Consider the following 54109-nt stretch of genomic DNA (forward strand, 5'->3'; position numbering starts at 1 on the left):
AGCACTATCGCCTCGCGCGCGCGTTCGAGCTCGTCGTGTTCGATGCGCGTCTCGGCGGCAACGGCTTCCTGTTGCCAGCCGGACCATTGCGCGAACCGATGTCGCGCCGCCGGGACGCGACGCTCATCAACAGTCCGTACGACCGCACGCTGCCGCCGTGGCCGGACACCTTCGCGCTCGAACTCGAATCGGGCGATGCATGGCTGCTCGACGACCCGCACCAGCGCCGCCCGCTCGATCAGTTCGTCGGCGAAAAAGTGATCGCGGCGGCGGGCATCGGCTCGCCCGAGCGCTTCTTCGCGACGCTGCGCGCGGCGGGCATCGCGCCCGCGACGCGCGCATTTCCCGATCACTATTCGTATCGCGAGAATCCGTTCGCGGGCGTCGAAGCCGATGCGATCCTGATCACCGAAAAGGATGCAGTAAAATTCGGAGCCTGGCGCGATGCACGCATCTGGGTCGTTCCGGTGCAAGCCGTGCTGAGACCGCGCCTCATCGCTCTTGTTGTGGAGAAACTCCGTGGACGCACGTCTGCTTGAAATCCTCGTTTGCCCGATCTGCAAAGGCCCGCTCAGTTACGATCGCGCGGCGCAGGAACTCGTCTGCAGCGCCGACAAGCTCGCCTACCCGATCCGCGACGGCATTCCCGTGATGCTCGTCGACGAAGCGCGCCAGACTGTCGAGGGCACGCCCGTCGAGCCGATCAAACCGGCCGGCGACGCCTGAGCGCGGCTGACATGTCCGTACCGTTCATCGCGGTCGTTCCCGCGCGCCTCGCTTCCACGCGCCTGCCGAACAAGCCGCTCGCCGATATCGGCGGCAAGCCTATGGTCGTGCGCGTCGCCGAGCGCGCGCGCGAATCCGGCGCGAGCCAGGTGCTCGTCGCGACCGATTCCGACCGCGTGGTCGAAGCCGCGCGCGATCACGGCATCGAAGTGATGCTGACGCGCTCGGATCATCCCACCGGCACCGACCGCCTCGCCGAAGTCGCTACGCGCCTGAACTGGGCCGACGACGCGATCGTCGTCAATGTGCAAGGCGACGAACCGCTCATCGATCCGCAACTCGTGCGGGATGTCGCCGATCACCTCGCGGCGCATCCCGAGTGCGCGATTGCCACGGCCGCGCATCCGATCCACGATCCGGCCGACGTCTTCAATCCGAACGTGGTGAAAGTCGTGCTCGATTCGAAAAGCGTCGCGCTCTACTTCTCGCGCGCGCCGATTCCCTGGTCGCGCGATCTCTGGCAGCCGCACTGGCCGGACATCGCCGCGCTCGGGCAATTGCCCGCCGTGCCGGAAAACGTGCTGCGTCACATCGGGCTCTATGCGTATCGCGCGAAGTTCCTGCGCGATTTTCCGACGCTCGCACAAGCGCCGATCGAAGCCGCCGAAGCGCTGGAGCAACTGCGCGCGCTGTGGCACGGCGAACGCATCGCGGTGCGCGTGACGCACGATGCGCCGCCGCCCGGCGTCGATACACCCGCCGATCTCGAGCGCGTCCAGGCGCTCTTCCGCAAAGCGGACTGAAAGCCGCGGCGCAACCGGTGTAAACCCCGCCAGACGCCCAATCGGCGGGGTTCGTGGCGGTTTCTATGCGCGTTATTACGGTCGCGATCGTAAAGACACGTGGCATAATCAAGCGATTGCGCGAGCCTTCCGGTCAGCGCCGCTCAACGTTGCGCCGCTGTCCGCCGGTGCCCGCCGTCTCCTTTCGGCTGGGCGCCCTGTCGTCGACGCCGCACGAGCCACGCCACCGGATGTCAAATCAGCCTCGCGGCTGCAGCGGTTTATAGACGATTCGGAGAGATCACCATGCGTTTGATCCTGTTGGGCGCACCCGGTGCGGGCAAGGGCACCCAGGCAAACTTCATCAAGGAGAAATTCGGCATTCCGCAGATTTCGACCGGCGACATGCTGCGCGCAGCCGTCAAGGCAGGCTCGCCGCTCGGCGTCGAGGCGAAGCGCTACATGGACGCGGGCGAGCTGGTGCCGGATTCGCTCATCATCAATCTCGTGAAGGAACGTCTGCAGGCGGACGACTGCAAGAACGGCTATCTGTTCGACGGCTTCCCGCGCACGCTGCCGCAAGCCGAAGCCATGAAGGACGCGGGCGTTGCGATCGACTACGTGCTCGAGATCGATGTTCCCTTCGACGAGATCATCACCCGCATGAGCGGCCGTCGCGTGCATGCGGCATCGGGTCGCACGTATCACGTCAAGTTCAATCCGCCGAAGGTCGACATGACCGACGACGTCACCGGCGAGCCGCTGATCCAGCGCGACGACGATAAAGAAGAGACCGTCAAGAAGCGTCTCGAAGTGTATGTCGCGCAGACCAAGCCGCTGATCGCGTACTACAACGACTGGGCGGAGAGCGGCGACGCACCGAACGGTTTGAAGGCGCCGGCGTATCGCAAGATCGCGGGCACCGGCAGCGTCGATGAAATCCGCACGCGGGTGTTCGACGCGCTGAAGTAAAAGCGCGCTTTCGCCCGGCGTTCGATGAAACCCGCTCTCCATGAGCGGGTTTTTTTACGCCTGTGAATCCGCATGACCGATGTGCGATTTTGCCCTCACCGGCTTCGCTACAATCGACGCGTTTCCCACGAGGACGGACATCGGCGCGAGCGGCTTTACCCTGCCCTCGCGCGCACGAATCACATAAAGGAGAAGAAGCATGGAGATGCAAGGCAATGTTGTTCTGATCACCGGCGGCGCGTCGGGCCTCGGCGAGGCGACCGCGCGGCTCATCGCGGCGCAAGGCGGCAAGGTCGTGATCGCCGACATGAACGACACAGCGGGCGAAGCGCTCGCGAAGGAACTGTCCGGCACGTTCGTCAAATGCGATGTGAGTCAGGAAAGCGACGGCCAGCGCGCCGTCGATGCCGCCTTGACGCTCGGCACGCTGCGCGGGCTCGTGAACTGCGCGGGCATCGCGCCGGCGGCGAAGACGGTCGGACGCGACGGGCCGCACGCGCTCGATCTGTTCTCGAAGGTGATCTCGGTGAATCTCATCGGCACCTTCAACATGATCCGGCTCGCAGCCAGCGTGATGTCGAAGAACGAAACGAACGATGCGGGCGAGCGCGGCGTGATCGTGAACACGGCGTCGGTCGCGGCGTATGACGGGCAGATCGGCCAGGCGGCCTATGCGGCGTCGAAGAGCGGCGTCGCGGGCATGACGCTGCCGATCGCGCGTGATCTGAGCAAGAGCGGCATCCGCGTGATGACGATCGCACCGGGCCTGTTCGAAACGCCGATGCTGCTCGGCATGCCGAAGGAAGTGCAGGACGCGCTCGGCGCGATGGTGCCCTTCCCTTCGCGCCTCGGCAAGCCCAATGAATACGCGATGCTCGTCAAGCAGATCTTCGATAACCCGATGCTCAACGGCGAAGTGATCCGTCTCGACGGCGCGATCCGCATGCAGCCGAAATAACGCTACATGCGAAGACGGCGGCTGCTTCAGTCGCCGTCGTGTTGCGTGCGCTGCCGCAGCTCGTGCAACTCGGTTTCGACGACCGTCGCGTCGTCGGCGTCCGGACGGAGCTCGATGTAACGCTGCAAGTCCTCCAGCGCCGGCCGCAGATAATCGAGCCGCGCATACGCGAAGCCGCGATCGCGCACTTCCTCGATGCTGTTCGGCAGCGCAATCACGAGCCGCTGCTGAACCGCGAGCAGACGCTGCCAGCGCTCGGTCTGCAAGTAGATGCCTTTCAGGTTGCGCAACATGCGCGCGACGATCTCGCGCCGCGTCGCGGGCTGCAACAGCACGCGCAACGCGCTGCCGATCGATTCGCCCACGCGCTGCACATACGGCTCCAGCATCTCGACCATCTGCGCTTCGGAGAGCGTCTGGCCGGTGGTCGGATCGAGCATCAGATCCTGGCCGGGCGTCGCGACGCGCAACAGGAAATGCCCCGGAAACGACACGCCGCGCGCCGGCACGCCGAGCTGTTCGGCCATTTCCAGATAGATCACCGCAAGCGAGATTGGGATGCCGCGCCGACGCCGCAACACGACGTTCAAATGGCTATTGTCCGGATCGTAGTAGTCGTTGAGGTTGCTGGAGAAACCCAGCTCGCGGAAGAAGTAACGATTGAGCGCATCGACTTTCTGCTTCACGTCCGCGTCGTCGGGCATGCGGCGGCGGGCGCGCACGACGAGCTCGTCGATCTCGGCGAGCGCCGCCTGCATGTCGACATCGGGATAGGCGTCCTGCGCGAGCGACAAGGCCGCTTCCGTGAGCGGAAGGCTCTCGTCGTCCGCCATCAGTGAAGTGAAGTAATCGAGGATACGCGTCGTCGTCATCAAAGCGTGCGTCTCTTGAAATAGGCGTATTTGAAGCCCATCGCGGACAGAATACCGAAATATAGCGCGGCGAACACGACGAGACTTGCACCGAGCAGCGCCACGCGCAGCAACGGCGTCGCGCGCATGGCGATCCAGTCGAAGTTGATCGCAACCCAATGCATCGTGCCCGCAAGAATCAGGCACGCGCCGACGAGTTGCGCGAAAAAGCGCAGCCAGCCCGCCGACGGCCGATAGATCTTGCGGCGGCGCAGGCCCAGGAACAGCAGTCCCGCGTTGGCGAGGGCGCCGAGGCCGATCGACAGCGTCAGACCCGCATGCGAGAAGATCGGCACGAAGACATAGTTGCTCACCTGCGTCATGACGAGCACGAACACGGCGATCTTCACCGGCGTCTTGATGTCCTGCTTCGCGTAGAAACCGGGCGCGAGAATCTTGATGAGGATCAGACCGATCAGCCCGATGCCGTAGGCCGCAAGCGCGCGGCTTACCATCACGACGGAATGGTTGTCGAACTTGCCGTAGTGAAAGAGCGTCGCGGTGAGCGGCTCGGCGAAGAAGAAGAGCGCGATCGCGCTGGGCGCGGCCAGCAGGAACGTGATGCGCAGGCCCCAGTCGAGCAGCGCGGAGTATTCGTCGTTGTCGGCGTCGACGTGCGCTTTCGAGAGGCTCGGCAAGAGGATCGTGCCGAGCGCCGCGCCCAGCAGCGCGGTGGGGAATTCCATGAGCCGGTCGGCGTAGTTGATCCACGACACCGCGCCCGCCCCGATATTCGACGCGATATTCGTGTTGATGATGAGGCTCAGTTGTCCGACCGACACCGCGAAGGTCGCGGGCACCATTTTCAGGAGCACGCGCTTCACGCCCGGATGCGCGAGCGCGCGCCGGAAGTTCAGGCCGATCTTCGGCACCATGTCGATCTTCTTCAGCCCCGGCAACTGCACGAGCAATTGCAGGATGCCGCCCGCGATCACCGCATAGGCGAGCGCGTAGACCGGCACCTTCAGGTGAGGCGCGACGAACACCGCCGCGAAGATGAACGCCACGTTCAGCAGCACCGGCGCGAACGCGGGCAGCGAAAACTGCTTGTACGTATTGAGCACGCCGGAGGCGAGCGTGGTCATCGAGATGAAGACGATGTACGGAAACATGATGCGCGTCATCTCGACGGCGAGGCCGTACGCGGCCCCTTCGTGCGAGAGACCCGACGCCACCGCGTACACCACCCAGCTCGCGCCCGCCATGCCGGCGATCGACAACGCGACGAGGCACCAGGTCAGCACCGTCGACATCGCGTCGACGAGCGCCTTGGTCGGATCGTGACCCTTGCTGTTCTTGAACTCGGCGAGGATCGGCACGAACGCCTGCGCGAATGCCCCTTCCGCGGACAGCCGCCGCAGCAGGTTGGGAATCCGGAACGCGACGTAAAACGCGTCGGTATAGATACTGGCGCCAAAGGCTCGGGCGATCAGCGTTTCGCGGATCAGGCCGGTCACGCGGGACAGCAGCGTGAAGCCGCTGACCGTCAGGAGGGCTCGGAATAGATTCATGGGGCGCTTATTATACGGGGCGCCCGCAACCCGCCCACCAGACTCGGCTTATTGCTGGCGGGCAATACCGCAAGATTGACCGATCGCATCGATCGGGCTCGCGTGAGGGCGGCGGACCGGCTCGATCCACGTCGCGCTTGTCACGTCTCATATTCCGTTGCTATAATCGCGGGTTTCGAAGCTCCAAAATTGTTTGGATTGAGCAGCTTCACGTCTTTTCCGGCTCTGGCCGGCGATGTTACAGAGGTTCTCGGGCAATCGTTCCCGGGATTTCAGATCAAAGGCAGCGCGCACCGATCACCGCTTCCGGCCCCTGGCTGGACAGCCAAGTGAAGCCCGCTCCGGACAAGTGACAGCAGAATCAGCTGAAACAGGAAAAAGGAACCGTCATGGCAAATACCGCACAAGCTCGCAAGCGCGCCCGTCAGGCCGCCAAGGCCAACTCGCACAACTCGGCGCTGCGCTCGAAGTTCCGCACGGCCATCAAGGCAGTTCGCAAGGCTATCGAAGCCGGCGATCAGACCAAGGCCGCCGAAGTGTTCAAGTCGTCGGTCAAGACGATGGACATCATCGCGGACAAGAAGATCATCCACAAGAACAAGGCCGCTCGTCACAAGAGCCGCCTGGCTGCAGCCATCAAGGGCCTGCAAGCCCCCGCTGCCCAGTAATTCCGGCTCGCTTCCGGCGGGCGCACAACGGTTTTCGCGAATTTCGCGAGGTTTCACAATCGGTGCGTTCGTCGAAGCAGCTTCCTGTTTCCGCTGCGCAGTAACGAAAAAGCCCGCTTCGGCGGGCTTTTTTGCGTCTGGGCTTCCGTGTTACAGCGTCAACCCTGCTGCTGGGTCTGCGTGCCGTGATGCGGCGGCAGCTCGCACGCCTCGGTCACGAGGAGATCGTTGTCCTTCGCGAAGTTGAGCACGAAATCGAAGGCCATCGGCTCGATGTCGCGCAGGCGCGAATCGACGATCACGACCTTGATATCGCCGATCATGGTCGGACGCACGTAGATGGAGTATTGCAGGCGGGCGTTCGGCCCTCTCGCCTTGGGTCCGAAACCCGACATCACGCCGCACAGGCGCTCGGACCAGTCGCTCGGCCGAAACTTCCTTCCGCTCTTGGTGATGCCTTGTATGAAGTATTCGGTAGAGGATGATTCAGCCATGTAGCAATACCTTTTGACGGCCGGTGACGCGCACCGGGACGCACATGCCTGACACGGGGAACCGCAGGGCCGGCTCGCGAAAAGTGCCGGGCGGTCTTCGCGCGACGCGATTCTCTGGGAACCGGCCGCGCCCGCGACAGGAATGGCGGACTCGACAGCACTGGGCAAGCCACCGCGGAATCGGAACGCGCGAAATCACGCCGACCGGATTCTTGCGAACCCTTCGCCGCAGCTGCGCGTGAAACGGTGCTGAGTGTTGCAGAACTGTTGAAACGAGCGACCGCAATTATACCTTAGCGGCCCCCTCTTGCGCAGCGCACACAGACATCGGGCGCGTCCATCAGGGATTTGCCGAAGCCGTCGGCCGGGCTTGCGCAGCGCGCATCGCCCTTTCTGCCAGCCTCGTCAAACATCGCAAAATCCTTTATGCTCAAATGCGATACCACCCACGACGGCGGCGTCGTCCGGCCCTGACCCAGCGCGCGTGAGCGCAGCAAAGCGGCCGGTTCGAAGCCGCCGCTTGCGTTTTCATGACCGCCAAGAAAATTCGCCACTATCTTCAGTTCAAGGATTTTTCGCTCGACGACTACGAGTACGTGCTCGAACGCGCGCGCATCCTGAAGCGCAAGTTCAAGAACTACGAGACCTATCATCCGCTGCACGACCGCACGCTCGCGATGATCTTCGAGAAGAGTTCGACGCGCACGCGTCTCTCGTTCGAAGCGGGCATCTTCCAGCTCGGCGGCCACGCGGTGTTCATGAACACGCGCGACACGCAGCTCGGACGCGGCGAGCCGATCGAGGATTCGGCACAGGTCATCTCGCGCATGGTCGACATCATCATGATCCGCACGTTCGGTCAGGACATCATCGAGCGCTTCGCGGAAAGCTCGCGCGTGCCGGTGATCAACGGGCTGACCAACGAATATCACCCGTGTCAGGTGCTCGCGGACATCTTCACGTTCTACGAGCATCGCGGGCCGATTCACGGCAAGACCGTCGCGTGGGTCGGTGACGCGAACAACATGCTCTACACGTGGATTGAAGCCGCGCAGATCCTCGGCTTCAAGTTGCGCCTGTCGACGCCGCTCGGCTACAAGCTCGATCCCGCGCTCGTTTCCGAAGACAGCAAGCCGTTCTTCGAAGAGTTCGACGATCCGAACGACGCCTGCACGGGCGCCGATCTCGTCACGACGGACGTCTGGACCAGCATGGGTTACGAAGCCGAGAACGAAGCGCGCATGAAGGCGTTCGCGGACTATTGCGTCGATACCGAAATGATGGCGCGCGCGAATCCCGACGCGCTTTTCATGCACTGCCTGCCCGCGCATCGCGGCGAGGAAGTGAGCGCGGACGTGATCGACGGTCCGCAGAGCGTGGTCTGGGACGAGGCGGAGAACCGTCTGCATGTCCAGAAGGCGCTGATGGAGTATCTCCTGCTCGGCAAGCTGAATCACTGAGCAAATCGGCGCTGCCGACGCGCCGCGCATCCCAAATTTACGGAAGCGCGGCGATTTGATGTCAAAATAGTGGTTTTTCCGCGCTCTTCATGCCCGTCGCGCGCCAGGCGGACGCGAAGCGGCGCACAACCGCCGCACCGGCTTTTCAGCACACGAGTTCACCATGAGCGATATCAAGAAAGTCGTGCTCGCCTATTCGGGCGGTCTCGACACCTCCGTCATCCTGAAATGGTTGCAGGACAACTACGACGCCGAAGTCGTGACCTTCACGGCCGACATCGGCCAGGGCGAGGAACTGGAGCCCGCGCGCAAGAAGGCGCTCCAGCTCGGCATCAAGCAGGACAACATCTTCATCGAAGACCTGCGTGAGGAGTTCGTCCGCGATTTCGTGTTCCCGATGTTCCGCGCGAACACCATCTACGAAGGCGAGTATCTGCTCGGCACGTCGATCGCGCGTCCGCTGATCGCGAAACGCCAGATCGAGATCGCGCGCGCGGCTGGCGCGCAGGCCGTCTCGCACGGCGCGACCGGCAAGGGCAACGATCAGGTCCGCTTCGAGCTCGGCTATTACTCGCTCGAACCGGGCATCAAGGTGATCGCGCCGTGGCGCGAATGGGACCTGCTCTCGCGCGAAAAGCTGCTCGCGTATGCGGAAAAGGCCGGCATTCCGATCGAAATGAAGCACAAGCAAGGCGGCGCGCCCTACTCGATGGACGCGAACCTGCTGCACATCTCGTTCGAAGGCCGCCATCTGGAAGACCCGAAGGCCGAGGCCGAAGCCGACATGTGGCGCTGGACCGTATCGCCGGAAGAAGCGCCGGATCAGGCCGAGTACCTCGATATCGAATTCGAGAAGGGCGACCCGGTCGCGCTGAACGGCAAGCGCCTGTCGCCCGCCGAGATGCTGACCGAGCTGAACCGTCTCGGCGGCAAGCACGGCATCGGCCGTCTGGATCTGGTCGAGAACCGCTACGTCGGCATGAAGTCGCGCGGCTGCTATGAAACGCCGGGCGGCACGATCATGCTGAAGGCGCATCGCGGCATCGAGTCGATCACGCTCGACCGCGAAGTGGCGCACCTGAAGGACGATCTGATGCCGCGTTACGCATCGCTGATCTACAACGGCTACTGGTGGAGCCCGGAGCGCCGCGCGCTGCAGGTGCTGATCGACCACACGCAGGAGAAGGTCAACGGCTGGACGCGCGTGAAGCTCTACAAGGGCAGCGTGTCGGTCGTCGCGCGCGATTCGAAGGAAACGCTGTTCGACAAGACCATCGCGACCTTCGACGACGACGGCGGCGCCTACGACCAGGCCGACGCCGGCGGCTTCATCAAGCTGAACGCGTTGCGCATGCGTATCGCGGAGAATGCGCGCCGCAAGCGCGGAGCGTAATCTCCCGCTTCAGAAACGAAAAACCCGCCGGACTCTGGTTCGGCGGGTTTTTTTCTGCGCGTCGGAAATCAGAGGCAGACCGGTTCCATCTCCATCTCGACGCCGAAGCGCGCCAGCACGTCGCGCCTGATGGCTTCGGCCAGTTCGAGCACTTGCGCGCCCGTCGCGCCGCCGCGATTCACGAGCACGAGCGCCTGCCGGTCATGCACCGCCGCGCCGCCGATGCTGCGCCCTTTCCAGCCGCATCGGTCGATCAGCCAGCCCGCCGCGAGCTTCGCTTGCCCGTCCGACTGGGGATACGAGACCACGCCGGGTTCGCGCGCTTTCAACGCCTCGAACGCCGCCGCGCTCACCACCGGATTCTTGAAGAAGCTGCCCGCGTTGCCGAGCACGGTCCAGTCGGGCAGTTTGGCGCGCCGCACGGCGACGACCGCATCGAAAATGGCCTGCGCGTCCGGTTTTGCAGCGCCTTCGAGCGCGCGCGCGACATCGGCATACTCGGCGCGCGGCGTCCACGCCTTCGGCAGCCGGAACACCACCGACGTGATCATGAAGCGCCCGCGCCCTGCCCGCTTGAAAAAACTGTCGCGATAACCGAACGCGCAGGCGACGCGATCGAACTCCACGCGTTCGCCGGTCGCGAGTTCGACGGCGCTGAGCCGCTCGAAGCGCTCGCCCATTTCGAGCCCGTACGCACCGATGTTCTGAATCGGCGCGGCGCCGACCGTGCCCGGAATCAGCGCGAGGTTTTCGAGGCCCGGCATGCCCTGTGCGAGCGTCCAGGCAACGAATTCGTGCCAGTTCTCGCCCGCGCCGGCCTCAACGAGCCATGCGTCGTCCGTTTCGCCGATCACGCTTTTCCCCGCGAGGGCGACGATCAGCGCGACGCCGTCGAAATCGCGCGTCAGCACGATGTTGCTGCCGCCGCCGAGCACGAGTTGCGGCATGTTCGCGATGCGCGCATCGGTGGCGAGCGCGACGGCCGCATCGACGGATTCGATACGCAGGGCGTGGCGCGCGCGCACGTCGAAACCGAACGTGTTGTGCGTGAGCAGGGCGTAATCAGAGAGAAGCTGGAGCGACATGAGCGAGGCGCGTCGGTAGAATGACGACAGGTCCGTGATTATAGCGATTGCGCGAGCCGCGCCCGACGCGCGCTCGCCTCAATGAAGGAGAATGACAAGATGCCATCGTTTGACGTCGTCAGCGAAGCAAACATGATCGAAGTGAAGAACGCGATCGAACAGTCGAACAAGGAAATTTCCACGCGCTTCGACTTCAAGGGTTCGGACTCACGCGTCGAGCAGAAGGAGCGCGAACTCACGCTCTACGCCGACGACGATTTCAAGCTCGGCCAGGTGAAGGACGTCCTGCTGAACAAGCTGGCCAAGCGCAGCGTCGACGTGCGCTTTCTCGACTACGGCAAGCAGGAGAAAATCGGCGGCGACAAGCTGAAGCAGGTCGTCACGGTGAAGAAAGGCGTGTCGGGCGATCTGGCGAAGAAGATCGTCAAGATCGTGAAGGACAGCAAGATCAAGGTTCAGGCGAGCATTCAGGGCGACGCGGTGCGCGTGCAAGGCACGAAGCGCGACGACCTGCAAAGCGCCATCGCGCTGCTGAAGAAGGAAGTCACGGATACGCCGCTCGACTTCAACAACTTCCGCGACTGATTCGCTGCCGCGTCAGAAGTGAAAAAGCCGTTCCGGTTCGCGCCGGAACGGCTTGTTGCTTTATTCGGCCGCCTGCGCCGCCTTTTTCTTGTCGCCGATGCGGCTTTCCTTCCCCGCCAGCAACTTCGAGATATTGGCGCGATGCCGCCAGATGAGCAGCAGGCTCATCGCCAGCACGGCGAGCGAGATGCGGCTCGGCCCGAACAGAAAGACCTGGAAGAACGGCGCGAACACCGCCGCGACCAGCGCCGCCAGCGACGAATAACGAAAGAAGAACGCGATGATGATCCACGTGAGCAGCGTCGCGACTCCGAGCGCCGGATGGATCGCGAGCAGCACGCCCGCCGCCGTCGCGACGCCCTTGCCGCCCTGGAACCTGAAGAAGACCGGATACAGATGCCCGAGGAACACGGCGATGGCCGCGAGCGCCGTGGCCGTGTTGATGCCCGCCGGATCCCAGCCGAAGCTCGCACCGAAATGCACGACGACCCACACGGGCAGCCAGCCCTTGAACGCATCGCCGATCAGTGTGAGGATCGCGGCCTTTTTGTTGCCTGTGCGCAGCACGTTGGTCGCGCCGGGATTGCCCGAGCCGTACGAGCGAGGATCGGCGAGGCCCATCGCGTGACTCACGACGACGGCGAATGAAATCGAGCCGATCAGATAGGACACGACGGCGACGATCAGAAAGATCATGATGTTTTTGCAGTGGTAGCGGGAGCGGAACGCATTCTAATCGACGCTCGCGCACTGCACGGGCTTTGCGTCGAGCAGTTGCGTCAGAACAGACGGTTTCAGGCTGACGAGATAGCCGCGCCGCCCGCCATTCAGATAAATCAGGTCGAGGTCGAGAATGCTCGATTCGACGTACACCGGCATCGCCTTCTTCGTGCCGAACGGCGAGGTTCCGCCCACGAGAAAGCCCGAATGCCGGTTCGCCACTTCGGGCCTGCACGGCTCGATGCGTTTCGCGCCCGTCTGCCGCGCCAGGTTCTTGGTGGACACGGTGCGGTCGCCGTGCATGAGAACGATCAGCGGCTTCGCGTGCTCATCCTCCATCACGAGCGTCTTGACGACGCGATGCTCGTCCACGCCGAGCTGCCGCGCGGATTCTTCCGTGCCGCCATGCTCGACATAATCGTAAGGATGTTCGCCGAACGCCACCTTGTGGCGGCGCAGGAACTGCGTCGCGGGCGTTTCGGATACGTGTTTGGCTTTCGACATGGACGCATTGTAGCGAGTGCGCGAGCGTGAGAGGCCGTGGCACGATCGTTCGCGAATGTGGGTTCTCACCCGCGCGGATGATGCTCGCGATGCAGCTTGTGCAGACGCTCGCGCGCGACGTGCGTGTAGATCTGCGTCGTCGAGATGTCCGAGTGCCCGAGCAGCAATTGCACGACGCGCAGGTCCGCGCCGTGATTGAGCAGATGCGTCGCGAACGCGTGACGCAGCGTGTGCGGCGAGAGCGGCGCGTGCACGCCGCCCTTCAGCGCATGGCGCTTGATGATGTTCCAGAACTGCTGGCGCGTCATGCCTTCGCCGCGCGTGGTGACGAAAAGCGCATCGGCGGAACGCGCGCCGAGCAGCGCCGGACGCGCTTCGCGCAGATAGCGTTCGAGCCACGCGTGCGCCGTCTCTCCGAAGGGAATCAGGCGCTCTTTCGAGCCCTTGCCCATCACGCGCACGACGCCTTCGTTCAGGCCGACTTCGACTGTCTTGAGCGTCACCAGTTCGGTGACGCGCAGGCCGCTCGCGTACATCAGCTCGAGCATCGTGCGGTCGCGCAGGCCGAGCGGCGCCTCGATGTCGGGCGCGCCGAGCAGCGCTTCGACCTGCGTTTCATTGAGCGTCGACGGAAAGCGCGGCGGCTGCCTCGCCGAACGCAGCTTCAGCGTCGGATCGGAGGTGGTGCGGTGTTCGCGCAAAGCCCACGCGTAGTAACGGCGAAAGACCGACAAGCGCCGGTTCGCCGACGTCGCCTTGTCGCCGCGGCGCGCGGCCATGTAGCCGTTCATGTCGGCCTCGACGGCGAAATCGATCGACGCGCCGCGCGTCTTGCCGAGCCATTCCGCGAAGAGCTTGAGATCACGCCGATACGCTTCGAGCGAGTTTTTCGCGAGACCGTGTTCGAGCCAGAGCGCATCGCAGAAGAGATCGATCGAGTCGTGGCTCGCGGTGAGTTCCGGCGTTTGTATTGCTTCAGTCGTTGCGCTCGTCATGCGATCGATACACCTTCATGCGCCAGCAGCCAGCGCTTCACATTGCGATAAAAACCCTCGCCGGGATGATGCGCGAAGCCGCCGATCCCGCCCGATGCCACTACCCGGTGGCACGGTATCACGATCGGCAGCGGATTGGAGCCGCACGCCTGCCCGACCGCGCGCGGCACGCTGCCGATCTCGCGCGCAAGCTGCCCGTAGGTCCAGACGTGCCCCGCCGCGATGCCTGAAATGCCCCGCCATACGCGCTGCTGAAACGCGGTGCCGCGGACCGCGAGCGGCAGGTCGAAGCGCATCGACGGCGTGTCGAAGTAACGGCGGATCTGCGCGGCCGCGTCGCGGGCGAGCGGCGTGTGCGGCTCGACGCTGTCGACATCGTCGGGCAGATAAACGATCTCGCGCACGCACTGCGCATCGGCGCGAATGCCGACTTTGCCGAACGGCGCGTCGATCACGGCATCGAACGGAATGGTCTTCATGATTGCTCCAGCGCCCACCGAACGTGTTCGCGGACGAGTTCGGACGAGTCATCTTCACGCGCGCGCAACGCGTCGACGATGGCCTCGCGTTCGCCTGCGTCGAGCGCGGAGGAACGCAACGCATTGCCCATCCCGACCGCGATATTGCGCAGCCACCGCTCATGCCCGATGCGCCGGATCGCGCTGCCCTGCATGCGGGTGTCGAAATCGCCGGCGCTCCATGCGAACAGTTCGACCAGCGTCGCGCGATCGAGCCCATGCCGCACGTCGAAATCCGCGACGGGCGCGGCCTGCGCGAACTTGTTCCACGGACAGACGAGCTGGCAATCGTCGCAACCATAGACGCGATTGCCGATCAGCGGACGCAGCTCTTCGGGAATGCTGCCGTGCAGTTCGATCGTCAGATACGAGATGCAGCGCCGCGCATCGACGCGATACGGCGCGACGATCGCACCGGTCGGACATGCGCCGATGCAGCGCGTGCACTGCCCGCAATGCGCGCCTTCCTGCTCGGGATGCGGATCGACGGGCAGCGGGACATCGACGAAGATTTCGCCGAGAAAGAACAGCGATCCGGCATCGCGATCGAGCAGCAGCGTGTGCTTGCCGCGCCAGCCGTTGCCCGCCTTCTGCGCGAGCGCGACTTCCAGCACCGGCGCGGAATCCGTGAACGCGCGATGCCCGAACGGCCCGATCTCGCTTTCGATGCGCTCCGCCAGTTGCTGCAGACGATTGCGCATGACCTTGTGATAATCGCGGCCGCGCGCATAGATGGAGACCATCGCCTGCGATGGCTTCGCGAGCCGCGACCATTCGATCGCGCGCCAGTCGTTCTTCTGACCATCGGCTGTCGCGACACTTTCATCGCCCTGTTTCGCGAGCGTTTGCGCCGGCAAATAGGCCATGCGCGCGGTGATGACACGTCGCGTCCCGGCCACAAGCTCGGCCGGTCTTGCGCGTTTCATCCCATGTTTGGCCATATAATCCATTTCGCCGTGATAGCCTGCTTCCAGCCAGTCATTCAGGCCTTTCTCGGCATCCGTCAGGTCGATATCACTGATGCCGACGGCACCAAACCCTAACTCGCGCCCCCACGCCTTGATGCGTTGCGCGAGCTCCGCCAGCGCGTTTTCATCGAGTTCGATGACGCGAGACTCTGAGACGGACTCAGCGGCGGCGTCGCTGGACGCGGTCGTGAATTCAACGGAATGTTCCGGCAATCGGTTCATCACGACATTTTACGAGCAATGCCCGAAAGCCCCGTACGAACGACGCAAGACCTTCCCTCCGCGCTTCTCGAACGCCGCTTCGAGTTGCGCGACGAAGCGGCGACGCTCGCTTTCGGAGAACGCTTCGCGCGCGCCATCGACGCCACGCGCATCCGCGCATCGCAATCTTCTTCTGAACGATTTCACGGTCTTCAGGTCCAGTTGATCGGAGATCTGGGCGCGGGCAAGACCACGCTCGTGCGCGCCACGCTGCGCGCGCTCGGCCACGTCGGCCGCGTGAAGAGCCCGACCTACACGCTCGTCGAGCCGTACTCGCTCGTCATCGAAAGCGGACCGCTCGACGTTTATCACTTCGATCTCTATCGCTTCGCCGATCCGGCCGAATGGGCCGATGCCGGCTTCCGCGAATATTTCGATGCGGGCGCGCTGTGCCTCGTCGAGTGGCCGCAACAGGCGGGCGGCCTGCTCGGCGTGCCTGATCTCGTGTTCCAGTTGTCCCTGCCGGACCACATCACCCAGGAAGCACATTCGGACGAAGAAGGCCGCGTTCTGAGCGCGCGGGCGTTTAGCGAAACAGGAAAGTCATGTCTCGAAAGATGTTGATCAAGCCATTTCATTCGATCGAAGCGGGCGCCGTCGCGCCGCACAACTGGCGACGCCGCCAGGTGCTGCGCGCGGGCGCCTCCACGCTCGTGCTCGCGCTCGTCGGCCCGAAGCTCGCGCATGCGAGCAGCGTGCTCGGCGTGCGCGTGTGGCCCGCGCGCGATTACACCCGCGTGACGATCGAATCGGACCAGCCGCTGCAGAACGCGAACCAGTTGTTGCAGGGACCGGACCGGCTCGTCGTCGACCTTTCCGGCATCGATCTCGATCAGGCGCTGCGCGATCTCGTCTCGAAGATCACGCCGAACGATCCGCAGATTCAGGCAGTGCGCATCGGGCAGTATCAGCCGCATGTCGTGCGCATGGTGTTCGATCTGAAAGGCTCGGTGAAGCCGCAGGTGTTCACGCTGGGTCCGATCGGCAGCTACAAGTACCGGCTCGTGTTCGACCTGTACCCGGCGGTCGCGCCCGATCCGCTGATGGAACTGCTCGCGCAGACCGAACGCAAGCAGGAGGCGCTCGACCGCGCCAATCCGAATCCGTCCGCGCCGCCGCCCGCGACGCTCTCCGGACCTGCGACCGCACAGAAGCCGAGCACGCCCGATTCCACCGACGACTTTTTCCAGAAGTACGCGCAGAACGATGCGCCGGTCGAGATCGCGCCATCCGTTCCGGCGACTCCGAAGCCCGCCGCGAAACCGCGCGTGCCGTCCGCGCCGCCGGTCATCGCGAAGAAGGACGACGGCGACGCCGATCAATACGCCTTCTCCACGCCCAAGCAAGGCGCCGGCACGACGCGCCTGCTCACCGTCGCGATCGATCCGGGTCACGGCGGCGAGGACCCCGGCGCGATCGGCGGCCAGGGCACGTACGAGAAACACATCGCGCTCGACATCGCGAAGAAGCTGCGCGCGAAGATCGACGCTCAGCCCAACATGCGCGCGATGATGACCCGCGACGCCGACTTCTTCGTGCCGCTCAACGTGCGCGTGCAGAAGGCGCAGCGCGTGTCGGCGGACCTGTTCGTGTCGATTCACGCGGACGCGTTCACGTCGCCCGATGCGCGCGGCTCGTCGGTGTTCGCGCTGTCGGAGCACGGCGCGTCAAGCGCCGCCGCGCGCTGGATGGCGAACAAGGAGAATGCGTCGGATCAGGTCGGCGGCATCAACGTGAAATCGCAGGACGCGAGCGTGAACCGCGCGCTCTTCGATATGTCGACGACCGCGCAAATCCGCGATTCGATGCGCTACGGCAGCTTCGTGCTCAACGAGATCGGCGGCATCAACAAGCTGCACAAGGGCTCGGTCGAGCAGGCGGGCTTCGCCGTGCTCAAGGCGCCGGACATTCCGTCGATCCTGGTCGAGACCGCGTTCATCAGCAATCCGGACGAGGAAGCGCGCCTGAACGACGAAGCCTATCGCGACAAGATGGCCAACGCGATCATGAAGGGCATCAAGCGCTACTTCGCGGCCAATCCGCCGCTCGCGAAGAGCCGCATGACGTAAGGCGCGCAAGCGTTGGGGTTCAGCGCGTCGTCGGCAGGATGCGCTGCATGAAGCGCGCGCCGAACACGTTCACCGCGAGTCCCGCCATCACGAGCGCCGCGCCCGCGATCTGCGCGGCGCTCAGCGCCTCGCCGAGAAATGCCGCCGCCGACGCGAGCCCGATCACCGGGACCAGCAGCGAAAACGGCGCGACGCTTCCCGCCGGATAGCGCGCCAGCAATTTCCCCCACAGGCTGTAGCCGACGATCGTCGCGACAAACGCGAGATAAAGAATCGCCAGCACCGACACGAGCGGAATGTGCGCGAGACTCGCTTCGATGCGCGCCGGGCCTTCGAAGATCAGCGAGAGCACGAGAAACGGCAGCGGCGGAATCAGGCTGCCCCACACGACGAGCGACAGCAGATCGACCTTGCCCATGCGCTTCGTGGCGATGTTGCCGAGCGCCCACATTGCCGCGGCTGCGAGCGTGAAGAGAAAGCCGGTGACGGTCATCGCGTGGCCGCCGCGCATGCCGATCAGCGCGAGTCCCGCCGCCGCGATCACGAGCCCGGCGACATTCGCCGCGCGGATGCGCTCGCCAAGGAACATCGATGCGAACACGAGCGTGAAGAACGCCTGCGCCTGCAGAACCAGCGACGCCAGTCCGGCTGGCATCCCCACATACATGCCGTAGAAGAGCAGCGCGAATTGGCCGAGCGAAATGGTGAGGCCGTAGGCAAACAGCCAGCGCAGCGGAATTTGCGGGCGCTTGACGAACAGCGCCGGCACGGCAGCGAGCGCGAAACGCAGCGCGCCGAGCAGCATCGGCGGCACGCCATGCAGCCCCAGTTTGATGACGACGAAATTCACGCCCCACGCGAGAATCACGATCGATGCAATCAGCAAATCCTTTGGCGACATCGCCCTTCCCCTTCTTTCGTGCGCGTTGATGGCGAATCGGAAAGTGTAGCGGAGGGTCGCGCGAGGTTGCTTGTCAATTCCTGCGCGGCATGACGAAACACGCGAAAAGCGCTCGCGCCGCCTTTGCGGCAGCGCGAGCGCTTCGGTCCAGGAAACCGCGCTTACTTGCTTTGGCCCGACTCGGCCGCCGCGTTGTTGCCGGTTTCCACGTCCGGCGTCTTCTTGCCCGACGAAGGATGCGCGGTGTGCTTCTTCGGCGTCTTGTGCTTCATCGTGCCGGCCGAATTGTCGGTGGTGGCGCCGGCATCGTTGCTCATCGCCCCCGACGAATTGCCCGACGACGTCTGCGCGAATGCGCCCGTCGCGGCGGTGGCGGTAAAAAGGCTCGCGGTGATGGCGATCAACAGCTTGTTCTTGCTCATTTTCAGACTCCCGATGCTGGTTGCAAAAGTTGTGCGAAGCCGCGCGCATGCGCATGAACGCGGCGACGTAAAAGATGAGCGCCCCGGCGGCACGCCTGCGTTGCGCGGCATCGGCCGGTAGAATCGATGGAACCACGCGCGCCATTCCGGCGCCCGATCCTTCCAGCGAATTCCGCCATGCCATCGACGATCCGCGCACTCCTCAAGCCTCACCAACACGACGTCGGCGGCCTCATGGTGCGGCGAGTGCTGCCCGCGCTCGCGGCGCGCACCGTCGGACCTTTCATCTTTTTCGACCACATCGGTCCCGCAACGCTCGTGCCCGGCAAGGGACTCGACGTGCGTCCGCATCCGCATATCGGGCTCGCGACGGTCACGTATCTGTTCGACGGCGCGATCATGCATCGCGACAGCGTCGGCTCGGTGCAGAAGATCGTGCCCGGCGACGTCAACTGGATGACCGCGGGCCGCGGCATCGTCCATTCGGAGCGCACGCCCGACGAAGAGCGCGCCGCCGGTCAGTCGATGCACGGCATCCAGACGTGGGTCGCGCTGCCGGTGGCGAGCGAAGAGGTCGAGCCCGCGTTCGAGCATCACGCGGCCGCCGCCTTGCCGCAGATCGAACGCGACGGCGTCACGTTGCGCGTGATCGCGGGCACGGCGTTCGGCGCGCAGGCGCCCACGCGCACGTTTTCGCCGACGCTCTATGTCGCCGCGCAATTCGCCGCCGCGAGCGAGATCACGCTCGATACCGAGCACGAGGAACGCGGTGTCTATCTGGTGAGCGGCGACCTGTCCATCGACGGCGAAGCGCTGCCCGAACAGCAGATGGCCGTGCTCACGCCGGGCGCGGACGTGACGCTGCGCTCCGCGAACGGCGCCGTCGCGATGCTGCTCGGCGGCGCGCCGCTCGACGGCCCGCGCTTCATCGAATGGAACTTCGTGTCGAGCGCGCGCGAGAAGATCGACGCCGCAAAAACCGCATGGAGCGAGCAACGCATGGGACGCGTGCCCGGCGAGACCGAGTTCATCCCGCTGCCGCCGCAGCGCCGCGAAAATCGCCCGCCCGAGGCATGAGGCGTGCGTGAGCGCTTGAGAGTCGCGCGGATCGTCCCCATATAGATGGGATCGACCGCAAGCATTAGGAGAAAACGCAATGGATACGACCCTCGCCACCTTCGAGAACGATGTCATCAACGCGTCGATGCTCGCGCCGGTTCTGGTCGATTTCTGGGCCCCGTGGTGCGGCCCGTGCAAGACGCTCGGACCGATGCTCGAAAGGCTCGAAGCGGAAGCCGCCGGCAAGTGGAAGCTCGTCAAGGTGAACGTCGACGAGAATCAGGAACTCGCGGCGCACTTCCAGGTGCGCAGCATTCCGCATGTGATCGCGTTCGCGGATGGCCGCCCGGTCGACCAGTTCATCGGCGTGCTGCCGGAGGGCGAGTTGCGCGCGTTTCTCGACCGTCTGGTGCCCGCTGGCGCCGATGCCGAGCGCAGCGCCGCGCAAAGCGCGTGGGCCGCGGGCGACCGCAAGAAAGCCATCGACACGATCAAGGCCGCGCTCGCGCTCGATCCCGGTTACGACAACGCGCGCCTCGACCTGATCGAGTGGCTGATCGCGGAGCGCCGTATCGAAGACGCGAAGGAAGAGGACAAGCTGCTGTCGCCCAAGACGACGCAGGGCATCGACGCGCGCTACAACGCACTGAAAACCGAGCTCGACGCCGCCGATGCAGCCGCCGATCTGCCACCCGCCGACGCGCTGATCGACGCGGTGAACGCCAACCCCGACGATCTCGACGCGCGTTTCGCGCTCGCCAATCGGCTGATCGCGGGCCGGGACTATGCGGGCGCGCTGGAAAACCTGCTCGCGATCGTCGTGCGCGACCGCGCCTTCATGGACGACGTCGGCCGCAAGACCATGCTTTCCGTGTTCGAACTCGCCGCCAATCAGCCGGATCTCGTGTCACAGTGGCGGCGCAAGCTGAGCGCGGCGATCAACTGATCGACCAACCGCTGCAAGGGAAAACGGCCAGTTCTATCGGGAACTGGCCGTTTTGTTTCAGGCCGCGCGTTTCGCCAGCGCACGCAACACAAACGCGGCCGCCGCGAAACCGAAGCTCGCCGTGACGCACACGCTCGACCCGAACCCCGCGCAATTGAGCCCGACCGGACCAGAATAACCCGCGCCCGTTTCGAGATGCTCGGCGCCTTCGCTGATATCGCATGCGGGCGCGTCGGGATAGATCAACGGCTCGTCGGAATACACCGCGCTCACCTTGAAGCGCGCTTTCGGGCCGCGCGGAAAGCCGTGCAGCTTGCGCAACTGGCCGCGCACCTTCGACAACAACGGGTCCTGAATCGTCAGCGCGAGATCGTCGATGCGAATGCGCGTCGGGTCCAGTTGCCCGCCCGCCCCGCCGACGGTGATGAGCGCCTGCTTGCGCGCCACGCACCACGCGATGAGCGCGGTTTTCGTGCGTACGCTGTCGATTGCGTCGACCACGTAATCGAAGCCGCCGCCGAGCGTCGCGTCGAAATTGCCGGGCTCGACGAAATCCTCGATCTGCTCGACGACGCACGCCGGATCGATCAGCCTGATGCGCTCGGCCATCGCGGTGACTTTCGCCTTGCCGTAATTGCCGTCGAGCGCGTGAATCTGGCGGTTCGTATTGCTTTCGGCGACATTGTCGAGATCGATCAGCGTCAGCTTGCCGACAGCGCTGCGCGCGAGCGCTTCGGCCACCCACGAGCCCACGCCGCCGATGCCGATCACCGCGACATGCGCTTTCTCGAACGCGGCGAGCGCGGGCGCGCCGTACAGACGCGCGATGCCGCCGAAGCGGCGCTCGCGATCGGCGATGTCTTCGGCGGAAGGCGTGACAGCAGTGTCGGATGAAGCGTTCATGTCGTGCGGATGGGTGAAGCCGGGTCCGTTGAAAGCAAACTAAAAGCCATCAAAATGCTGCGCTCGTTGTGCGGCGTCAATCAAGGCTTACGGACGGCTGTCGGGTTTGAAAACTTGAGTGTCCGATCATGCAAAATTCGATCGAATTGCGTATTCTGCCTTATCGAAACCCCGGACGTGATAGCCGTGAGCGCCGCACCTGCCGGCACGCAACAGGTCCAGGGGTAATCAGGGCAAGAACGTTTCACCTTGGCTATACTGACCCGACTGTAGTGTTTGCATAAAAATGACGACTCTCGCTGACCTTCGCAAAAACTATTCGCGCGGCGCGCTCGACGCCGCGGACGTCGATCCGGACCCGGTACGCCAATTCCAGACCTGGTTCGCCCAGGCGCTCGATGCCAAGTTGCCCGAACCGAATGCCATGACGCTCGCGACCGTCGATGCAGAGGGCCGTCCGTCCGCCCGCATCGTGCTGATCAAAGGCGTCGACGAGCGTGGCTTTGTTTTTTTTACCAATTACGATAGCCGCAAAGGCCGCGAACTTCTTGCCAATCCCGCGGCGAGCCTGCTGTTCCACTGGATCGAACTCGAGCGCCAGGTACGTATCGAGGGCCGCGTCGAAAAGACGAGCGATGAGGAGAGCGACGCGTATTACGCATCGCGTCCGCTCGGCTCGCGCATCGGCGCGTGGGCGTCCGACCAGAGTCAGCCGCTCGAAAGCCGCGAAGCGCTGGAAGCGCGCGAGCGCGAGATGATCGCTCAATACGGCGACGCGCCGCCGCGCCCGCCGCACTGGGGCGGTTATCGCCTCGTGCCGGACGCCGTCGAGTTCTGGCAGGGACGCCCGTCGCGGCTGCACGATCGCATCGTCTATACGCGTGGTGACGCGCTCGCGCCGTGGCGCATCGCGAGACTCGCGCCGTAGACGACTGGTGCCGAAGCGGCAGGCAGCACGAACATGGAGGCGCGAAGCCTTCTCTTGATTTCATCTAGCGCGGAGAAACAAGCATGTTCTGGGAGAAGAAGCTGACGCAGTGGGTGGAGGAAGTGCGCGACCGGGCCAATCTGCCCGCGCGGCTCGTGCTGTGGGATGGCCAGCAGCACGATTTCGGCCAGTTCGCGGCGCCTCGTGTGACGCTGCACGTGAAGAGCGCGACCGCGCTGCCCTATCTGCTCGAACCGAGTCTCGACAACCTCGGCGAAGCTTACGTGAAGGGCAAGATCGACATCGAGGGCAAGCTCTCCGACATCATCAACATCGGCTATTCGCTGGCGAAGAGCACGGTGACGAGCGCCAGCAAGCTCGCCCGCGTGCGACGCTACTTCCATCATTCGAAGACGTCGGACCGGAGAGCCATTCAGTACCACTACGATGTGTCGAACGAGTTCTATCAGCTCTGGCTCGACAGGAACATGGTGTACTCCTGCGCATATTTCGAGAACGGCGACGAAGACATCGACACCGCGCAACTGAAGAAGATCGACCACATCCTCACGAAGATCCAGTTGCAGCCGGGGCACACGCTGCTCGATATCGGCTGCGGCTGGGGCGCGCTCGTGATTCGCGCGGCGCAGAAGTTCGGCGCGAAGTGCGTGGGCGTCACGCTCTCCGAAAACCAGTTCAGGCTCGCGACCGAGCGCGTGAAAGCGGCGGGTCTCGAAAACAGAATCGAAATCCGACTGCAGGATTATCGCGACATTCCGGGGCATTTCGACCGCATCACGAGCGTCGGCATGTTCGAGCATGTCGGGCGCAAGAACCTGCCGGACTACTTCGCGAAGATCCGCGATCTGCTCGTCGATGACGGCATCGCGATGAATCACGGCATCACCTCGTCGGACGCCGACAGCGGCGAGACTTCGCTCGGCGGCGGCGAGTTCATCGACAAATACGTGTTCCCGGACGGTGAGTTGCCGCATATCGGCCTCGCGCTCGAAAGCATGCAGCGCGGCGGACTGGAAGCGCTCGATGTCGAAAGCCTGCGGCGGCATTACGCGCGTACCCTCGACATCTGGGCCGACCGTTTCGAAGAACACGCCGAAGAAGCGAAGAAGCTCGTCGACGATGAGCACTTCCGTATCTGGCGGCTGTATCTCGCGGGCTGCGCCTATGCGTTCGAGAACGACGACGTGTCGATCTATCAGGTGGTCTGCCGCAAGGCGGGGCGCAGTGCGACGACGCTGCCGTGGTCGCGGCGATATATCTACGAGAAGGCGCTCTGAACCACGATTCGCTCCATCCCGACGCGGACGAACCTGAAGATCAGTTCGATCTTTTCGGCGAGTCCGCGCCCGTTTCGGCGGAACCAGCGAAGCCGCCGAAGCAACCCAGACCACGCGGCATCCTGCCCGCGCCCTTGCAGCCCGAACTCGAAGCCATCGCGCAACGCCTGCCCGACGCCATCCATCTCGGCACATCGACATGGTCGTTTCCGGGCTGGCGCGGCATCGTCTACGGCGACGAGTACTCCAACACAAAGCTTTCCCGCGACGGCCTCACCGCTTACGGCGCGCATCCGCTTCTGAGAAGCGTGTCGATCGACCGCTCGTTCTACGCGCCGCTATCGCTTGCCGAATATGCGCGCTATGCATCGCAGGTGCCCGCGCATTTCCGCTTCATCGTGAAAGCGCCCGCTTCCGTCACCGATGCCTTCGTTCGCGGCGAGCGCGGCACGCCGGACGCGCAGAACCCTGCGTTCCTGAATGCGCAGATAGCCATCGACGAGTTCGTGACGCCGTGCATCGGCGGGCTCGGCGCGAAAGCGGGCGCGCTCGTGTTCCAGTTCTCGCCGCTGCCCGATGCGATGATCGTCGAGCCGGCGGGTTTCATCGAGCGGCTGTCGGCGTTCATGAGCGCGTTGCCGCCGCTCGAAGGCGAGGCGTGCTACGCCGTCGAGATTCGCGACGCGGTGATGCTCACGCCGCGTTTCATCCGCGCGCTGCGCGACGCGAACGTGCGCTATTGCATCGGTGCGCACGCGCGCATGCCGGACGTGCGCCGTCAGGCGAAGGCGCTCGCGTTGCTGGATGAAGAGAGGATGGGCCCGCTGATCGTGCGCTGGAGCCTGCACAGCGGCTTTCGCTACGAGCAGGCCAAGGCGAAGTACGAACCGTTCGACCAGATCGTCGATGAAGACCGCGACACGCGCGAAGCGCTCGCCGAACTGGCCGCGCGTTATGCGATCGCGGGCCAGCCGGTTGTGATCGCGGCGAACAACAAGGCGGAAGGCTCCGCGCCGCTCACCTGCTTCGAACTCGCGCGCGGCATCGCGGAGGAAATCGAGCGCGCGCGAGACAGCTAGAAGCGCTTTACGCCTTCAGCCGATGCACGAACTTCTTGCGAAACTTCGCGACCTTCGGCCCGACGACCGCCGCGCAATAGCCCTGATTCGGATGCTGCGCGAAATAGTTCTGGTGATACGCCTCGGCAGGATAGTAGTCGTCGGCGAGCGGCACGACCTGCGTGACGATCTTGCCGCCGTAGACATCCTCGCGCTGCAACTCGTCGATCACTTCGAGCGCGATCTTGCGCTGTTCGTCCGAATGCGTGAACACGGCCGAGCGATACTGCGTGCCGACATCGTTGCCCTGCCGGTTGAGCTGGGTCGGATCGTGCGTCGCGAAGAAAATCTCCAGAATCTCGCGATAGCCGATGACGGACGGATCGAACACGACCTTCACCACTTCCGCGTGGCCGGTTTCGCCATCGCAAACCTGCTCGTAGGACGGATTCACCACCTTGCCGCCCGCATAGCCCGATTCGACCGACTCCACGCCCTGCACCGCGAGAAACACGGCTTCGGTGCACCAGAAACATCCGCCGCCGAGCGTCGCGGTATCCAGTTTCGCCTGCTGGCTAATTTGGGTCATAAAGCGCAACTCCTCATCAAGTGCATGCGGCCACGCCGCGGATCATGCATATGGATGCGCCCGCGCGGTTCTTCAATCTCGCGGGCGAGATGAATCGAGCTTACTGGGTTTGGCCGCGCCGCGCAGAAAGCCCGGGCGGCAGCAAACTTGCTGCCGGAATACGGTCATTTGGCGGCTACGCGCGGCCGATTCCGATAGAATCGAAGCAAATCTCCAGTTTTTACATGACTTCTGAAAAGGTTCTTCCGACTGAAGCGCGACGCGCGGCCGGCTCGGTAGCACACGACACATTCGACCGCCCATTTGCCTGCTCATCTGCCAAATGACACGCGCCAAAACCCCGAATTTCGATCCGACCGCGTTTCGCGCCGCGCTCGGCCAGTTTGCGACCGGCGTCACGGTCATCACGACGCGCACCGAGTCCGGCCAGTTGATCGGCATCACCGCGAGTTCGTTCAACTCGGTATCGCTCAATCCGCCGCTGGTGCTGTGGAGCCTCGCGACGAAATCGGCGTCGATGCCGGTATTTCGCGCCAACAGCCACTATGTGGTGAATGTGCTCGCGGCGTCGCAGCTCGACCTGTGCCGGCGTTTCGCGACCGTCAAGGGCGACCGCTTCGCGGGCGTCTCACACGCGGCCGGCGATACGGGCATGCCCGTGCTGGATGGCGCGCTCGCGTGGTTCGAATGCCACAACCGCAGCCGTTACGACGAAGGCGATCACGTGATCTTCGTCGGCGAAGTGGAACGCTGCGGCCTGCGCGAAGACGTGACGCAAGTCGCGCCGCTCGTCTTCCACGCGGGCGGCTTCCATACGCTGGGACCGCTGGAATAAAACTCAGGGCGTGTGCGCGCGCCCCGGCTGCTCGATCAGCGCGACCGGTACGCCCGCGTCGTCCTTCATTGTCTGAAGCACGATGTTCGAGCGGATGTCGATCACGCCGGGCGCCTTGTAGAGCTTCGAAAGAATGAAATCGGAGTAATGCTTGAGGTTGTGCGCGAGCACCCGCAGCACGTAATGCGTGTCGCCGGTGACGACGAACGCGCCGACCACTTCCGGCCATTCGCGCACGGCGGCGGCGAACTTCTCATGCCAGTTTTCCTGGTCGTTGCGCATCGAGACGTGGACGAACGCCTCCAGTTCGATGCCGAGCCGCTCGCGATCGAGGCACGCGCGATAGCTCGCGATCACCCCTTCCTCTTCGAGCAGCCTCATTCGGCGCAAGCACGCCGACGGCGAGAGCGAAATGCGCTCCGCCAGGTCCAGGTTGCTGATCCGTCCGTCTTCCTGCAGTACCGCCAGAATTCGGCAATCTGTTGCATCGAGCGTGAAGCCGGTCATTTTTGAGTCCCCTAGCCCGTTTCATCGAATTATGTTCTAAGCGCGACACTTTTGGGTGGTTATTTCGCAAGCACCTTTCGAGATAACGCGACTATGATTTGACGCATCTTCACAATTTCTGCTAGAGCGCGTCATGACGCTTCTGGATATTTCCCCGCCGATCGATACCACCACGCCCGTATGGCCCGGCGATACGCCGGTCGGCATCGAGCGCGTGTGGCGCATGGAGGCGGGCTCGCCCGTCAACGTCGCGCGGCTCACGCTGTCGCCACACACCGGCGCGCACGCCGACGCCCCGCTTCACTACGACCAGCACGGCAAACCGATCGGCGAAGTCGCGCTCGATACATACATCGGGGCGTGCCGGGTCGTGCACTGCATCGGTGCTTCGCCGCTCGTGATGCCCGAGCATATCGCCGCGCATCTCGACGACATCCCGGCGCGCGTCCTTTTTCGCACCTATGCGCACGCGCCGCTCGACGCGTGGGACAGCGCCTTCACCGCCGTCGCGCCGCAAACCATCGATTTGCTGGCCGAAAAAGGCGTGAAGCTCATCGGCATCGATACGCCCTCGCTCGATCCGCAGGACTCGAAGACGATGGATGCTCACAAGCGCATCCGCGCCCACGGCATGGCGATCCTCGAAGGCCTCGTGCTCGACGCCGTCGCGCCCGGCGATTACGAACTGATCGCCCTGCCGCTCAAATTCTCGACGCTCGATGCGAGCCCGGTTCGCGCCGTCCTGCGTCCGCTTTCCTGATGATCTTCAAATATATGGACTTTTCGATGAAACATCGTGACGAAGCCGTGGCACTCGACCGCGACGATCCGCTCGCCAGCCTGCGAGGCCAGTTCGCACTTGCTGAAGGCGTGATCTACCTCGACGGCAATTCGCTCGGCGTGCCGCCCAAAGCCGCCGCCGCGCGCGCCGCCGACGTGATTGCCGCCGAATGGGGCGAAGGTTTGATTCGTAGCTGGAACACGGCCGGCTGGTTCGCGTTGCCGAAGCGGCTCGGCAACAAGCTCGCACCCCTCATCGGCGCGGGCGAAGACGAAGTCGTCGTGACCGACACGATTTCCGCGAATCTCTTCAAGATTCTCTCGGCCGCGCTCAAGCTCGCGAACGAGCGTGATCCGAAGCGGCGCGTAATCGTCTCCGAACGTTCGAACTTTCCGACCGATCTGTATATCGCGCAGGGTTTGATCGAGCAGCTCGATCGCGGCTACGAGCTGCGCCTCGTCGATGATCCGTCGGAACTGCCCGCCGCGATCGACGAACACACCGCGATCGCGATGATCACGCACGTCAACTACCGCACCGGCTATATGCACGACATGGCCGCGCTCACGCAGACGATTCATCGCGCAGGCGCGCTCGCCGTCTGGGATCTCGCGCATTCGGCGGGCGCGGTGCCGGTCGATCTGAACGGCGTCGGCGCTGACTATGCGGTGGGTTGCACGTACAAGTATCTGAACGGCGGACCGGGCTCGCCCGCGTTCGTGTGGGTGCCGAAACGCCATCAGAACACGTTCTCGCAGCCGCTTTCCGGCTGGTGGGGACATAGGAAGCCGTTCGAGATGGATCCGGTGTATCGCCCGGACGACGGCATCGGCCGCTTTCTCTGCGGCACGCAGCCGATCGTTTCGATGTCGCTGGTCGAATGCGGGCTCGACGTGTTCCTGCAAACCGACATGCAGACGCTGCGCCGCAAGTCGCTCGCCCTGAGCGATCTGTTCATCAGGCTGGTCGAGGAACGCTGCGGCGAGTTCCCGCTCTCGCTGGCGACGCCGCGCGAGCACGCGCAACGCGGCTCGCAGGCGAGCTTCGCGCATCCGAACGGCTATGAGGTGATGCAGGCGCTGATTGCGCGCGGCGTGATCGGCGATTATCGCGAGCCGCACATTCTGCGCTTCGGTTTCACGCCGCTGTACACGCGTTTCGTCGATGTGTGGGACGCCGTCGAAATCCTGCGCGACGTGCTCGCGAGCGAAAGCTGGCGCGCGCCCGAGTTCGCCGAGCGCGCATCGGTGACCTGAGAGGAGCGTCGACATGAGCAATACGCAAGGCTGCCCGTTCGGTCATGGAGCGCCAGCACAGGAAAAAGGCTGGCACGACGCCAAGCTCGATTTCTCCGATTCGATGAGCTACGGCGACTATCTCGGCCTCGATTCGATTCTCAACGCGCAGCATCCGCTCTCCCCGGATCACAACGAGATGCTGTTCATCGTGCAGCATCAGACGAGCGAGCTATGGATGAAGCTCGCGCTCTACGAATTGCGCGCGGCGCTCGCGGCCGTGCATCGCGATGAACTGCCGCCCGCGTTCAAGATGCTCGCGCGCGTGTCGCGCATCTTCGAGCAGCTGGTGCAGGCGTGGAACGTCCTCGCGACGATGACGCCCTCCGAATACACCGCGATGCGCCCGTATCTCGGCCAGTCGTCGGGGTTTCAGTCGCATCAGTATCGGCAGATCGAGTTCATGCTCGGCAACAAGAATGTGCAGATGCTCAAGCCCCATGAGCATCGGCCGGAGATTCTCGGGCAGGTACGCGAGACGCTCGAAGCGCCCTCCTTCTACGATGAAGTGATCCGCCTGCTCGCGCGGCGCGGCTTCGAGATCGATCCGGCGCGCCTGAATCGCGACTGGTCGCAGCCCACGACGCACGATCCGTCCGTCGAGGCGGCGTGGCTCGCGGTGTATCGCGATCCGTCGCATCACTGGGACCTGTACGAAATGGCCGAAGAACTCGTCGATCTGGAAGACGCGTTCCGGCAATGGCGCTTCCGTCATGTGACCACGGTGGAACGCATCATCGGCTTCAAGGGCGGCACGGGCGGAACGGCGGGCGCGTCTTACTTGCGCAAGATGCTCGATGTCGTGCTGTTTCCGGAACTCTGGCACGTCCGCACGGTGCTGTGAACCGTCACGCGAGACGCGCGGCCAGCGCCTTCAGCTTCGGGCCGATCGTCTCGCGGAAATACGCCTCGCCCATCGACGACGCCGGTCCGCTGCTCGACAACACGAGCCAGCGCCCGTTGCGCAGATCGCGGAACGGTGCGGCGATGGCGTTGACGTCGTCGTGCCATTCGCGGAACGAATAGCAGCAGCCGTCGCGCGCGAAATCCTCGATCGCGCGGCGGGCGGCGTCGACGTTCGCCGCGCCTTCGCTTTTGCCGAGTTCGTCGAACAGCGCCTCGCGCGCCGCCGGTTCCTGCACGGCGAGATACGCGCGGCCCATCGAACTCGTGAGCATCGACAGGCGCGAGCCGGGCGCAAGTCCGAGCGTCAGCGCGGTTTCGCTGCGGATGGTTTCCAGATAGATCATGTCGAGTCCGTCGCGACAGCCGAGTGAGACCGCCGCGCCGATCTCCCGCGCGAGCGCGCGCATGTGCGGGCGCGCGAGTTCCAGCGTGTCCGCGCCCGCGAGCAACGTGAAACCGAGCGACAGCACGCCCGTGTCGAGCGCGTACTTGCCCGCGGGGTCGTCGAAGCGCAAATAGCCGAGCGTGGTTAGCGTGTAGGCGAGCCGGTTGACCGTCGCCTTCGGCAAACCCGTGCGTTCGACGAAATCGCGATTTCCCAGCAGCGTCTCGCCGGGCCGGAACGCGCGCAGCAAATCGAGCCCGCGCGCGAGCGCGACGACGAACTTGCGCTCGTCGATTTCCTCGGACGACACATGCCGCGATGAAATCGACGCTGAATTTCGGTTGGAATCGGTCGGCATCGGATGCTAAACTCGGATTTGATTTGCAAAACATTGTTTCGCTTAGCGGAACTCATGTCAAGCGCCTCGCGCGCCGGCCGTTCGTGGAGACCTACATGAATCCCGAGCCGCCCCGGCGCTTTTCGATGAAATCAGGAGACTGCACATGGCCGACGCCGCCCGTTTCAACTGGGAAGATCCGCTCTTGCTGGATCAGCAACTGACCGAAGACGAACGCATGGTGCGCGACGCCGCGCACGCCTACGCGCAGGACAAGCTGCAGCCGCGCGTGACGCAGGCGTTTCGCGAGGAAAAGACCGATCCGGCGATCTTCCGCGAGATGGGCGAACTGGGCCTGCTCGGCCCGACGATTCCCGAACAGTACGGCGGTCCGGGTCTCAACTACGTGTGCTACGGCCTGATCGCGCGCGAGGTCGAACGTGTGGATTCGGGCTATCGCTCGATGATGTCGGTGCAGTCGTCGCTCGTGATGGTGCCGATCAACACCTTCGGCAGCGAGGCGCAAAAGGAAAAATATCTGCCGAAGCTCGCGCGCGGCGAGTGGATCGGCTGCTTTGGTCTCACCGAGCCGAACGCCGGCTCCGATCCGGCCAGCATGACGACGCGCGCAAAGAAAGTGCAGAACGGCTATTCGCTATCCGGCACGAAGATGTGGATTTCGAACTCGCCGATCGCGGACGTGTTCGTCGTCTGGGCGAAGCTGGAGGAAGACGGTCGCGACGAGATTCGCGGTTTCATCCTCGAGAAAGGCTGGAAGGGTCTGTCGGCGCCCGCGATTCACGGCAAGGTCGGCTTGCGCGCGTCGATCACCGGTGAAATCGTGATGGACGAAGTGTTCGTCCCCGAAGAGAACCTGCTGCCGAACGTGCGCGGGCTCAAAGGCCCGTTCACCTGCCTGAACTCGGCGCGCTACGGTATTTCGTGGGGCGCGCTCGGCGCGGCCGAAGCGTGCTGGCACACGGCGCGGCAATACACGCTGGACCGCAAGCAGTTCGGCCGGCCGCTCGCGGCGAACCAGCTGATCCAGAAGAAGCTCGCCGACATGCAGACCGAAATCACGCTCGGCCTGCAAGGTGTGCTGCGCCTCGGCCGCATGAAGGACGAAGGCACGGCGGCTGTCGAGATCACGTCGATCATGAAGCGCAATTCGTGCGGCAAGGCGCTCGATATCGCCCGCCTTGCGCGCGACATGCTCGGCGGCAACGGCATCTCCGATGAATTCGGCGTCGCGCGTCACCTCGTCAATCTCGAAGTGGTGAACACGTACGAAGGCACGCACGACATTCACGCGCTGATTCTCGGCCGCGCGCAGACGGGCATTCAGGCGTTTTTCTAAACGGACTTCATTCACAATCGGGAAAGGCCGGTGCTGCGCGCGCCGGCCTTTTGCTTTTCGGCGGTCATACAGTTTGTAACTTTCGATACGCGCCTGAAACTTTTACGGGACAGATCGAATCCATTCCAGACGATGTCGATGTATTGACGAGCGCGGGCAACTGGAACGGAATCTGCGTGAGTCCGCGCGGCGGGACGTACGCCTCCTCGTCAGCGACCCCATCTTTGGTTACGATGCGCGTAGCCTTACCGATTGGAGCCTTTAATGTCAGAAATCAACAAGGAGCGATTCATGTCGGATATCAAAACCGTACTCGCTGACGCCGAAGATCTTTTGAAGCAGGCGGCTACCGCCACCGGTGAACGCGCTTCCGAATTGCGCGAGTCGGCGCTCACCCGTCTGAAGCAGGCAAAGGAGAAAGCCGCTGACGCCCAGGTCGTCGTGATCGAGCGCGGCAAGAAGGCCGCGCGCGCCACCGACGACTACGTGCACGAGCATCCGTGGGCGTCCATCGGCATTGCGGCGGGTCTCGGCATGGTCATCGGCCTGCTGATCAACCGCAAGTAACAGCCGGCTCCTCGCCTTCATGGCCCGCAGATTGCTAATCTGCTCTCTGTCGCGGTTCCCGCTGAACTGAACCGCGAGCGCTCTGCCCGGGCGCGCGGCTCGACACTCGCGCCGGCCGGCCGCCTCGTGCGCCGACCGGAACCACAAAAAAGCGGCACCAACGCGCTTCTCGCATCCAAGCCATGACGACAGAACGGCCACCGCAGCAATCGTCCCCCGGACCGCTGCGACGAATCCTGAGCTCCGCCTTCGCCATCTTCGAGACGCGCCTTGAACTCATCGGCATCGAGCTTCAGGAGGAGAAGGAGCGCCTCATCGGCGTGCTTTTCCTCGGCCTCGCCGCCATGATGCTCGCGATGATGGCGCTCATCTCGCTGACGGTGCTCATCGCCATTTTCTTCTGGGACACGTATCGCTGGCAGGCGCTCGGCGGCATCACCTTGCTCTATGCGCTGATCGCGCTTGCATGCGGCCTGCGCGCGCGCAGCAGCTTGCGCGATGCGCCGAACATGTTCGACGACACGCTCGCCGAATTCCGCAAAGACCGCGACACGTTCCGCTGATCCCGCGCCCCTACCAAGCCATGAGCCAACACGACGACACCTTCAGGTCGCCCAAGCGCGACAAGATGCAGAAACTGCGCACGCCGCACATGCGCGCGCTGCGCAAGGAACTGCTGATCGCCCGTGCGGATGTCGAGCGGATGGAACTGCGGCAGGCGACTTACGATCTGCGCTCGTCCGTCACGCACTTCAGTTTTCTGCGCTTTCTGATGCCGGGCGGCGGTTCGCGCCGCTGGGGCAAGCGCCGCGCGTCGGCGGGCGGCATCGGCGGCATCCTCGGCTCGCTGCTCGGATCGGGCAACCTGGGACTGCTGCTCAAGCAGTACCCGATCATCGGCTCGCTCGCCTCGCTCGTGCTCACCAAGCCGGTGCGAACGAAGCTGCTGCACGGCGCGAAGCCCGTACTCAAATGGGGCGGCCTCGCGCTCGCCGGATGGGAAGGCTGGCGCATCTATCAGCAGATGAAGACCACCGCGCCCGAAACGTCCAGTGACGCCGCTGATCCGACCGTGTTCTGACATCGGCATCATTCCTTTCCCGCCCAGCACCGCGCCGACTGCGCCGCATCGAGCGGATCGGTCGCACCGGGCGCGTGATTCCAGCGCAGTCCGGTGGCGTCGATGACGAAGGCGCCGCAGCCGTCGTCCTGCATCGGGCCTGTCGCGACGGGCACGGCTTCGATCGCATAGCCGCCGTTCGTCGATGATTCCGGCAGCACGGCGACGCGATACACCGGGGCGCCATTCGAAGGCGCCTGATCGAGCCCTGCACTCAGCGCGATGGCGTCGCCGCTCTCCGATGTCTGCGCGAGCCGCGCCGTTTCGACGAACTGAACGGCCCGCATCAACGCCGACGCGGCTTCCACCCGATGCGCCTTCACCACGTGCGTCCGATACGCGGGAACGGCGAAACTCGCGATGATCGCCGCGACGGCCAGCGCGATCATCAATTCAAGCAGGCTGAAGCCTTTCTCTTTCATGTCGATCCTTCAAAACGGCCGGGCGACGACGCGCCGCCAGTGACGTGTGCTCGCGCCGTCCGCGATATCGATTCGAAGCTGTAGCCAGGCTTCGGAATCCGGCGTCGCGCCGAAACCGCGCGCGGTGATCAGGTAGGACGCGCCCGCCCCCGCTTCGATCAGGCACTGCGGCGCGTGGCGCGCGTACGGCCAGGAGGCGAACGGCGCGATGGCGGCGGCGGAAGGTCCTTCGAACGATGCTTTCAGGCGCCATCGCGACGGTTCGTCGTTCGGCGATGGGCTGGTCGCAGGCAACGCGAGCGCCAGCATCCGGCTGCATCGGATGAGCGCGCTGTCCGCTGCATGGAAGGCCTGCACGCGCTCGCGCGTCGCGACGGTCGCGCGAGCCGCCACGAGCGATGTCTGCAGCCACGCGCTCGCGGTGACCAGCATCATCGCGGCGAGAATCAGGACGATCGGCAACGTGGCGCCGTTTGAACGTGAACGACGCTTCATCGCGCGTCTCCGGATGCGCCCGTCGACGCATTGCGAATCGCGACGCGCCGCCAGAACGTCTGGCGCGCGCGGCCGTCGTCGGCAAAGGCAGGCGCGCCGCTGCAATCGACGTAGTTCGTTCTGCGCTTCGTCTGCGTGGCGAAGCCGCGCACGAGCACGCAAATATCGGCGGCGTAGGCATCGCGCCAGCGCTCGCGCGCGACCGCCGTCGCGTCCAGCGCCGCTGGCGTGCCCGTCAGCCAGTACGTCACCCGAAACCGTTCGATTCCTTCGACGACGGGTTGCGCCTGCCTGCCGCCGCCCTCGCAGTAAAGCTCGGGTTCGCCGGAGGAACTGCTGGGCTTCGCGTAGAAGCGGTTCGTGACGAACGCATCGGCGACGGTCTGGCCGATGCAATCCGTCGGCACGCCGCCGCTCGACGCCCACGTGGACACGACGTCGGCCGAATAGCGGATCTGCACGCCGTCCGAACGGCTTGCGAGCGCTTCGCACGAGGCCGCCGTTTCCGCGCCGACGACGCGGCCTTGCGCGCAGCCGAATATCGCTGCGTCGACGTTCGGGCCGAGCTTCGACGCGAATCCGGCCATCTGGATCTGCTGGCCGAGCACGTCGAGCGCAACGGACCCGGCGTCGTGAATGCGTGCGGCATCGGTGGCGCGCTCGAACGCGGCGCGCTGCGCCCGATAAAGCGCCAGCGACGCGCTCACGATCGCCATGCCGAGCGCGAGCGCGATCGTCATTTCCAGCAGCGTATGGCCGCGCGATGCGAGGAGGCGTGGAGTCATCGCGCGAACGCCACCGCAATGCACGACGTGAGCGACCTGGCGAGCGGCTCGGGGCAGGGATCGGCGCGGTCGTCGGCGCGCCAGCTCACCGTCGCGATGCGCACGCCGTCGGCGCGATCGAACACCGCGACATCGCCTGCGGGCAGCATCGACGACGCCCTCGCCTGCCACTGCGACACGATCGCCGCGCGGTCCGCATCGCTACGCACGCCCTCCGCGACCGAATCCGCGATGAGCGCCGCGCGTTCCCGCAGCAGCGCCGCCCGCTCGCCGCGCGCCAGCGCGCTCTGCACTGCAACCACCCCGAGCGCGGTCACGGCCGTGAGCGCAAGCGCGATCATCACTTCGATCAGCGAGTCGCCGCATTGCGTGCGCTTCATGCCGACGCTCCGCAACCGCCCTGCGTCATGCGCGCCCGCCCGCCGGCAGCGAGGCGGATGCAGCGGCGCGACGCGGAATTCGCCGCGGAATCGGCGCCGCGCGGAGCGAAGTCGAAGCTGCGGAAGCCGCCGATCACCTGCCCGTCGGGCGGCGTGAATGACAACTCGGTCGATGTTCCCGCAATCGAGATCGATGTCATCGCCGGCTGCATCCGCAGAAGTGTCGACGTGCCGTCGCGATCGACGAACAAGCCCCAGCCGCACGACCAGTCGGTGACGCCGCCATCGCAGCTGCGCCCCGCCGCGAGACAGCGACGGGACGCATCGATTCGGCAAAGCGTCACGCGCGCCCCTCGCCGCACGGCTTCCGCACGCGCGAGCGAAAGCGTGGAAAACAGTGCACGCGCTCGCGCATCGACCTGATCGCGCGTCTGCCACGCGATGAACGACGGCGCGGCGAAGGTCGCGAGTATCGCCATGATGGCGAGCACCACGCACAGTTCGACGAGCGTGAATCCCTGATTCCAAGCGCGGGTCATCTGCATTCCTTATCGATCGAGTTGAGTCTGAGGGCTCAATCTATCGGGAAGGCATGTGCGCCGCCATTAGCCGAATGGCCGAGTGTTCACGCGGTTCACGGCCCGGCAAACTGCGCGAGCGAACTGCAATGAATCAGGCTTGGGAGAGAAAGAATGCGAGAAAGATCAGCGCTTGCGCGAACTCGATTTCTTCGGCGCGGCACGCCGGAATTCATCGAGCACGTCTTCGAATTCGGAGACGTCTTCGAAACGCTTGTAGACGGAAGCGAAACGCACGTACGCGATGGTGTCGAGCTGGCGCAGTTCGTTCATGACGAGCTCGCCGAGACGTTCGCTCTGCACTTCGCGCTCGCCGCTGCCGAGCAACTGATACTCGATGCGGGACGCGGCGGCGTCGATCGCATCGGCTGCGACCGGGCGCTTTCTCAGCGCGAGCTGCATGCTCGCGACGATCTTGCGGCGATCGAACTCGGTGCGGCTGCCGTCTTTCTTGACCACGGCCGGCAACGCCAGTTCGACGCGCTCATAGGTGGTGAAACGCTTGTCGCACGCGGGACAGCGCCGCCGCCGCCGAATGGCCGCGCCATCCTCCGACACGCGAGAATCCACGACCTGGGTATCTTCGTGTCGGCAGAATGGGCAGCGCATCGGCGGTGTGCTCGAAAATTAACGATAGACCGGGAAACGGCTGGTCAGCTCGGCCACTTGCGCGCGCACGCGCTCGATGGTCGCCTGGTCTTCCGGATTGTCGAGCACGTCGGCGATCAGGTTGCCGACGATCTCCGCTTCCTTCGTGCCGAAGCCGCGCGTGGTCATCGCGGGCGAGCCGAGACGCACGCCGCTCGTGACGAACGGCTTTTCCGGATCGTTCGGTATCGCGTTCTTGTTGACGGTGATGTGCGCGGCGCCGAGCGCGGCTTCCGCAGCCTTGCCGGTGATCTTCTTCGCGCGCAGATCGACCAGCATCACGTGACTTTCCGTGCGGCCCGACACGATGCGCAAACCGCGCTTCACCAGTGTTTCGGCGAGCACGCGCGCGTTGTCGATCACGCCTTGCTGATACGTCTTGAAGTCCGGCGACAGCGCTTCCTTGAACGCGACGGCCTTCGCCGCGATCACGTGCATGAGCGGGCCACCCTGGATGCCCGGGAAGATCGCCGAATTGACCGGCTTCTCGAACTCGGACTTCATCAGGATCACGCCGCCGCGCGGGCCGCGCAGGCTCTTGTGCGTCGTCGTGGTGACGAAATCGGCGTGCGGCACCGGATTCGGGTAAAGGCCGGCGGCGACGAGACCCGCGTAATGCGCCATGTCGACCATGAAGTAAGCGCCGACACTCTTCGCGATCTTCGAGAGACGCTCGAAGTCGATGCGCAGCGCGAACGCCGACGCGCCCGCGACGATCAGCTTCGGCTTGTGCTCCTTGGCGAGCGCTTCGGTCTTTTCGTAGTCGATGTCTTCGGCTTCGTTCAGGCCGTAGCTCACGACGTTGAACCACTTGCCCGACATGTTGACCGGCGAGCCGTGCGTCAGGTGACCGCCTTCGGCGAGGCTCATGCCCATGATCGTGTCGCCCGGCTTGAGCACCGCGAAAAACACGCCCTGATTCGCCTGCGAACCGGAGTTCGGCTGCACGTTCGCGGCTTCGGCGCCGAACAGTTGCTTCACGCGGTCGATCGCGAGCTGCTCGACGATGTCGACATACTCGCAGCCGCCGTAGTAGCGCTTGCCGGGATAACCTTCGGCGTATTTGTTGGTGAGTTGCGAGCCTTGCGCGGCCATCACGGCCGGGCTCGTGTAGTTTTCCGACGCGATCAGCTCGATGTGATCTTCCTGGCGGCGGTTTTCCTGCTCGATCGCCTTGAGCAATTCGGGATCGACGTTGGCGAGGGTACTTTCGGCTCTGTCAAACATACGTTTTCCGTGAGATCAAAACAGGTTGACCGGATCGCGCGCGCGCCGCGTTGGAAGCAGACGCAAAAAACGCTGGAAACCGATGGAGTCCAGACGCGACGGATAGAGGATGAATCCGGTTTCGCGGAACGGACAGCCACCGGCAACGCAGCAACGGCGTGCGGATCTCAGCTGCCCAGGCGAACGGCAAAACGACGCTCCGCGCTTCCTGGTGGGTCGCTCCACCTTGAATCCGAAGATTCTATCGCCAGTCACGCGGGGTTTGAGCGTTGTAGTGTAATGGGCGGACAGGCTTTAGGCAACCGGCTTCCGGCGCGATCCGGCGGGCCTGATATCGCATTTAAAGCACGATCGTTCGCTCCCGCAATTGCTTGCCGCGCCGCATCAATGGAAGTACGCTTTGCGCCGTTGCCGGACGCGCTCCGGCTTTACCCATTTCATCCCGTTCGGAGTCCGCTCATGATCGTTTTCGTCACCGGCGCGTCGGCCGGATTCGGCGCCGCCATCGCCCGCACTTTCGTGAAGGGCGGCCATCGCGTGATCGCTGCCGCGCGCCGCAAGGAGCGTCTGGTCGCCCTGTCGAACGAGCTCGGCGACGCGCTTTTGCCGGTCGAACTCGACGTGCGCGACGAAAACGCGGTCCGCAACGTCATCGCGTCGCTGCCCGAGGCGTTCGCCCAGATCGACGTGCTCGTGAACAACGCCGGCCTCGCGCTCGGTCTCGAACCCGCACAGCGCGCGAACCTCGATGACTGGAAAGGCATGATCGAGACGAACTGCACGGGCCTCGTGACCGTCACGCATGCGATCCTGCCCGGCATGATCGAGCGCAATCGCGGGCACGTGTTCAATATGGGATCGGTGGCCGGCACGTATCCGTATATCGGCGGGAACGTTTACGGCGCGACCAAGGCGTTCGTGCGGCAGTTCAGCCTGAATCTGCGCTCGGATGTGGCCGGCACCGCGCTGCGCGTGACCGACATCGAACCGGGCCTGGTGGGCGGCACCGAATTTTCGAACGTGCGCTTCAAGGGCGACGACAGCAAGGCGGCGACTGTTTACAAGGACGTGCAGGCGCTGACGCCCGAGGATATCGCCGACGCCATCTACTGGATCGCCACGCGTCCGGCGCACGTGAATATCAATGCAATCGAGATGATGCCGGTCGCGCAGACGTTCGCACCGTTGCAAATTCACCGCGGCTGATTCCGGGATTTGCCTAAGGTTTTGGCAGTCGTGCTTCCGCTTCCGGTAAAATGCCGCCGATGAATATTTGTCAAAAAGCAAGCCGGAGCGGGCCAATCAGCCTCCGCGCGAGCGGAGCGGCGCAAAGGTGAGTGATTCGTTGACTTTCGATTGGCCGGTTCGGGTGTACTACGAGGACACCGACGCCGGCGGCATCGTCTTCTACGCGAACTACCTGAAGTTCTTCGAACGGGCGCGCACCGAATGGCTGCGCGCGTGCGGCATCGACCAGCAGCGTCTCGCGGAGTCGAACGGCATCCTGTTCGTCGTGCGACGCACGTCCGTCGAATATGCGTCGCCGGCGCGTCTGGACGACGTCATTCGCGTCGTGAGCCGCATCGAGCGGCTCGGGCGCGCATCGGTGGATTTTCATCAGGAAGCGTGGCGCGACGGCGTGCTGCTCGCGAGCGGCGACATTCGCGTCGCTTCGGTGGATCGCGCGTCGATTCGTCCGGCCGCCATTCCCGACGGCGTGCTCGACGGCTTGAAGCGCGGCCCGCGCGCCGCGCCCGTCACTGCGTCATGCGGCGCGAATCCGGACCAGGCCTGATCGATGAACGCATCGCACCCCGAAGCGAACCAGGGCATCGGTAACAGAGGAAGCACTAACGAGCATGAGCCGGTTACGGCACGGCTTTCGTTTGATTCACATCCCTTTCACGAAAGCATGATGCTTTGACCGGACGCCCCTTGCGGGACGTAATAGCGGACCTTTATGAACAATACACAAGACCTGTCGATCATTTCTCTCGTCGTTCACGCGAGCCTGCTCGCGCAGGCGGTGATGGCGCTGCTGCTGTTGCTGTCGCTGCTGTCGTGGACCTTCATCTTCCGCAAGTGGTTCGCCATTCGCCGCGCGCGGGCGCAAACCGAGCGTTTCGAGCGCGATTTCTGGTCGGGCGGCGATTTGCAGGCGCTTTATCAGAGCGCGGCGAACAATCGCCACACCATCGGTGCGCTGGAGCGTATCTTCGAATCGGGCATGCGCGAATTTCTGAAGGGCAAGGAGCGCCGCATCACCGATCCGGGCGCGATCCTCGACGGCTCCCGCCGCGCGATGCGCGCCGCGTTTCAGCGTGAAATGGACGTGCTCGAAGCGAATCTGGCGTTTCTCGCGTCGGTCGGCTCGGTGAGCCCGTATATCGGTCTGTTCGGCACGGTCTGGGGGATCATGAATTCATTCCGCGGACTCGCCAACGTGCAGCAGGCGACGCTCGCGAACGTGGCGCCGGGCATCGCCGAAGCGCTCGTCGCGACCGCGATCGGCCTGTTCGCCGCCATTCCGGCGGTGGTCGCATACAACCGCTATGCGCACGATATCGACCGTCTGGCGATCCGCTTCGAGACCTTCATCGAAGAGTTCTCGAACATTCTGCAGCGTCAGGCGCACTAAGCAAGGAGTTCGCGATGGCAGGCCCCATTCGTTCCAGCATGCGCGGCAGCTCGCGCCGCGCGATGTCCGATATCAACGTCGTGCCGTATATCGACGTGATGCTCGTGCTGCTCGTCATCTTCATGGTGACGGCGCCGCTCGTTTCGCCGTCCATCATCAATCTGCCGACCGTCGGCAACGCGCAGCCGCAGGAGCAGCAGCCGCCGCTCGTGATCAACATCAAGGCGGACGGCAGCATGAACGTCCGCTACAAGGAAAACGGCGGCTCGACGCAGGAGCAGAAGATGTCGAAGGAAGAGTTGAACACCTTCGTGCTCAATCGTCAGGAATCGCATCCGGACCAGCCCGTCGTGATCGCGGCGGACAAGACCGTGAAGTATGAAGTCGTGATGAACGTGATGTCCGATATGAAGGCGCGCGGCGTGAAGCGCGTCGGATTGCTCGTCAAATCGCAATGACCCTTTTGCACAAGCAGACACGCGCATCGTCCGCGCGACCGATTCGCCCGCCGCGCGAGCGCGGCACGGGCAAGGCGTTCGCGCTCGCGGCAGTGATGCACCTGCTGCTCGGCTGGCTGCTGTATCACGGCATCAACTGGCAGAACAACACGCCGGCAGGCTCGGAAGCGGAAATCTGGACCGAGATTCCGGATACGTCCACGCCGACGCCGCGCCCTGCTCCGCCGCCGCCCGCGCCGGTGAAGGTGCAGCCCGCGCCGCCGCCCGCGAAGGACGAGGACGCGGACATCGCGTTGCAGGAAAAGAAACGCAAGCAGCAGGAAGCCGCCGCGCGTGAGGCGCAGCTCGCCGAGCAGCGCCGTCAGCAGGAACAGGCTCGCGAGGAAGCGGAAGAGAAGCGCCAGCAGCAACTCGCCGCCGCGGCCGCCACGCAGAAGGCGATGCAGGACAAGCAGAAGCAGATCGAGCAGCAACGTCAGGCCGAACTGCAAAAACAGCAGCAACAGAAGGCGCAGCAGGACAAGCAGCGTCAGCAACAGCAGGCGGAAGCGCAGAAGCAGGAACAGCTCAAGGACCAGAAGGAACAGCAGGAAGCCAAGGCGAAGGCCGACGCGCAAGCCAAGGCCAAGGCTGAGTCCGACGCAAAGGCGAAGGCGGCTGCGCAGGCGAAAGCCAAGGCCGAAGCGGAGGCAAAAGCCAAGGTCGATGCCGAACGCAAGGCACGTCTCGCGCAACTGCAGGGTCAGTTGGGCGGCGGCACGGCGGGCAGCGGCGAAGGCCTCGCGAAGAGCGGCACCGGCAAGGGCGCGGGCGGCAATGCAACCTCGCCGGGCTACGCCGAGAAGGTGCAGCGCCGCGTGCGGCCGAATATCGTGTGGGCGGGCGAGACAGCCGGGCTCGAGACCGTCGTGTCGGTGCGCTGCTCGCCGACGGGGACGCTGCTGTCGGCGAACATTACGCGCTCAAGCGGCAACGAGCAGTGGGATCAGGCGGCCCTGCGCGCGGTGCAGCGCTCGGATCCAATGCCCGTCGATATCGACGGCAAGGCTCCCGGCGCGTTCACGATCACGCTGCGTCCGGCCGGAGGCTGAGCGCGCGAATCGCCTGAAAGCCGCCTTGTAAGCTGGCATTAAGCAGCGGGAACGAATTGTGCGAGCGCGGGTCTGTTCTGCAGTCCGCGGACACTTGAAAACGCTTTTATCTGGAACCTATACAGCATGAGTTTGATGACGAAGCTTGGCCTGAAAACGCTGGTCGCGTCCTGCCTGATCGCAGCCGGCACCGCCGCACACGCCCAGTTGAACGTACTCGTGACCGGCGTCGGTTCGACCCAGTTTCCGATCGCAACGGCCAATTTCGCCAATGAAGCGAATTCTCCGCAGCAGGTCAGCGCGATCATTCGCCAGGATCTGCAACGAAGCGGCAAGTTCACGAATATCGACGCGGGCGGCACGCCGGTGTCGGAAACCGATTCGGTCGACCTCGGCGCCTGGAAGGCAAAGGGCGCGGACGCGTATGTGTCGGGCAGCGTGAACAAGTTGCCGAACGGCCAATACGAAGTGCGCTTCCGTCTGTACGACACCGTCAAGCAGCAGAACCTCGGCGGCCTGTCGCTGGTCAGCGCGGAAAGCGGCCTGCGCATGAGCGCGCACAAGATCGCCGACTACATCTACGCGAAGCTGCTGGGTGGCCGCGGCGTGTTCGCGACGCGTCTGTCGTACGTGATTCAGACGGGCGGGCGCTATCAGTTGCAGATTTCGGATTCGGACGGCCAGGACGCGAAGATCGCCCTCTCCAGCCCCGAGCCGATCATCTCGCCGGCATGGTCGCCGGACGGCACGAAGGTCGCATACGTGTCGTTCGAGAAGAAGAAGCCGGTGGTCTACATCCACGATCTGCCGACGGGACGTCGCGTGGTCGTGTCGAATCAGAAGGGCAACAACAGCGCTCCGGCGTGGTCGCCCGATGGCCGCAAGCTCGCCGTCGCGCTCTCGCGCACCGGCAACACGCAGATTTTCGAAGTCAACGCAGACGGCTCCGGCCTGCGCCGTCTGACACAAGGCAGTTCCATCGATACCGAGCCGGCCTACTCGCCCGATGGCAACTCCATCTACTTCACGAGCGATCGCGGCGGCCAACCGCAGATCTACAAGATGCCGGCGGCGGGGGAAAGCGCCGGCTCGGCCCAGCGAGTCACCTTTGCGGGCAGCTACAACACGAGCCCGCGCGTGAGCCCGGACGGCAAGCAACTCGCGTACATTTCGCGCACTGGCGGCGGCTTCAAGCTGTATCTGCAGGACCTCGCGTCCGGCACGGCGACGGGGCTGACCGACACGACGCATGACGAATCGCCGAGCTTCGCGGCGAATGGTCAGTACATCCTCTACGCCACCCAAGTGAACGGACGTGGCGTGTTGGCAGCCGTTTCGACCGACGGTCGCACGCGGCAAGTCTTGTCCTTACAGGGCGGTGTGGTGCGCGAGCCGTCCTGGGGTCCGTTCATGCAATAAGTCCAGCAATAACGTTTAGAAACAACGTTCAGCTACAACACAAGGAGAGGTACCATGATGTCGAAACTTCGTATCGGCCTGGCAGTTGCGATGGTCGGCGCATTGGCGGCGTGTCACTCGGGCGTGAAGCTCGACGAAGGCCAGAACAAGGGTGCAGTCGGCACGCAGCCGAACCCGACGGACGTGAAGCAGGTCAACATCGACCCGCTGAACGACCCGAACAGCCCGCTCGCCAAGCGCAGCATCTATTTCGACTTCGACAGCTACGCCGTGAAGGACGACTATCAGCCGCTGCTGCAGCAACACTCGTCGTACCTGAAGAGCCATCCGGAGCGTCACGTCCTGATCCAGGGCAACACCGACGAGCGCGGCACGAGCGAGTACAACCTCGCACTGGGCCAGAAGCGCGCGGAAGCCGTGCGTCGCGCGATGTCGCTGATGGGCGTCGCCGATTCGCAGATGGAAGCCGTGAGCCTCGGCAAGGAAAAGCCGATGGCGACGGGTCACGACGATTCGTCGTGGGCACAGAACCGCCGTGCGGACCTCGTGTACCAGCAGTAATCTACTTAACGTAACCAGTCACGGGTGAGTCGCCCTATGTTGTTTCGTTTTCCCTTGCTGCGTGTAGCCGCAGCCGCGTGCGTGGCTGGCTCGACGATGCTGAGCGTGCCTGCGCACGCCGGCGTCTTCGACGACACCGAAGCGCGTAAAGCCGTGCTCGACCTGCGCACGAAGACTGATGGCCTGTCGAATCAGTTGCAGGCTGCGCAGCGCACGATCCTCGATCAATCGAACCGTATCGACCAGCTCAATCAGCAGGTCGCCACGCTTCGCGGCCAGAACGAGGATCTGGCCAATCAGGTCACCACGATGCAGAAGCAGCAGAAGGACTATTACGCCGATCTCGACACGCGCTTGAAGAAGTTCGAGCCGCAGCAGGAAACCGTCGACGGCGTGACCGGTTCGGTGCAGCCCGGCGAGACGGAAGCGTTCAACGCAGCGTCGACTCAATTCCGCAACGGCGATTACAAGAATGCCGCGGCGTCGTTCAAGACGTTCGTGACGAAGTATCCGCAGAGCCCGTATCAGCCGACGGCGCGATACTGGCTCGGCAATGCGCTCTACGCGCAGCGCGACTACAAGGGATCGACGGCGATCTGGCAGGATCTGGTGAAGAGTTATCCGACGCATCCGCGAGCGCCCGAGGCGTTGCTCGCAATCGCGAACAACCAGATCGAGCAAGGTCAGAAGGCTGCTGCCAAGCAGACGCTTCAGCAGATCATCTCGCAGTACGCCGGCACGGAAGTCGCGCAGACGGCGCAGAGCAAGATGTCGCAGGTGAAGTAAACGGCGCTTTTTCCGGTAGCGCGCCTCTCGAGGAAAATGCCCGCGGGCCATGATGCCGCGGGCGTTTTTCTTTCGCGGTTTTGGCTGTTCTTCGGCGAAACGGGTTGACGGTTTTCCCTTTCGGCGATTATAATTTCGCCTCTTTCGGGTCGTTAGCTCAGCTGGTAGAGCAGCGGACTTTTAATCCGTTGGTCACAGGTTCGAATCCCGTACGGCCTACCAAAAGAATCAGTAGAAAGCCCAGTCGCAAGACTGGGCTTTTTGCTTTGTGGGTTCTGTGTAGGCAAAATCGGGGCAACTTGGTTCGTGCATGCGGCTCTCATAGGCAGTGCTTCGCCCGAAGTACCCAAGGACTACCTGCCTATCATTTTGACGCGTTCCTCGCCGTTGCGAGCATGCCGAGCATGCTCTTCCGCACACGTCGCTTCTCGACAAGTTGGCCAACAGCATCTTTCGCAATGGCCAGACTGCCTCCACCGACCCCGCCTAGCGCCGTTGCGATCGGTGCAGTGACACCTGCTGCCACAGCCAGCGTTGGCATAAAAAACATGCTGGCACCGGCCAAAGCGCCAATAGCAATCCCGGCCGCAGTACTGCTGTATTTTGGCGCGTAACGATCCTCAACATCCTTGATTGCCTTCTTTTGGCGCTGAATTAGCACATTCAGCCCATGCCGCACCTCACGCAAGACTGCCTCGAGTTCAGCGGGACCGGTCGCAGTCAACTGAGTGGTGAATTTCTTCAGTTGCTCGCGGAGTTCAGCATGTTCCATCCGCTCTCGAAGTTCCACTAACCCACCTATTGGCACGTTCGCGAGCCACGTGAGACTGTCATCTTGAAGTGCCCGGAGAATGTCGAATGCGTCCCGAGAAAGAACCTGCTGCCGGACCAGTTCTCTTGTTTCGGCCCGCGCGCAGCGCTCGAAATAGTACCAATGCACAGGGAGGCTGAGCATGGGCTGAGCATCGAGTTCATCAGCATTTTCCGCGAGATGGTACTGTGGCCGCAGTCGCTCCAGAATAGCGTTGAGTACGAGCGCCCCCCGAGGCATTTTTTCCATCCGGCTAAGCATCTTTGAATCGCGTAGACCCTTTAGATCGCGCAGATAGATATCCAAGGACTCGTCCGCGGTTCCAACAGTTTCGGCAGTGCCCCCTGGAGGAATGAAAAGCTTTTCATTTGTTATTGCAGCGAGAAAAGCGCGTTCGTGTTTTGTTGCATAGTCAAATAGATCCTCGAGCGAAGCAACGCTCGCATTACAAGCGGGGGCAACCACTTTCAGGAACATCGACTCCATGCCGGCTTGTGTAATAGCGTCCTTTCTCTCCAAGTCCTCCTCAAAGCTTGGGAATACCAAGACGGGAGGAACCGAAAGCCGAGCGTCTACCAATGGGCGAAGCGGCAAGATATGAAAGAGAACGATTGCAAGGTGTAGGTGCAATGCGTTTAGCTGAAGGTCACCCTTTAGAAAAGGAAACACTGGATCCGGTATCAACTGGGTATCACAATAAAGCCCACCAATCCGCGTGGCCGACAGCGTCGACCCACCGAATTTTCGTTGACCACCCAATACGACTTTCACGCCGCCAAGCGATTTGCCCGCACGAAACATTGCCGCCGCATTCTGCTCGTAAAACAACTTTAGCTCACCTACCGCTGCATTGAAGTCATCAAACACGGCATGGTCGGCAAGGCGGATGCGATCCAGCACACGTGATTTGATTTCCTCCGTTGAAGCAACCGCGCTAGAATTGGCGCCTACCAGAGCGGAGAAAAGTTCTTCATAGTGATGGAAAAGGATGCACTGCGCGTCTAGCGTCGAGAGTGCCTTCTCAACAACCGACTCCTCCGAATTCAAATCCAAACCCGACAAAGCCAGGGCAGCAGCTCGCACAATCGCCAGCGTTCTCGGCGACAGTTTCGAAACGTCCAAGAGCCCCGTAATCCGTCTCGGCAGCGCCATTAGTTCTCGCGCCCACACTTCATCTTCTTGACGTATCTTCAACTTACCTGCTTTCAACGCATCAAAAACAATCGATGCTTTTTGTGCACTATCAATTTCTCTATTGGTTTCCATATATACCCCTAAAAACTTGGCTTCTTCACGAACTCGCCCTCTCCACGATGCGTACGACCTACATCAGTGGACAACTCGAGTACGGAGCGATGACGTCACGTTGCAATGCGCTCAGCGCGTAGGATATTCGACCATGCGGACGGAATTGCCACGCTCAATGCTTGCGCGCTCGATTTACCTCAATGCAACGCGTTGCTTGTTCAGTCAAGCGAGCGAGTCCGCCTATTTCCCATCTCATTCATCGAGACACAAAATGTCCCACATCTTCCTATAATCGAAGTCCCTGCCCTTCCCTCGCCCGCGCGCCATGACCTCCAGCCTCGACGAAGCCATTCTCCGCGTGCTGCCCACCGAGCGTGACGCCACCGCGTGGCTCTCGACGCCCGAAATCCGCCGGCGTTTAGAAGAGCGCGGCCATCGCGTCGGCTATACGAAGAAGGTGCAGCGCCATCTGAGCGCGCTCGAAGCCGATTCGCGCGTCGTGTCGATGCTCAACGGCCGCGAACTGCTCTGGCAACGCAAGCCGTGGCTGCACGGTTTGCAGGAAGGCGTCAGCGGGTTGATGAGTGCATCGGAGGCGGTCGCGTTTCATATCCTCCAGCGCTTCGCGGGCAACAAGCTGCCGAACGCCGTGACGCGCGATATCGACCCGCTCTTCAAAGCCGCCGAATCGCGGTTATCGCAGGAAAAGGCCGATAGCCGCATCTATCGCGCGTGGGCGGACAAGATCGATTCAGTCGATGGCGCCTTCACCCTGATCCGCCCGAAACTGCGACCGGAGATCTTCCAGACGGTCGCGACCGCGACCTTCTTCGAGCGCGAGCTGCTCGTGCAATACCGCGCTGCGTACAAAGCTGAGCAACTGCGCGAGCAAGGCAGCGATCCGAAGACGAGAACGCTCTGGCCGCTCGCGCTCGTCGAATCGGCTGGCGTCATGTACATGGTCGCGCAGGATCCGAATCGCGCGCCGCGCCCGGAAAAAGGCGAAACGCAATGGCTGCGCACGCTCTATCGCCTCGATCGCATTCGCTCGGTGACGGAGTCGGGCGAGTCGTTCACCTACCCCGAAGACTTCAAGCTGCGCAAATACATCGAGACGCAGCAGGTCTTCGACTTCCTGCCCGAGCCGCCGGTGTTGCTGGAACTCGCCTTCGACGATCATGCGGGCAATCAGTTGCGCGAATCGCCGATGTCGAAGGATCAGCAGATCGACACTCTCGCCGATGGCCGCATGAAAGTGACCGGCACCGTTACGCCGAGTCTCAAGCTGCGCTGGTGGCTGCGCGCGCTCGGCGCGGGCGTCGAGATACTCGCGCCCAAAGCGCTGCGTGACGAATTTGCCGAAGACTATCGCAAGCTCGCGAGCCGTTACGACGAGACGTCGCGCACCTGAAGCGCGTCACCGCATGTAACACACGTTGACCTGCGGCCCGAGCACGTCGCGCACGATATCGACCAGATGATCGTGGTGGCTGAGAAAGATCACCTGCGTGCGCTTTGCAATCTGCGCGAGCACGCGCAGACCGGCGCGCGCGCGTCCATCGTCGAAATTGATGAACAGATCGTCGGCGACGAACGGCAGCGCCGACGCCTTCTCGCCATGTTCTTCCAGCGCCGCCAGCCGCAGCGCGAGATACAGCTGATCGCGCGTGCCCTCGCTCATTCCGCCGATTTCGACATGCTCGCCGCTCGCACGAACCGCCGACAGCGCCATCGGCTGCCGGTCGTAATCGACGACGAGCCGCGCGAACGTGTCGAGCGTGAGCGCCGAGAAGATCGCGCTCGCGCGTGAGAGCATCGGGCCCTGCCGGCGCTCGCGATAGCGGTCGATCGCCCACTTGAGCAGCATCGATGCGGTCTCGACTTTCACGAAGCGTTCGGCGGCATCGGCCATCGCGGCAAGCGCTTCCTGGCGCTTCGCTTCGGCGCGCGCGGCATTCGCTTCGCCCGAAATGGCCGCGAGTTCGCGACGCGCGGCATCGAGCGCGGTCGCGGTTTCGCTCGCGATGCGCACCGACTCCGACAACGCCGCGCCGATGCGCGACAGCTCGGCCGGCACGTTCGGCATGTCGGCGCCCTCCACTTCCGCGACGAGTTCGTCGAGCGACAGGCCATCGCCGCCTTTGATGAGCGCTGCGCGCGCGTCGTCCACCGCGGCGCTCAGCGCGCGCTTTTTCTGCGATTGCGCGATCAGCGCCTGGAGCACGTCCGGCGTATCGACGCCGGCCAGATCGTAGAGCGGACGCAGCGTCGCCTTCGCCTGTTCGACGTCGGCACGCGTCTGGCTCACCTGCTCGTTCGCCGCAGCGTGCGCCTTCTGCAACCGCTCCCGCTCGGCATGCGCCGCGCATGCGCGAGCGAGGCGCGCGGACAGTTCCGTCGCGATAGCATTCGCGCCTTGTGTCGCCAGCGATTCATCGAGTTCGCGCGCGAGCTGCGATGCATCGGCGTCGAGGGCGGCGAGCGCCGCGCGCATCGCGTCGATCTGGCCGGTGCGCGTGGCTTCGATCTGCGTCAATTGCTCGCCGATCTTCTTCACGATATCAATGGCCGCTTCGGCCGCGGCCTGCGAATCCGCCGCGTTCGCGAGGCCCGCCTTCGCGATCGCCGCCGACCACTCGCGCTGCCAGCGCGCGTACGCGTCGCGGGCCGCTTTCGCGGCGCCCTGCCGCGCGATGCGTTCGGCCTGCGCTTCGTCGAGTTGGGCGGCGACATTGCGGCGCATCACCGTGGCTTCGTCGATGGCCGCGATATGCGCCTCGGCCATGTCGCACAGCATGTCGAGACCGGCGTGCGCGTCGGGGTGTTTACCCGCCTCGGCAAGATGCCGCGCGAGTTCGTCGCGGCGCGTACCAGCATCGGCGGATTCACGCGCGCGTTCCTCGCTGCGCGCGTCGAGCGTCTGCGCGGCGACGAGCGCCTTGTCGCGCGATGCGATCCACGACGGCGCATCGTCGAGCGGCATGTCCGCGATGTGCGCTTGCGCGGCGAGCGCGCGCCACGCGTCATCGAACGTCGTCAGCGCTGCTTCGGCTTCGCCTATGTTTTCCTCGCGCCGCGCGAGCGTCGATGCCTCGCTCGCGACACGCCGTTTCAGCGCCGCGAGCTGCGTCGCGTGACCGACCGATCCGAGTTGACGATCGGCAAGGCTGTCCGCCGCGTGCAACGCGTTTTCGAAGCGTGGCGCGCCTGCAGCGAGCGCGACATCGCCGGACCGGATCGCAGTCCATGCCGCATCGCGTGACGCGCGCGCGGCGTGAACCTGATCGCCCGTCACGACATCGTGCGCTTCGACGAGCGCGTCGAGTTCGCTGCGCGTCGCGTGGAGCGTGTCCTGCGCCTCCTTCGCGCGGTCTGCGGCGAGCGTCAGCCGCGACACGAGTTCCTGACGCTGCGCGCGCAACGCCGCGATGCGCTCGGCCGCCGGCAGCGTCATCGTCTTCAATTCGGCGATTGGCCGCGACCATCGGCCAAGCGCGGCGATGCCCGCGTCGAGCGTATGCTGCGCGTCGCGCCGCGCGTCGTCGAGGCGTGCATTCGCCGCACCCGTATCGCGATACTTTTGCGCGGCACGCAACGCGGCGCGCAGACGCGGCGGCACATCGCCGCCCGCGATCGCCGCGAGCCTCGCTTTCAGTGTGTCGATCTGCGCGGCGCATTCGTCGGCCGACTGCTCCGCGTTGCGCGCGGCGAGTTCGAGTTCGCCGCGCTCGAGCATCAGGCTCGTGACCGTCTGGAGCGCGAGCGCGCCGGGCATCGTGGAGCGCACGCCCGCTTCGTCGTGCGGCCAGCCGAGTTGAGCGCCGTCCTGCGCGATCTGGCGCAGACGCATCGCGACGTCCTGTTCGAGCCGGGCGATATCGCTCGCGTGATGCGTGCAGCGCTCCCGCGTGGCGTCGAGCGCACGAATGCGCGCCTGTGCGGTGAGCAGAGCGTCGTCAATGTGAATCGCGCTCAGATCGGCGTGCAATTGCCCGGCCGCGCTCGCGTGTACGTCGAGCGCGCCTTGCGCGGTCGCGAGCCGCGTGAGCGCGTTTTGCAGCGTCGCTTCGGCGTTCGCGGGCAAGTCGACCACATCGCCCAGTTCCCGCAACTCGGCCGCCTTCTCGCGCCACACGTTCAGAAATGGCGCGACGCGCCTCACGCGTTCCAGCTTGCCGCGCTGCGCTTCGAGTTCTGCGCGGCGCGCGTCCTGCTCGCGGCTCGTTTCTTCGTGTTCTTCCACGGCGACATGAGCGCGCGTCCACTTCGCGGTTCGCACGCTGGCGGCCTTCAGCTCGTCGGTGGCTTCGTCGTATTGCTTCCGGCTGATGTTGTACGTGCAGCCCGATTTGCGCTTTGCCCACAAACCATCCGCTTCGTCCGCGAGACGCTGGCGCACGTCGCCGAGACTCGCGATGCCCGCCGCCGACTGGAACAGCACCTGCCCGACATCGCTCGATGCATCGAGAATGCTCTGTCCGCCGCGAATCAGCGCGGTGTGATCGAGGCAGTACATCTGCTCGAAGAAGCTCCTGTCGGCCGCGCCGAGAAACGCTGCGAGCGCGTCGGCGGCAAGCGCGTCGCCGTTCGGCGCGCTGAGCGACGACTTACGGCTCTTCGTGCGATGAAACGCGAAGGTTTGGTCGCCCGTTTCGATAGTCGCGCCGAGCCGTAGATCGCTCTGCGGATGGACGAACGCGAGCGGCGAGCTGTGCGGCATGCCGAAGAGCAATTCGGAAATCGCGTTCCTGATGGTCGATTTGCCGGCCTCGTTCGGACCGACGACGAAGTGAAAGTCATGTTCCGCCGCCGGAAACTCGACGGCGTGATCGGTGAACTTGCCGTAGCGGATGAGTTCGAGCTTGCCGATGCGCATGGCTTACTCCGCGTCCGCCAGTTGCGCGATCAGCCCGGAGCGCACGTCGCCGACGAGCTTCGCGAGTTCGCCGTTGCGCACGTGCTCGAGCTCGGGCACGGACTTCTGCAATTCGCTCGGCGCCTGCGATGCCAGCGCGATGAGTCTTTCTTTGAGCATGTTCAGGAATTCCGGGTCGGACTCGGCTTCGATCAGCAGGCCGTGAAGATCGGCGAGCGCGTCGGCGCGGCCGCTCGCGGGTTCGCTGTGCGCGAGCGGCGCGGTCGCGATCTTCACTTTTTCGAGCCACAGACGGTCGTGGCTGATCGCGGCGATCTGCGCGAGCACTTCCGCGCGCAGTTGCGCTTCCAGTCCGAACAGTTCGCCGTGCGCACCGGTCGCGCCGGTGATCGTCACGCGCACCGCGTGCGGCACGGATGAGGCCGCCGCCTCGACGAGCGCCTCCAGCGCGCGCCCGACCGCGAGCGCGACTTCATCGAGCGTGCTCGCCGGCGATGCGTCCACCGTGACGGCTTCCCAGCGCAACACGTCGATGAAAAGCCGCTCGACGCTCACCGCTTCCGTCTCCGACACCGTGACGAGCACCGCGCCGCGCCGCCCTGTCTCGCGGATGTTGCGGCCTTGCAGATTGCCCGGAAACACGATGGTCGACGCGTCCTGCCAGATTGCGTAGTCGTGGACGTGGCCGAGCGCCCAGTAGTGATATTCCTTCGCGTGCAACTCGGCGACCGAACATGGCGCGTAGCTCGCGTGCATCGAGCCGCCTTCGAGCGCCGTGTGCAGCACGCCGATATTGAAGTACCCCGCAACCGGCGACGGATACGCGGTGACGAGATTCGTCGTGACCGCCTTTTCCTTGAAGCTGTGACCATGCAGCGCGACCTTCAGCGCGTCGATGCGAAAGGTCTGCGGCTTTCTCGTCGAGAACGTGTGGACGTTGTCGGGCAGTTGCAACTGGCTCGTCATTTCGCTTTCGGCGTCGTGATTGCCGAACAGCACGTAGACCGGAATGCCCGCGCGTCGCAGGCGTCCCATCTCGCGGCAGAAAAAGATGCCCGTGTTGTGATCGCGCCAGGTGCCATCGTAGAGATCGCCAGCGATCACCATGAAGTCGACCTGTTCGTCGACCGCCACCGACACGAGCTTCGAGAACGCCTCGCGCGTGGCGTTGCGCAGCATGTCGGCGGGCGCGTCCGCGTAGGCGGAAAGGCCGTGCAGCGGGCTATCGAGGTGAATATCCGCGGCGTGAATGAAGCGCATGCTGTCTCCGTTGAAGGATGTCTTTCTGCCCCGGACCGTGCCTCGGACCGATGGGGACGACGATCATAACAGCCGGTTCGGACACATCGCGTCCCGATCGATCGCGCGCGTTCGGGACGTCGAATGTCCCGCGTGGCTCGCAGAATCGGTCACTCGGAATCAACGCCGAATCAACGCGATATGAGGCAAGAACAATGAACGAAACACTCGCGCGAGACACCACGATCACGAGCCCCTACACACCGAAGAATGTCGATGCCGCGATCGGGCATCTGGAGCGCGTGCTGTCGGCGGAAGGCGCCAACTCGCTGTTCGGCCAGACCTATTGGCGCACGCGTGTGCGGCAGGTGAGCGCGACGCACGGCCTGCATCGCGAGCAGCGCGCGCGACTGGAACGGCTGCTGAAATTGCTGTCGGATGTCGGCTGCGTTCAGGCTTTCGAGCGCTGAACCGCCTGCGCCAGCGCGACGAATTCCGCAACCGGCACTTCCTCGGCGCGGCGCGTGAGATCGAAACCGAGGGCATCGAAATCGATCGTGTCGCGATACGCGCCCAGGTTGTTGCGCAACACCTTGCGACGCTGCGCGAACGCCGCCTTCACGACATCGGACAGCACGGATTCGTCGACTTCGGGCAACTCGTGCGGCTCGAA

General features: G+C 63.9%; 61 protein-coding genes, 1 tRNA gene and 1 riboswitch (2 of these 63 cut by a window edge). Of the genes, 36 read left to right on the forward strand and 26 right to left on the reverse strand.

Annotated features, from left to right (window positions below; all coding sequences use genetic code 11):
• From lpxK to AWB80_RS21630, 5 genes are all read left to right on the forward strand, one after another.
• A protein-coding gene (gene lpxK / locus AWB80_RS21610) for a tetraacyldisaccharide 4'-kinase (RefSeq protein ID WP_061176696.1) crosses the window boundary here: on the forward strand, positions 1–539 show its 3' portion. The gene continues 478 nt to the left of window position 1, outside the view; the window shows 539 of its 1017 coding nt (coding positions 479–1017); the start codon falls outside the window, past its left edge; the stop codon is at positions 537–539.
• Positions 520–726 (forward strand): Trm112 family protein, encoded by a 207-nt coding sequence (locus tag AWB80_RS21615; protein WP_061135290.1) that lies wholly within the window; start codon positions 520–522, stop codon positions 724–726. Before lpxK ends, AWB80_RS21615 begins: the two co-directional genes overlap by 20 nt.
• A gap of 11 nt (positions 727–737) precedes the next feature.
• The gene (kdsB, locus tag AWB80_RS21620) at positions 738–1529 is read left to right on the forward strand and encodes a 3-deoxy-manno-octulosonate cytidylyltransferase (RefSeq protein WP_061176697.1); all 792 of its coding nucleotides are present in this window, start codon (positions 738–740) and stop codon (positions 1527–1529) included.
• A 285-nt stretch (positions 1530–1814) separates the two neighbouring features.
• The gene (gene adk / locus AWB80_RS21625) at positions 1815–2480 is read left to right on the forward strand and encodes an adenylate kinase (protein WP_061176698.1); all 666 of its coding nucleotides are present in this window, start codon (positions 1815–1817) and stop codon (positions 2478–2480) included.
• A gap of 199 nt (positions 2481–2679) precedes the next feature.
• Positions 2680–3438 carry a 3-hydroxyacyl-CoA dehydrogenase gene (locus tag AWB80_RS21630; protein WP_061176699.1) on the forward strand — a complete coding sequence of 253 codons (759 nt, stop codon included), beginning with the start codon at positions 2680–2682 and terminating at the stop codon, positions 3436–3438.
• A gap of 26 nt (positions 3439–3464) precedes the next feature.
• Here the strand turns inward: AWB80_RS21630 and AWB80_RS21635 are convergent, their stop codons facing one another.
• Both AWB80_RS21635 and murJ read right to left on the reverse strand, forming a co-directional pair.
• Positions 3465–4310 carry a SirB1 family protein gene (locus AWB80_RS21635; RefSeq protein ID WP_061176700.1) on the reverse strand — a complete coding sequence of 282 codons (846 nt, stop codon included), beginning with the start codon at positions 4308–4310 and terminating at the stop codon, positions 3465–3467.
• Positions 4310–5860 (reverse strand): murein biosynthesis integral membrane protein MurJ, encoded by a 1551-nt coding sequence (gene murJ / locus AWB80_RS21640; protein WP_061176701.1) that lies wholly within the window; start codon positions 5858–5860, stop codon positions 4310–4312. Before murJ ends, AWB80_RS21635 begins: the two co-directional genes overlap by 1 nt.
• 389 nt (positions 5861–6249) lie before the next feature.
• Here murJ and rpsT point away from each other — a divergent pair, with 389 nt between their 5' ends.
• A complete protein-coding gene (rpsT, locus tag AWB80_RS21645) occupies positions 6250–6528 on the forward strand; it encodes a 30S ribosomal protein S20 (protein ID WP_061176702.1) in 279 nt (92 codons plus the stop codon).
• A gap of 158 nt (positions 6529–6686) precedes the next feature.
• Here the strand turns inward: rpsT and AWB80_RS21650 are convergent, their stop codons facing one another.
• Positions 6687–7022 carry a DUF3579 domain-containing protein gene (locus tag AWB80_RS21650; RefSeq protein WP_061176703.1) on the reverse strand — a complete coding sequence of 112 codons (336 nt, stop codon included), beginning with the start codon at positions 7020–7022 and terminating at the stop codon, positions 6687–6689.
• Positions 7023–7552: 530 nt separating this feature from the next.
• On the opposite strand from AWB80_RS21650, the gene argF reads away from it, so the two are divergent.
• Both argF and AWB80_RS21660 read left to right on the forward strand, forming a co-directional pair.
• Positions 7553–8482 (forward strand): ornithine carbamoyltransferase, encoded by a 930-nt coding sequence (gene argF, locus AWB80_RS21655; RefSeq protein WP_061176704.1) that lies wholly within the window; start codon positions 7553–7555, stop codon positions 8480–8482.
• Between the two features lie 163 nt (positions 8483–8645).
• The gene (locus AWB80_RS21660; protein ID WP_061176705.1) at positions 8646–9875 is read left to right on the forward strand and encodes an argininosuccinate synthase; all 1230 of its coding nucleotides are present in this window, start codon (positions 8646–8648) and stop codon (positions 9873–9875) included.
• Positions 9876–9943: 68 nt separating this feature from the next.
• On the opposite strand, the gene murB is transcribed toward AWB80_RS21660, so the two are convergent.
• Positions 9944–10960 carry a UDP-N-acetylmuramate dehydrogenase gene (gene murB / locus AWB80_RS21665; RefSeq protein WP_061176706.1) on the reverse strand — a complete coding sequence of 339 codons (1017 nt, stop codon included), beginning with the start codon at positions 10958–10960 and terminating at the stop codon, positions 9944–9946.
• 99 nt (positions 10961–11059) lie between these two features.
• Here murB and AWB80_RS21670 point away from each other — a divergent pair, with 99 nt between their 5' ends.
• Positions 11060–11545 carry a YajQ family cyclic di-GMP-binding protein gene (locus tag AWB80_RS21670; RefSeq protein ID WP_014192189.1) on the forward strand — a complete coding sequence of 162 codons (486 nt, stop codon included), beginning with the start codon at positions 11060–11062 and terminating at the stop codon, positions 11543–11545.
• Between the two features lie 60 nt (positions 11546–11605).
• Here AWB80_RS21670 and plsY read toward each other — a convergent pair whose 3' ends face one another.
• The 5 genes from plsY to queG all read right to left on the reverse strand — a co-directional run bounded on the left by plsY (position 11606) and on the right by queG (position 15472).
• Positions 11606–12241: a glycerol-3-phosphate 1-O-acyltransferase PlsY gene (plsY, locus tag AWB80_RS21675; protein WP_061176707.1), complete on the reverse strand. Its 636-nt coding sequence runs from the start codon at positions 12239–12241 to the stop codon at positions 11606–11608.
• 36 nt (positions 12242–12277) lie between these two features.
• The gene (gene ybaK, locus AWB80_RS21680; RefSeq protein ID WP_061176708.1) at positions 12278–12769 is read right to left on the reverse strand and encodes a Cys-tRNA(Pro) deacylase; all 492 of its coding nucleotides are present in this window, start codon (positions 12767–12769) and stop codon (positions 12278–12280) included.
• A gap of 65 nt (positions 12770–12834) precedes the next feature.
• The gene (gene xerD, locus AWB80_RS21685; RefSeq protein WP_061176709.1) at positions 12835–13764 is read right to left on the reverse strand and encodes a site-specific tyrosine recombinase XerD; all 930 of its coding nucleotides are present in this window, start codon (positions 13762–13764) and stop codon (positions 12835–12837) included.
• On the reverse strand, positions 13761–14243 hold the full coding sequence (locus tag AWB80_RS21690; protein ID WP_061176710.1) for a methylated-DNA--[protein]-cysteine S-methyltransferase: 483 nt from the start codon (positions 14241–14243) through the stop codon (positions 13761–13763). The genes xerD and AWB80_RS21690 overlap by 4 nt, the downstream gene beginning before the upstream one ends.
• On the reverse strand, positions 14240–15472 hold the full coding sequence (gene queG / locus AWB80_RS21695) for a tRNA epoxyqueuosine(34) reductase QueG (protein WP_061176711.1): 1233 nt from the start codon (positions 15470–15472) through the stop codon (positions 14240–14242). The genes AWB80_RS21690 and queG overlap by 4 nt, the downstream gene beginning before the upstream one ends.
• 18 nt (positions 15473–15490) lie before the next feature.
• Between queG and tsaE the strand changes: the two genes are divergently transcribed.
• Together tsaE and AWB80_RS21705 are read left to right on the forward strand one after the other, a co-directional pair.
• Positions 15491–16075 carry a tRNA (adenosine(37)-N6)-threonylcarbamoyltransferase complex ATPase subunit type 1 TsaE gene (gene tsaE, locus AWB80_RS21700; protein WP_061176712.1) on the forward strand — a complete coding sequence of 195 codons (585 nt, stop codon included), beginning with the start codon at positions 15491–15493 and terminating at the stop codon, positions 16073–16075.
• The gene (locus tag AWB80_RS21705; RefSeq protein ID WP_061176713.1) at positions 16057–17580 is read left to right on the forward strand and encodes an N-acetylmuramoyl-L-alanine amidase; all 1524 of its coding nucleotides are present in this window, start codon (positions 16057–16059) and stop codon (positions 17578–17580) included. The genes tsaE and AWB80_RS21705 overlap by 19 nt, the downstream gene beginning before the upstream one ends.
• A 19-nt stretch (positions 17581–17599) precedes the next feature.
• On the opposite strand, the gene AWB80_RS21710 is transcribed toward AWB80_RS21705, so the two are convergent.
• Positions 17600–18481, reverse strand: coding sequence for an EamA family transporter (locus AWB80_RS21710; protein WP_061176714.1), 882 nt, complete (start codon positions 18479–18481; stop codon positions 17600–17602).
• Between the two features lie 161 nt (positions 18482–18642).
• The gene (locus AWB80_RS21715) at positions 18643–18903 is read right to left on the reverse strand and encodes a hypothetical protein (RefSeq protein WP_061176715.1); all 261 of its coding nucleotides are present in this window, start codon (positions 18901–18903) and stop codon (positions 18643–18645) included.
• A 177-nt stretch (positions 18904–19080) separates the two neighbouring features.
• On the opposite strand from AWB80_RS21715, the gene AWB80_RS21720 reads away from it, so the two are divergent.
• Together AWB80_RS21720 and trxA are read left to right on the forward strand one after the other, a co-directional pair.
• A complete protein-coding gene (locus tag AWB80_RS21720; protein WP_061176716.1) occupies positions 19081–19980 on the forward strand; it encodes a pirin family protein in 900 nt (299 codons plus the stop codon).
• A 79-nt stretch (positions 19981–20059) separates the two neighbouring features.
• Positions 20060–20908 carry a thioredoxin gene (gene trxA / locus AWB80_RS21725; protein ID WP_061176717.1) on the forward strand — a complete coding sequence of 283 codons (849 nt, stop codon included), beginning with the start codon at positions 20060–20062 and terminating at the stop codon, positions 20906–20908.
• A gap of 57 nt (positions 20909–20965) precedes the next feature.
• Here the strand turns inward: trxA and AWB80_RS21730 are convergent, their stop codons facing one another.
• The gene (locus AWB80_RS21730; RefSeq protein ID WP_061176718.1) at positions 20966–21811 is read right to left on the reverse strand and encodes a tRNA threonylcarbamoyladenosine dehydratase; all 846 of its coding nucleotides are present in this window, start codon (positions 21809–21811) and stop codon (positions 20966–20968) included.
• Positions 21812–22097: 286 nt separating this feature from the next.
• Here AWB80_RS21730 and pdxH point away from each other — a divergent pair, with 286 nt between their 5' ends.
• The 3 genes from pdxH (at position 22098) to AWB80_RS21745 (ending at position 25116) form a co-directional block, all read left to right on the forward strand.
• A complete protein-coding gene (gene pdxH, locus AWB80_RS21735; RefSeq protein ID WP_061176719.1) occupies positions 22098–22739 on the forward strand; it encodes a pyridoxamine 5'-phosphate oxidase in 642 nt (213 codons plus the stop codon).
• Positions 22740–22822: 83 nt separating this feature from the next.
• The gene (locus AWB80_RS21740) at positions 22823–24037 is read left to right on the forward strand and encodes an SAM-dependent methyltransferase (protein ID WP_061176720.1); all 1215 of its coding nucleotides are present in this window, start codon (positions 22823–22825) and stop codon (positions 24035–24037) included.
• Entirely contained in the window at positions 24013–25116 is a 1104-nt protein-coding gene (locus tag AWB80_RS21745; RefSeq protein WP_425266876.1) for a DUF72 domain-containing protein, read from the forward strand. The genes AWB80_RS21740 and AWB80_RS21745 overlap by 25 nt, the downstream gene beginning before the upstream one ends.
• A 7-nt stretch (positions 25117–25123) precedes the next feature.
• Here the strand turns inward: AWB80_RS21745 and msrA are convergent, their stop codons facing one another.
• A complete protein-coding gene (gene msrA, locus AWB80_RS21750; protein ID WP_061176721.1) occupies positions 25124–25684 on the reverse strand; it encodes a peptide-methionine (S)-S-oxide reductase MsrA in 561 nt (186 codons plus the stop codon).
• 50 nt (positions 25685–25734) lie between these two features.
• On the opposite strand from msrA, the gene AWB80_RS43405 reads away from it, so the two are divergent.
• Together AWB80_RS43405 and AWB80_RS21755 are read left to right on the forward strand one after the other, a co-directional pair.
• Positions 25735–26010 (forward strand): hypothetical protein, encoded by a 276-nt coding sequence (locus AWB80_RS43405; RefSeq protein WP_143328114.1) that lies wholly within the window; start codon positions 25735–25737, stop codon positions 26008–26010.
• On the forward strand, positions 26007–26519 hold the full coding sequence (locus AWB80_RS21755; protein ID WP_061176722.1) for a flavin reductase family protein: 513 nt from the start codon (positions 26007–26009) through the stop codon (positions 26517–26519). The genes AWB80_RS43405 and AWB80_RS21755 overlap by 4 nt, the downstream gene beginning before the upstream one ends.
• Before the next feature lie 3 nt (positions 26520–26522).
• Here AWB80_RS21755 and AWB80_RS21760 read toward each other — a convergent pair whose 3' ends face one another.
• Complete coding sequence (locus AWB80_RS21760) at positions 26523–27026, reverse strand: Lrp/AsnC family transcriptional regulator (protein WP_061119413.1); 504 nt, start codon at positions 27024–27026, stop codon at positions 26523–26525.
• Between the two features lie 133 nt (positions 27027–27159).
• On the opposite strand from AWB80_RS21760, the gene kynB reads away from it, so the two are divergent.
• From kynB to kynA, 3 genes are read left to right on the forward strand one after another with little or no spacing between them, the layout of a single operon-like run.
• Entirely contained in the window at positions 27160–27786 is a 627-nt protein-coding gene (gene kynB / locus AWB80_RS21765) for an arylformamidase (RefSeq protein WP_061176723.1), read from the forward strand.
• Between the two features lie 26 nt (positions 27787–27812).
• Positions 27813–29063, forward strand: coding sequence for a kynureninase (gene kynU / locus AWB80_RS21770; RefSeq protein ID WP_061176771.1), 1251 nt, complete (start codon positions 27813–27815; stop codon positions 29061–29063).
• Between the two features lie 13 nt (positions 29064–29076).
• Positions 29077–29946 (forward strand): tryptophan 2,3-dioxygenase, encoded by an 870-nt coding sequence (gene kynA / locus AWB80_RS21775; protein ID WP_061176724.1) that lies wholly within the window; start codon positions 29077–29079, stop codon positions 29944–29946.
• A gap of 4 nt (positions 29947–29950) precedes the next feature.
• Here kynA and AWB80_RS21780 read toward each other — a convergent pair whose 3' ends face one another.
• Complete coding sequence (locus AWB80_RS21780) at positions 29951–30751, reverse strand: IclR family transcriptional regulator (protein ID WP_061176725.1); 801 nt, start codon at positions 30749–30751, stop codon at positions 29951–29953.
• Positions 30752–30896: 145 nt separating this feature from the next.
• On the opposite strand from AWB80_RS21780, the gene AWB80_RS21785 reads away from it, so the two are divergent.
• The 4 genes from AWB80_RS21785 to AWB80_RS21800 all read left to right on the forward strand — a co-directional run bounded on the left by AWB80_RS21785 (position 30897) and on the right by AWB80_RS21800 (position 33735).
• Positions 30897–32087: an acyl-CoA dehydrogenase gene (locus AWB80_RS21785; RefSeq protein WP_061176726.1), complete on the forward strand. Its 1191-nt coding sequence runs from the start codon at positions 30897–30899 to the stop codon at positions 32085–32087.
• Positions 32088–32351: 264 nt separating this feature from the next.
• Positions 32352–32654, forward strand: coding sequence for an ElaB/YgaM/YqjD family protein (locus AWB80_RS21790; protein WP_061176727.1), 303 nt, complete (start codon positions 32352–32354; stop codon positions 32652–32654).
• Positions 32655–32836: 182 nt separating this feature from the next.
• Positions 32837–33217, forward strand: coding sequence for a phage holin family protein (locus AWB80_RS21795; protein WP_061176728.1), 381 nt, complete (start codon positions 32837–32839; stop codon positions 33215–33217).
• Positions 33218–33237: 20 nt separating this feature from the next.
• A complete protein-coding gene (locus AWB80_RS21800; protein ID WP_061176729.1) occupies positions 33238–33735 on the forward strand; it encodes a DUF3318 domain-containing protein in 498 nt (165 codons plus the stop codon).
• A gap of 8 nt (positions 33736–33743) precedes the next feature.
• Here the strand turns inward: AWB80_RS21800 and AWB80_RS21805 are convergent, their stop codons facing one another.
• The 7 genes from AWB80_RS21805 to glyA all read right to left on the reverse strand — a co-directional run bounded on the left by AWB80_RS21805 (position 33744) and on the right by glyA (position 38309).
• On the reverse strand, positions 33744–34196 hold the full coding sequence (locus AWB80_RS21805) for a type IV pilin protein (RefSeq protein ID WP_061176730.1): 453 nt from the start codon (positions 34194–34196) through the stop codon (positions 33744–33746).
• A gap of 9 nt (positions 34197–34205) precedes the next feature.
• Entirely contained in the window at positions 34206–34691 is a 486-nt protein-coding gene (locus AWB80_RS21810) for a pilus assembly PilX family protein (protein ID WP_061176731.1), read from the reverse strand.
• Entirely contained in the window at positions 34688–35476 is a 789-nt protein-coding gene (locus tag AWB80_RS21815; protein ID WP_061176732.1) for a PilW family protein, read from the reverse strand. Before AWB80_RS21815 ends, AWB80_RS21810 begins: the two co-directional genes overlap by 4 nt.
• A complete protein-coding gene (locus tag AWB80_RS21820; protein ID WP_061176733.1) occupies positions 35473–35856 on the reverse strand; it encodes a type IV pilus modification PilV family protein in 384 nt (127 codons plus the stop codon). The genes AWB80_RS21815 and AWB80_RS21820 overlap by 4 nt, the downstream gene beginning before the upstream one ends.
• Entirely contained in the window at positions 35853–36401 is a 549-nt protein-coding gene (locus AWB80_RS21825; protein WP_061176734.1) for a GspH/FimT family pseudopilin, read from the reverse strand. The genes AWB80_RS21820 and AWB80_RS21825 overlap by 4 nt, the downstream gene beginning before the upstream one ends.
• A gap of 159 nt (positions 36402–36560) precedes the next feature.
• On the reverse strand, positions 36561–37043 hold the full coding sequence (gene nrdR / locus AWB80_RS21830; RefSeq protein WP_061176735.1) for a transcriptional regulator NrdR: 483 nt from the start codon (positions 37041–37043) through the stop codon (positions 36561–36563).
• A gap of 18 nt (positions 37044–37061) precedes the next feature.
• The gene (gene glyA, locus AWB80_RS21835; RefSeq protein WP_061176736.1) at positions 37062–38309 is read right to left on the reverse strand and encodes a serine hydroxymethyltransferase; all 1248 of its coding nucleotides are present in this window, start codon (positions 38307–38309) and stop codon (positions 37062–37064) included.
• 166 nt (positions 38310–38475) lie between these two features.
• Positions 38476–38574: riboswitch (ZMP/ZTP riboswitch) on the reverse strand.
• A 194-nt stretch (positions 38575–38768) separates the two neighbouring features.
• Here glyA and ydfG point away from each other — a divergent pair.
• The 9 genes from ydfG to AWB80_RS21880 all read left to right on the forward strand — a co-directional run bounded on the left by ydfG (position 38769) and on the right by AWB80_RS21880 (position 45484).
• Positions 38769–39515, forward strand: coding sequence for a bifunctional NADP-dependent 3-hydroxy acid dehydrogenase/3-hydroxypropionate dehydrogenase YdfG (ydfG, locus tag AWB80_RS21840; RefSeq protein ID WP_061176737.1), 747 nt, complete (start codon positions 38769–38771; stop codon positions 39513–39515).
• Positions 39516–39642: 127 nt separating this feature from the next.
• Positions 39643–40104 (forward strand): tol-pal system-associated acyl-CoA thioesterase, encoded by a 462-nt coding sequence (ybgC, locus tag AWB80_RS21845; protein WP_061176738.1) that lies wholly within the window; start codon positions 39643–39645, stop codon positions 40102–40104.
• A 165-nt stretch (positions 40105–40269) separates the two neighbouring features.
• Entirely contained in the window at positions 40270–40947 is a 678-nt protein-coding gene (tolQ, locus tag AWB80_RS21850) for a protein TolQ (protein WP_008342801.1), read from the forward strand.
• A gap of 14 nt (positions 40948–40961) precedes the next feature.
• The gene (gene tolR, locus AWB80_RS21855) at positions 40962–41405 is read left to right on the forward strand and encodes a protein TolR (protein ID WP_061176739.1); all 444 of its coding nucleotides are present in this window, start codon (positions 40962–40964) and stop codon (positions 41403–41405) included.
• The gene (gene tolA, locus AWB80_RS21860; protein ID WP_061176740.1) at positions 41402–42496 is read left to right on the forward strand and encodes a cell envelope integrity protein TolA; all 1095 of its coding nucleotides are present in this window, start codon (positions 41402–41404) and stop codon (positions 42494–42496) included. Before tolR ends, tolA begins: the two co-directional genes overlap by 4 nt.
• Before the next feature lie 126 nt (positions 42497–42622).
• Entirely contained in the window at positions 42623–43915 is a 1293-nt protein-coding gene (tolB, locus tag AWB80_RS21865; RefSeq protein ID WP_061176741.1) for a Tol-Pal system beta propeller repeat protein TolB, read from the forward strand.
• Between the two features lie 54 nt (positions 43916–43969).
• Positions 43970–44476 (forward strand): peptidoglycan-associated lipoprotein Pal, encoded by a 507-nt coding sequence (pal, locus tag AWB80_RS21870; protein WP_061176742.1) that lies wholly within the window; start codon positions 43970–43972, stop codon positions 44474–44476.
• 36 nt (positions 44477–44512) lie between these two features.
• Positions 44513–45262: a tol-pal system protein YbgF gene (gene ybgF, locus AWB80_RS21875; protein ID WP_061176743.1), complete on the forward strand. Its 750-nt coding sequence runs from the start codon at positions 44513–44515 to the stop codon at positions 45260–45262.
• A 146-nt stretch (positions 45263–45408) separates the two neighbouring features.
• Positions 45409–45484, forward strand: a tRNA-Lys gene (locus AWB80_RS21880).
• A 142-nt stretch (positions 45485–45626) separates the two neighbouring features.
• Here AWB80_RS21880 and AWB80_RS21885 read toward each other — a convergent pair.
• Positions 45627–47339: a hypothetical protein gene (locus AWB80_RS21885; protein ID WP_061176744.1), complete on the reverse strand. Its 1713-nt coding sequence runs from the start codon at positions 47337–47339 to the stop codon at positions 45627–45629.
• Positions 47340–47646: 307 nt separating this feature from the next.
• Here AWB80_RS21885 and AWB80_RS21890 point away from each other — a divergent pair, with 307 nt between their 5' ends.
• Positions 47647–48732, forward strand: coding sequence for a helix-turn-helix transcriptional regulator (locus AWB80_RS21890; protein ID WP_061176745.1), 1086 nt, complete (start codon positions 47647–47649; stop codon positions 48730–48732).
• A 6-nt stretch (positions 48733–48738) separates the two neighbouring features.
• Here the strand turns inward: AWB80_RS21890 and AWB80_RS21895 are convergent, their stop codons facing one another.
• Both AWB80_RS21895 and AWB80_RS21900 read right to left on the reverse strand, forming a co-directional pair.
• Positions 48739–52197, reverse strand: a complete 3459-nt coding sequence (locus tag AWB80_RS21895) for an ATP-binding protein (RefSeq protein WP_061176746.1) — start codon at positions 52195–52197, stop codon at positions 48739–48741.
• 3 nt (positions 52198–52200) lie between these two features.
• A complete protein-coding gene (locus AWB80_RS21900; RefSeq protein WP_061176747.1) occupies positions 52201–53457 on the reverse strand; it encodes a metallophosphoesterase family protein in 1257 nt (418 codons plus the stop codon).
• Positions 53458–53651: 194 nt separating this feature from the next.
• Between AWB80_RS21900 and AWB80_RS21905 the strand changes: the two genes are divergently transcribed.
• Positions 53652–53906 carry a hypothetical protein gene (locus AWB80_RS21905; RefSeq protein ID WP_061176748.1) on the forward strand — a complete coding sequence of 85 codons (255 nt, stop codon included), beginning with the start codon at positions 53652–53654 and terminating at the stop codon, positions 53904–53906.
• On the opposite strand, the gene rsmA is transcribed toward AWB80_RS21905, so the two are convergent.
• Positions 53888–54109, reverse strand: partial view of a 16S rRNA (adenine(1518)-N(6)/adenine(1519)-N(6))-dimethyltransferase RsmA gene (gene rsmA, locus AWB80_RS21910; RefSeq protein WP_061176749.1) — the final stretch only. The gene runs 594 nt beyond the window's last position; the window shows 222 of its 816 coding nt (coding positions 595–816); the start codon falls outside the window, past its right edge; it ends in the stop codon at positions 53888–53890. The two genes, AWB80_RS21905 and rsmA, sit on opposite strands and share 19 nt — an antisense overlap.

Origin of the sequence: Caballeronia pedi (assembly GCF_001544915.2) — a bacterium.
GTDB classification, from domain to species: Bacteria; Pseudomonadota; Gammaproteobacteria; order Burkholderiales; family Burkholderiaceae; genus Caballeronia; species Caballeronia pedi.

Excerpts from the sequence above, each read along its gene's own strand:
- kdsB (WP_061176697.1), top strand. The coding sequence starts at position 738 with ATGTCCGTACCGTTCATCGCGGTCGTTCCCGCGCGCCTCGCTTCCACG.
- adk (WP_061176698.1), top strand. The coding sequence starts at position 1,815 with ATGCGTTTGATCCTGTTGGGCGCACCCGGTGCGGGCAAGGGCACCCAG.
- AWB80_RS21630 (WP_061176699.1), top strand. The coding sequence starts at position 2,680 with ATGGAGATGCAAGGCAATGTTGTTCTGATCACCGGCGGCGCGTCGGGC.
- AWB80_RS21635 (WP_061176700.1), bottom strand. The coding sequence starts at position 4,310 with ATGACGACGACGCGTATCCTCGATTACTTCACTTCACTGATGGCGGAC.
- murJ (WP_061176701.1), bottom strand. The coding sequence starts at position 5,860 with ATGAATCTATTCCGAGCCCTCCTGACGGTCAGCGGCTTCACGCTGCTG.
- rpsT (WP_061176702.1), top strand. The coding sequence starts at position 6,250 with ATGGCAAATACCGCACAAGCTCGCAAGCGCGCCCGTCAGGCCGCCAAG.
- AWB80_RS21650 (WP_061176703.1), bottom strand. The coding sequence starts at position 7,022 with ATGGCTGAATCATCCTCTACCGAATACTTCATACAAGGCATCACCAAG.
- argF (WP_061176704.1), top strand. The coding sequence starts at position 7,553 with ATGACCGCCAAGAAAATTCGCCACTATCTTCAGTTCAAGGATTTTTCG.
- AWB80_RS21660 (WP_061176705.1), top strand. The coding sequence starts at position 8,646 with ATGAGCGATATCAAGAAAGTCGTGCTCGCCTATTCGGGCGGTCTCGAC.
- murB (WP_061176706.1), bottom strand. The coding sequence starts at position 10,960 with ATGTCGCTCCAGCTTCTCTCTGATTACGCCCTGCTCACGCACAACACG.
- AWB80_RS21670 (WP_014192189.1), top strand. The coding sequence starts at position 11,060 with ATGCCATCGTTTGACGTCGTCAGCGAAGCAAACATGATCGAAGTGAAG.
- plsY (WP_061176707.1), bottom strand. The coding sequence starts at position 12,241 with ATGATCTTTCTGATCGTCGCCGTCGTGTCCTATCTGATCGGCTCGATT.
- ybaK (WP_061176708.1), bottom strand. The coding sequence starts at position 12,769 with ATGTCGAAAGCCAAACACGTATCCGAAACGCCCGCGACGCAGTTCCTG.
- xerD (WP_061176709.1), bottom strand. The coding sequence starts at position 13,764 with ATGACGAGCGCAACGACTGAAGCAATACAAACGCCGGAACTCACCGCG.
- AWB80_RS21690 (WP_061176710.1), bottom strand. The coding sequence starts at position 14,243 with ATGAAGACCATTCCGTTCGATGCCGTGATCGACGCGCCGTTCGGCAAA.
- queG (WP_061176711.1), bottom strand. The coding sequence starts at position 15,472 with ATGAACCGATTGCCGGAACATTCCGTTGAATTCACGACCGCGTCCAGC.
- tsaE (WP_061176712.1), top strand. The coding sequence starts at position 15,491 with ATGCCCGAAAGCCCCGTACGAACGACGCAAGACCTTCCCTCCGCGCTT.
- AWB80_RS21705 (WP_061176713.1), top strand. The coding sequence starts at position 16,057 with ATGTCTCGAAAGATGTTGATCAAGCCATTTCATTCGATCGAAGCGGGC.
- AWB80_RS21710 (WP_061176714.1), bottom strand. The coding sequence starts at position 18,481 with ATGTCGCCAAAGGATTTGCTGATTGCATCGATCGTGATTCTCGCGTGG.
- AWB80_RS21715 (WP_061176715.1), bottom strand. The coding sequence starts at position 18,903 with ATGAGCAAGAACAAGCTGTTGATCGCCATCACCGCGAGCCTTTTTACC.
- AWB80_RS21720 (WP_061176716.1), top strand. The coding sequence starts at position 19,081 with ATGCCATCGACGATCCGCGCACTCCTCAAGCCTCACCAACACGACGTC.
- trxA (WP_061176717.1), top strand. The coding sequence starts at position 20,060 with ATGGATACGACCCTCGCCACCTTCGAGAACGATGTCATCAACGCGTCG.
- AWB80_RS21730 (WP_061176718.1), bottom strand. The coding sequence starts at position 21,811 with ATGAACGCTTCATCCGACACTGCTGTCACGCCTTCCGCCGAAGACATC.
- pdxH (WP_061176719.1), top strand. The coding sequence starts at position 22,098 with ATGACGACTCTCGCTGACCTTCGCAAAAACTATTCGCGCGGCGCGCTC.
- AWB80_RS21740 (WP_061176720.1), top strand. The coding sequence starts at position 22,823 with ATGTTCTGGGAGAAGAAGCTGACGCAGTGGGTGGAGGAAGTGCGCGAC.
- msrA (WP_061176721.1), bottom strand. The coding sequence starts at position 25,684 with ATGACCCAAATTAGCCAGCAGGCGAAACTGGATACCGCGACGCTCGGC.
- AWB80_RS43405 (WP_143328114.1), top strand. The coding sequence starts at position 25,735 with ATGGATGCGCCCGCGCGGTTCTTCAATCTCGCGGGCGAGATGAATCGA.
- AWB80_RS21755 (WP_061176722.1), top strand. The coding sequence starts at position 26,007 with ATGACACGCGCCAAAACCCCGAATTTCGATCCGACCGCGTTTCGCGCC.
- AWB80_RS21760 (WP_061119413.1), bottom strand. The coding sequence starts at position 27,026 with ATGACCGGCTTCACGCTCGATGCAACAGATTGCCGAATTCTGGCGGTA.
- kynB (WP_061176723.1), top strand. The coding sequence starts at position 27,160 with ATGACGCTTCTGGATATTTCCCCGCCGATCGATACCACCACGCCCGTA.
- kynU (WP_061176771.1), top strand. The coding sequence starts at position 27,813 with ATGAAACATCGTGACGAAGCCGTGGCACTCGACCGCGACGATCCGCTC.
- kynA (WP_061176724.1), top strand. The coding sequence starts at position 29,077 with ATGAGCAATACGCAAGGCTGCCCGTTCGGTCATGGAGCGCCAGCACAG.
- AWB80_RS21780 (WP_061176725.1), bottom strand. The coding sequence starts at position 30,751 with ATGCCGACCGATTCCAACCGAAATTCAGCGTCGATTTCATCGCGGCAT.
- AWB80_RS21785 (WP_061176726.1), top strand. The coding sequence starts at position 30,897 with ATGGCCGACGCCGCCCGTTTCAACTGGGAAGATCCGCTCTTGCTGGAT.
- AWB80_RS21790 (WP_061176727.1), top strand. The coding sequence starts at position 32,352 with ATGTCAGAAATCAACAAGGAGCGATTCATGTCGGATATCAAAACCGTA.
- AWB80_RS21795 (WP_061176728.1), top strand. The coding sequence starts at position 32,837 with ATGACGACAGAACGGCCACCGCAGCAATCGTCCCCCGGACCGCTGCGA.
- AWB80_RS21800 (WP_061176729.1), top strand. The coding sequence starts at position 33,238 with ATGAGCCAACACGACGACACCTTCAGGTCGCCCAAGCGCGACAAGATG.
- AWB80_RS21805 (WP_061176730.1), bottom strand. The coding sequence starts at position 34,196 with ATGAAAGAGAAAGGCTTCAGCCTGCTTGAATTGATGATCGCGCTGGCC.
- AWB80_RS21810 (WP_061176731.1), bottom strand. The coding sequence starts at position 34,691 with ATGAAGCGTCGTTCACGTTCAAACGGCGCCACGTTGCCGATCGTCCTG.
- AWB80_RS21815 (WP_061176732.1), bottom strand. The coding sequence starts at position 35,476 with ATGACTCCACGCCTCCTCGCATCGCGCGGCCATACGCTGCTGGAAATG.
- AWB80_RS21820 (WP_061176733.1), bottom strand. The coding sequence starts at position 35,856 with ATGAAGCGCACGCAATGCGGCGACTCGCTGATCGAAGTGATGATCGCG.
- AWB80_RS21825 (WP_061176734.1), bottom strand. The coding sequence starts at position 36,401 with ATGCAGATGACCCGCGCTTGGAATCAGGGATTCACGCTCGTCGAACTG.
- nrdR (WP_061176735.1), bottom strand. The coding sequence starts at position 37,043 with ATGCGCTGCCCATTCTGCCGACACGAAGATACCCAGGTCGTGGATTCT.
- glyA (WP_061176736.1), bottom strand. The coding sequence starts at position 38,309 with ATGTTTGACAGAGCCGAAAGTACCCTCGCCAACGTCGATCCCGAATTG.
- ydfG (WP_061176737.1), top strand. The coding sequence starts at position 38,769 with ATGATCGTTTTCGTCACCGGCGCGTCGGCCGGATTCGGCGCCGCCATC.
- tolQ (WP_008342801.1), top strand. The coding sequence starts at position 40,270 with ATGAACAATACACAAGACCTGTCGATCATTTCTCTCGTCGTTCACGCG.
- tolR (WP_061176739.1), top strand. The coding sequence starts at position 40,962 with ATGGCAGGCCCCATTCGTTCCAGCATGCGCGGCAGCTCGCGCCGCGCG.
- tolA (WP_061176740.1), top strand. The coding sequence starts at position 41,402 with ATGACCCTTTTGCACAAGCAGACACGCGCATCGTCCGCGCGACCGATT.
- tolB (WP_061176741.1), top strand. The coding sequence starts at position 42,623 with ATGAGTTTGATGACGAAGCTTGGCCTGAAAACGCTGGTCGCGTCCTGC.
- pal (WP_061176742.1), top strand. The coding sequence starts at position 43,970 with ATGATGTCGAAACTTCGTATCGGCCTGGCAGTTGCGATGGTCGGCGCA.
- ybgF (WP_061176743.1), top strand. The coding sequence starts at position 44,513 with ATGTTGTTTCGTTTTCCCTTGCTGCGTGTAGCCGCAGCCGCGTGCGTG.
- AWB80_RS21885 (WP_061176744.1), bottom strand. The coding sequence starts at position 47,339 with ATGGAAACCAATAGAGAAATTGATAGTGCACAAAAAGCATCGATTGTT.
- AWB80_RS21890 (WP_061176745.1), top strand. The coding sequence starts at position 47,647 with ATGACCTCCAGCCTCGACGAAGCCATTCTCCGCGTGCTGCCCACCGAG.
- AWB80_RS21895 (WP_061176746.1), bottom strand. The coding sequence starts at position 52,197 with ATGCGCATCGGCAAGCTCGAACTCATCCGCTACGGCAAGTTCACCGAT.
- AWB80_RS21900 (WP_061176747.1), bottom strand. The coding sequence starts at position 53,457 with ATGCGCTTCATTCACGCCGCGGATATTCACCTCGATAGCCCGCTGCAC.
- AWB80_RS21905 (WP_061176748.1), top strand. The coding sequence starts at position 53,652 with ATGAACGAAACACTCGCGCGAGACACCACGATCACGAGCCCCTACACA.